The 57671-nt window shown below is 65.0% G+C and carries 45 protein-coding genes, 1 other RNA gene, 4 pseudogenes and 1 other annotated feature (2 of these 51 cut by a window edge); of the genes and pseudogenes, 27 read left to right on the top strand and 23 right to left on the bottom strand.

Annotation, left to right across the window (positions count from 1 at the left end):
- Positions 1 to 1259, top strand: the 3' portion of a protein-coding gene (locus tag ACQY5K_RS03500) for a glycoside hydrolase family 3 protein (protein ID WP_428120094.1). Its footprint begins 208 nt before the window's first position; the window shows 1259 of its 1467 coding nt (coding positions 209-1467); its start codon lies beyond the left edge, outside the window; the stop codon is at positions 1257 to 1259.
- Between the two features lie 5 nt (positions 1260 to 1264).
- On the opposite strand, the gene ACQY5K_RS03495 is transcribed toward ACQY5K_RS03500, so the two are convergent.
- The 3 genes from ACQY5K_RS03495 to ACQY5K_RS03485 form a co-directional block, all read right to left on the bottom strand.
- Positions 1265 to 2143: an IS5 family transposase gene (locus ACQY5K_RS03495; protein ID WP_428120093.1), complete on the bottom strand. Its 879-nt coding sequence runs from the start codon at positions 2141 to 2143 to the stop codon at positions 1265 to 1267.
- Positions 2144 to 2249: 106 nt separating this feature from the next.
- Positions 2250 to 3527: an extracellular solute-binding protein gene (locus tag ACQY5K_RS03490; RefSeq protein WP_428120092.1), complete on the bottom strand. Its 1278-nt coding sequence runs from the start codon at positions 3525 to 3527 to the stop codon at positions 2250 to 2252.
- Positions 3508 to 4065 carry a thiamine diphosphokinase gene (locus ACQY5K_RS03485; protein WP_428120091.1) on the bottom strand — a complete coding sequence of 186 codons (558 nt, stop codon included), beginning with the start codon at positions 4063 to 4065 and terminating at the stop codon, positions 3508 to 3510. Before ACQY5K_RS03485 ends, ACQY5K_RS03490 begins: the two co-directional genes overlap by 20 nt.
- Here ACQY5K_RS03485 and ACQY5K_RS03480 point away from each other — a divergent pair.
- The 4 genes from ACQY5K_RS03480 to ACQY5K_RS03465 are packed head-to-tail and all read left to right on the top strand — an operon-like array spanning position 4033 to position 8484.
- On the top strand, positions 4033 to 6534 hold the full coding sequence (locus ACQY5K_RS03480) for a transglycosylase domain-containing protein (RefSeq protein WP_428120090.1): 2502 nt from the start codon (positions 4033 to 4035) through the stop codon (positions 6532 to 6534). The genes ACQY5K_RS03485 and ACQY5K_RS03480 overlap by 33 nt on opposite strands.
- Positions 6535 to 6592: 58 nt before the next feature.
- On the top strand, positions 6593 to 7342 hold the full coding sequence (locus tag ACQY5K_RS03475; RefSeq protein WP_428120089.1) for a zinc ribbon domain-containing protein: 750 nt from the start codon (positions 6593 to 6595) through the stop codon (positions 7340 to 7342).
- 24 nt (positions 7343 to 7366) lie between these two features.
- Positions 7367 to 7891: a hypothetical protein gene (locus ACQY5K_RS03470; protein WP_428120088.1), complete on the top strand. Its 525-nt coding sequence runs from the start codon at positions 7367 to 7369 to the stop codon at positions 7889 to 7891.
- Positions 7885 to 8484 (top strand): histidine phosphatase family protein, encoded by a 600-nt coding sequence (locus ACQY5K_RS03465; protein WP_428120087.1) that lies wholly within the window; start codon positions 7885 to 7887, stop codon positions 8482 to 8484. The genes ACQY5K_RS03470 and ACQY5K_RS03465 overlap by 7 nt, the downstream gene beginning before the upstream one ends.
- A gap of 64 nt (positions 8485 to 8548) precedes the next feature.
- On the opposite strand, the gene rnpB is transcribed toward ACQY5K_RS03465, so the two are convergent.
- Positions 8549 to 8915, bottom strand: an RNA gene (gene rnpB / locus ACQY5K_RS03460) — RNase P RNA component class A.
- 51 nt (positions 8916 to 8966) lie between these two features.
- Positions 8967 to 9413, bottom strand: a complete 447-nt coding sequence (locus tag ACQY5K_RS03455) for a hypothetical protein (protein WP_428120085.1) — start codon at positions 9411 to 9413, stop codon at positions 8967 to 8969.
- Positions 9414 to 9623: 210 nt separating this feature from the next.
- Between ACQY5K_RS03455 and ACQY5K_RS03450 the strand changes: the two genes are divergently transcribed.
- Positions 9624 to 9965 (top strand): WhiB family transcriptional regulator, encoded by a 342-nt coding sequence (locus ACQY5K_RS03450; protein WP_419920913.1) that lies wholly within the window; start codon positions 9624 to 9626, stop codon positions 9963 to 9965.
- An 83-nt stretch (positions 9966 to 10048) separates the two neighbouring features.
- Here ACQY5K_RS03450 and ACQY5K_RS03445 read toward each other — a convergent pair.
- From ACQY5K_RS03445 to ACQY5K_RS03425, 5 genes and pseudogenes are all read right to left on the bottom strand, one after another.
- A pseudogene (locus tag ACQY5K_RS03445) lies at positions 10049 to 10857 on the bottom strand (transposase).
- Positions 10858 to 10928: 71 nt separating this feature from the next.
- Positions 10929 to 13838, bottom strand: a complete 2910-nt coding sequence (gene gcvP / locus ACQY5K_RS03440) for an aminomethyl-transferring glycine dehydrogenase (RefSeq protein ID WP_428120082.1) — start codon at positions 13836 to 13838, stop codon at positions 10929 to 10931.
- A gap of 62 nt (positions 13839 to 13900) precedes the next feature.
- A complete protein-coding gene (gcvT, locus tag ACQY5K_RS03435) occupies positions 13901 to 15079 on the bottom strand; it encodes a glycine cleavage system aminomethyltransferase GcvT (protein WP_428120080.1) in 1179 nt (392 codons plus the stop codon).
- 12 nt (positions 15080 to 15091) lie between these two features.
- A pseudogene (locus ACQY5K_RS03430) lies at positions 15092 to 15400 on the bottom strand (ArsC/Spx/MgsR family protein); the annotation flags it as partial.
- A gap of 172 nt (positions 15401 to 15572) precedes the next feature.
- Complete coding sequence (locus ACQY5K_RS03425) at positions 15573 to 15848, bottom strand: haloacid dehalogenase-like hydrolase (protein WP_428122846.1); 276 nt, start codon at positions 15846 to 15848, stop codon at positions 15573 to 15575.
- Between the two features lie 163 nt (positions 15849 to 16011).
- On the opposite strand from ACQY5K_RS03425, the gene ilvD reads away from it, so the two are divergent.
- The 7 genes from ilvD (at position 16012) to ACQY5K_RS03390 (ending at position 24270) form a co-directional block, all read left to right on the top strand.
- Positions 16012 to 17847 (top strand): dihydroxy-acid dehydratase, encoded by a 1836-nt coding sequence (gene ilvD, locus ACQY5K_RS03420; protein ID WP_428120078.1) that lies wholly within the window; start codon positions 16012 to 16014, stop codon positions 17845 to 17847.
- Between the two features lie 88 nt (positions 17848 to 17935).
- Positions 17936 to 19435 (top strand): MFS transporter, encoded by a 1500-nt coding sequence (locus tag ACQY5K_RS03415; protein WP_428120076.1) that lies wholly within the window; start codon positions 17936 to 17938, stop codon positions 19433 to 19435.
- Between the two features lie 88 nt (positions 19436 to 19523).
- Complete coding sequence (locus tag ACQY5K_RS03410) at positions 19524 to 20072, top strand: thioesterase family protein (protein ID WP_428120074.1); 549 nt, start codon at positions 19524 to 19526, stop codon at positions 20070 to 20072.
- Between the two features lie 79 nt (positions 20073 to 20151).
- Positions 20152 to 20937: a dihydropteroate synthase gene (locus tag ACQY5K_RS03405; RefSeq protein ID WP_428120072.1), complete on the top strand. Its 786-nt coding sequence runs from the start codon at positions 20152 to 20154 to the stop codon at positions 20935 to 20937.
- A gap of 269 nt (positions 20938 to 21206) precedes the next feature.
- The gene (locus ACQY5K_RS03400; RefSeq protein WP_428120070.1) at positions 21207 to 21461 is read left to right on the top strand and encodes a hypothetical protein; all 255 of its coding nucleotides are present in this window, start codon (positions 21207 to 21209) and stop codon (positions 21459 to 21461) included.
- Entirely contained in the window at positions 21430 to 22698 is a 1269-nt protein-coding gene (locus tag ACQY5K_RS03395; protein ID WP_428120068.1) for a DUF222 domain-containing protein, read from the top strand. The genes ACQY5K_RS03400 and ACQY5K_RS03395 overlap by 32 nt, the downstream gene beginning before the upstream one ends.
- A gap of 396 nt (positions 22699 to 23094) precedes the next feature.
- Positions 23095 to 24270, top strand: a complete 1176-nt coding sequence (locus tag ACQY5K_RS03390) for a hypothetical protein (RefSeq protein WP_428120066.1) — start codon at positions 23095 to 23097, stop codon at positions 24268 to 24270.
- A gap of 45 nt (positions 24271 to 24315) precedes the next feature.
- On the opposite strand, the pseudogene ACQY5K_RS03385 reads toward ACQY5K_RS03390, so the two are convergent.
- Positions 24316 to 26660 (bottom strand): annotated as a pseudogene (locus ACQY5K_RS03385) (molybdopterin-dependent oxidoreductase).
- Between the two features lie 240 nt (positions 26661 to 26900).
- On the opposite strand from ACQY5K_RS03385, the gene ACQY5K_RS03380 reads away from it, so the two are divergent.
- Positions 26901 to 27101, top strand: coding sequence for a ferredoxin (locus ACQY5K_RS03380; RefSeq protein WP_419920376.1), 201 nt, complete (start codon positions 26901 to 26903; stop codon positions 27099 to 27101).
- A gap of 40 nt (positions 27102 to 27141) precedes the next feature.
- Here the strand turns inward: ACQY5K_RS03380 and ACQY5K_RS03375 are convergent, their stop codons facing one another.
- Together ACQY5K_RS03375 and ACQY5K_RS03370 are read right to left on the bottom strand one after the other, a co-directional pair.
- Entirely contained in the window at positions 27142 to 28029 is an 888-nt protein-coding gene (locus tag ACQY5K_RS03375; protein ID WP_428120064.1) for a 3-keto-5-aminohexanoate cleavage protein, read from the bottom strand.
- An 81-nt stretch (positions 28030 to 28110) separates the two neighbouring features.
- Complete coding sequence (locus tag ACQY5K_RS03370; protein WP_428120062.1) at positions 28111 to 30549, bottom strand: xanthine dehydrogenase family protein molybdopterin-binding subunit; 2439 nt, start codon at positions 30547 to 30549, stop codon at positions 28111 to 28113.
- Between the two features lie 50 nt (positions 30550 to 30599).
- Between ACQY5K_RS03370 and ACQY5K_RS03365 the strand changes: the two genes are divergently transcribed.
- Together ACQY5K_RS03365 and ACQY5K_RS03360 are read left to right on the top strand one after the other, a co-directional pair.
- Complete coding sequence (locus ACQY5K_RS03365; protein ID WP_428120060.1) at positions 30600 to 31433, top strand: methyltransferase domain-containing protein; 834 nt, start codon at positions 30600 to 30602, stop codon at positions 31431 to 31433.
- Positions 31434 to 31487: 54 nt separating this feature from the next.
- Positions 31488 to 33086 (top strand): AMP-binding protein, encoded by a 1599-nt coding sequence (locus tag ACQY5K_RS03360; RefSeq protein WP_428120058.1) that lies wholly within the window; start codon positions 31488 to 31490, stop codon positions 33084 to 33086.
- Positions 33087 to 33117: 31 nt separating this feature from the next.
- Here the strand turns inward: ACQY5K_RS03360 and ACQY5K_RS03355 are convergent, their stop codons facing one another.
- The 6 genes from ACQY5K_RS03355 to ACQY5K_RS03330 all read right to left on the bottom strand — a co-directional run bounded on the left by ACQY5K_RS03355 (position 33118) and on the right by ACQY5K_RS03330 (position 38754).
- A complete protein-coding gene (locus ACQY5K_RS03355; RefSeq protein WP_428120056.1) occupies positions 33118 to 34248 on the bottom strand; it encodes an IS630 family transposase in 1131 nt (376 codons plus the stop codon).
- Between the two features lie 286 nt (positions 34249 to 34534).
- Positions 34535 to 35884 carry an IS1380 family transposase gene (locus ACQY5K_RS03350; protein WP_428120054.1) on the bottom strand — a complete coding sequence of 450 codons (1350 nt, stop codon included), beginning with the start codon at positions 35882 to 35884 and terminating at the stop codon, positions 34535 to 34537.
- Between the two features lie 247 nt (positions 35885 to 36131).
- The gene (locus tag ACQY5K_RS03345; RefSeq protein ID WP_428120052.1) at positions 36132 to 36743 is read right to left on the bottom strand and encodes a YfbK domain-containing protein; all 612 of its coding nucleotides are present in this window, start codon (positions 36741 to 36743) and stop codon (positions 36132 to 36134) included.
- Between the two features lie 126 nt (positions 36744 to 36869).
- Positions 36870 to 37232 carry a VWA domain-containing protein gene (locus ACQY5K_RS03340; RefSeq protein WP_428120050.1) on the bottom strand — a complete coding sequence of 121 codons (363 nt, stop codon included), beginning with the start codon at positions 37230 to 37232 and terminating at the stop codon, positions 36870 to 36872.
- Complete coding sequence (locus ACQY5K_RS03335; protein WP_428120048.1) at positions 37199 to 37756, bottom strand: VWA domain-containing protein; 558 nt, start codon at positions 37754 to 37756, stop codon at positions 37199 to 37201. The genes ACQY5K_RS03340 and ACQY5K_RS03335 overlap by 34 nt, the downstream gene beginning before the upstream one ends.
- A 398-nt stretch (positions 37757 to 38154) precedes the next feature.
- Positions 38155 to 38754, bottom strand: coding sequence for an HhH-GPD-type base excision DNA repair protein (locus ACQY5K_RS03330; RefSeq protein ID WP_428120046.1), 600 nt, complete (start codon positions 38752 to 38754; stop codon positions 38155 to 38157).
- A gap of 103 nt (positions 38755 to 38857) precedes the next feature.
- Between ACQY5K_RS03330 and ACQY5K_RS03325 the strand changes: the two genes are divergently transcribed.
- Positions 38858 to 42448 (top strand): helicase-related protein, encoded by a 3591-nt coding sequence (locus ACQY5K_RS03325; RefSeq protein ID WP_428120044.1) that lies wholly within the window; start codon positions 38858 to 38860, stop codon positions 42446 to 42448.
- A gap of 221 nt (positions 42449 to 42669) precedes the next feature.
- On the opposite strand, the gene ACQY5K_RS03320 is transcribed toward ACQY5K_RS03325, so the two are convergent.
- Positions 42670 to 43629, bottom strand: coding sequence for a macro domain-containing protein (locus ACQY5K_RS03320; protein WP_428120042.1), 960 nt, complete (start codon positions 43627 to 43629; stop codon positions 42670 to 42672).
- 72 nt (positions 43630 to 43701) lie between these two features.
- Between ACQY5K_RS03320 and ACQY5K_RS03315 the strand changes: the two genes are divergently transcribed.
- The gene (locus tag ACQY5K_RS03315) at positions 43702 to 44235 is read left to right on the top strand and encodes an ADP-ribosylglycohydrolase family protein (RefSeq protein WP_428120040.1); all 534 of its coding nucleotides are present in this window, start codon (positions 43702 to 43704) and stop codon (positions 44233 to 44235) included.
- A gap of 7 nt (positions 44236 to 44242) precedes the next feature.
- On the opposite strand, the gene ACQY5K_RS03310 is transcribed toward ACQY5K_RS03315, so the two are convergent.
- On the bottom strand, positions 44243 to 44557 hold the full coding sequence (locus ACQY5K_RS03310; RefSeq protein WP_428120038.1) for a hypothetical protein: 315 nt from the start codon (positions 44555 to 44557) through the stop codon (positions 44243 to 44245).
- Between the two features lie 345 nt (positions 44558 to 44902).
- Here ACQY5K_RS03310 and ACQY5K_RS03305 point away from each other — a divergent pair, with 345 nt between their 5' ends.
- From ACQY5K_RS03305 to ACQY5K_RS03290, 4 genes and pseudogenes are all read left to right on the top strand, one after another.
- Entirely contained in the window at positions 44903 to 45667 is a 765-nt protein-coding gene (locus ACQY5K_RS03305; RefSeq protein WP_428120036.1) for a hypothetical protein, read from the top strand.
- Positions 45561 to 45980 carry an ADP-ribosylglycohydrolase family protein gene (locus tag ACQY5K_RS03300; RefSeq protein WP_428120034.1) on the top strand — a complete coding sequence of 140 codons (420 nt, stop codon included), beginning with the start codon at positions 45561 to 45563 and terminating at the stop codon, positions 45978 to 45980. Before ACQY5K_RS03305 ends, ACQY5K_RS03300 begins: the two co-directional genes overlap by 107 nt.
- A 358-nt stretch (positions 45981 to 46338) precedes the next feature.
- A complete protein-coding gene (locus ACQY5K_RS03295) occupies positions 46339 to 46998 on the top strand; it encodes a hypothetical protein (protein WP_428120032.1) in 660 nt (219 codons plus the stop codon).
- Between the two features lie 145 nt (positions 46999 to 47143).
- Positions 47144 to 48276, top strand: a pseudogene (locus ACQY5K_RS03290) (IS3 family transposase).
- Positions 47437 to 47553 (top strand) — a sequence feature (AL1L pseudoknot). Its footprint overlaps the pseudogene before it by 117 nt.
- Here the strand turns inward: ACQY5K_RS03290 and ACQY5K_RS03285 are convergent.
- A complete protein-coding gene (locus tag ACQY5K_RS03285; protein ID WP_428120030.1) occupies positions 48180 to 49085 on the bottom strand; it encodes an IS982 family transposase in 906 nt (301 codons plus the stop codon). The pseudogene ACQY5K_RS03290 and the gene ACQY5K_RS03285 overlap by 97 nt on opposite strands.
- A 218-nt stretch (positions 49086 to 49303) precedes the next feature.
- Here ACQY5K_RS03285 and ACQY5K_RS03280 point away from each other — a divergent pair, with 218 nt between their 5' ends.
- The 4 genes from ACQY5K_RS03280 (at position 49304) to ACQY5K_RS03265 (ending at position 55078) form a co-directional block, all read left to right on the top strand.
- Positions 49304 to 51064 (top strand): AAA family ATPase, encoded by a 1761-nt coding sequence (locus ACQY5K_RS03280; RefSeq protein ID WP_428120028.1) that lies wholly within the window; start codon positions 49304 to 49306, stop codon positions 51062 to 51064.
- A 97-nt stretch (positions 51065 to 51161) separates the two neighbouring features.
- Positions 51162 to 52175: an AAA family ATPase gene (locus ACQY5K_RS03275; protein ID WP_428120026.1), complete on the top strand. Its 1014-nt coding sequence runs from the start codon at positions 51162 to 51164 to the stop codon at positions 52173 to 52175.
- A 105-nt stretch (positions 52176 to 52280) separates the two neighbouring features.
- Positions 52281 to 53966 carry a DUF1156 domain-containing protein gene (locus ACQY5K_RS03270; RefSeq protein WP_428120024.1) on the top strand — a complete coding sequence of 562 codons (1686 nt, stop codon included), beginning with the start codon at positions 52281 to 52283 and terminating at the stop codon, positions 53964 to 53966.
- 116 nt (positions 53967 to 54082) lie between these two features.
- Positions 54083 to 55078: a hypothetical protein gene (locus tag ACQY5K_RS03265; protein ID WP_428120022.1), complete on the top strand. Its 996-nt coding sequence runs from the start codon at positions 54083 to 54085 to the stop codon at positions 55076 to 55078.
- A gap of 103 nt (positions 55079 to 55181) precedes the next feature.
- Here the strand turns inward: ACQY5K_RS03265 and ACQY5K_RS03260 are convergent, their stop codons facing one another.
- Complete coding sequence (locus ACQY5K_RS03260; protein WP_428120020.1) at positions 55182 to 55508, bottom strand: hypothetical protein; 327 nt, start codon at positions 55506 to 55508, stop codon at positions 55182 to 55184.
- 514 nt (positions 55509 to 56022) lie between these two features.
- Between ACQY5K_RS03260 and ACQY5K_RS03255 the strand changes: the two genes are divergently transcribed.
- Positions 56023 to 57671, top strand: partial view of a DUF499 domain-containing protein gene (locus ACQY5K_RS03255; protein ID WP_428120018.1) — the 5' portion only. 1627 nt of this gene lie beyond the right edge of the window; 1649 of the gene's 3276 nt are visible here — the first part of the coding sequence; it begins with the start codon at positions 56023 to 56025; its stop codon lies beyond the right edge, outside the window.

Raw genomic sequence — 57671 nt, 5'->3', positions numbered from 1 at the left:
CGATTCAAGGGGATCCGCCTGAGATAGCCGGGCCCGTGGTGGGTGCCCGATTGGGCGCTCCGGGCGCTTTGGGCGTGTGGCTGCGTCTCGCCGACAACAGCGAGGTGGCAATCGGCGATCCCGGCCCCACCGTGCTCACTGGGGAAGAACGACCGCTGGGCTGGCTGTCTGGGGTTGGCGTCCGACAGCTGCTGTCGGGTGCGTGGTGGACTGACGTCGACCGCGGATGCACCGCAGAACTGTCGCTTCCCGTGCGCATTGGTCAGACGATCATGACTGCGCTCGGCGAGCGGTCGCTCGGGTTCGCTGTGGAGGAGGCCCGGGATCGCCGCATCGGCGGCATCCTGCTGCAGGGGCCTGTCACCGAGCACGTCTGGCGCCGTATCGACGAACTGCAGGACTTCGCGGGGCGGATCCCGCTGATCTTCGCCGTGGACGAGGAAGGTGGCCGGGTCCAGCGGCTTGCCGCGGTGATCGGCCGGCTGCCTTCGGCTGAGGCCCAAGCGGCGCGCCCACCAGGCGACGTGGCCGAGCAGGCCGAACGTCACGGCCGTGCAATGGCCGAACTGGGCTTCACCATGAACTTCGCCCCGGTGGTGGACGTCGGCGCAGGCGAAGGCATCGGGGACCGTTCGTTCAGCAACGATCCCGCCACCGTCACGGCATACGGGATGGCGACGGTGTCGGGCTTGAGTGCCGGGGGAGTGGTCCCGGTGGTGAAGCACTTCCCGGGCCACGGCGGTGCAACCGCCGACACGCATGAGGGGATGGCCACAACGGCACCGCTCGCTGCTTTGCGCGAGCGTGATCTGATTCCATTCGCCGCGGTTGTCGGGTCCAGCGATGCCGCCGTGATGGTCGGACATCTGAACGTCCCGGGGCTCACGGGAGGTCTGCCGGCTTCACTCTCATCTGAAGCGATCGACGGTCTGCTGCGTGACGAGTTGGGCCACAGCGGTCTCGTCGTCACTGACTCGCTGATCATGGGAGCCATACGTGAGAGGTGGTCAGTGAGCGAAGCAGCGTTGCTGGCCGTCACCGCAGGTGCGGATCTCGCACTTGTCGGCGGTCTCGAGGACGCTGCAGCCGCGTTCAGCGAGATCGAGTTCGCAGTGGCAGAGGGACGGCTGGGCCTGGGCCGCCTGGACGACGCCGCAACCAATGTTCTGCGAGCCAAGGGTGTGTTCGCATGCTCCTTGGTGGGCCGCGACGGCCTCGGGCGAGAAGCTCTCTACGACCCCACGCTGGTCGGGCGCTAAGAGCGTTAGCGGATTGGGCGGTTGTGGGGTTGCCAGCGGTTGCGGTGGTCGATGAGTTTGATGGTGATGATCAAGGCGACGGCGAGGGCGAGTTGGGCGAGGCGGTGCTCGGGTTTGCGGTCGGTGTTTCGTCGCAGCTGGCCGTAGTTGGACAGCCATGAGTTGGTTCGCTCGACGCGCCAGCGCAGCCCCAGCGGCGCTGTGACCGGTTCGGCGGGGCCGTCGTTGCCGGGTCTGCGTTTGGGGGGCCGCACCAGATCGCAGATGCCCGCCGCGGCGGCTGACCGGTCGACGCGGGCGCCCCAGTAGCCGCGGTCGAGGTGCAAGGTCTCGGTGTCGTGATGGAGCCCCCGCCGTTCGATCTCGGCCACGGTCGGGTCGAACAGCATGATGTCGTTGCGGTTCGCGCCCGCGGCGGCCCACCCGACCGGGATCCCCGCCCCGTCGATCGCGATCGACCACTTCCAGCCGAGTTTTCGCCTGTCCACGGGGCTTTTGCCGGTCCCTTCCCCACCGCAGGGAGCTTTGTGGGTGGACCCGTCGATGCACACGTCATCGAGGTCGAGACCCACGATCCGGTCATAGGCGGCGATCGCTTCGGCCGCGATCCGCTCGAACACGCCCGCAGCGACCCACTCGTCGCGGCGCGACCGCAGCGTCGTGTCCGACACCTGCCATCCCAGCAGCGCCTCCGCGCACTGCCACGAGCAGCCCGTGGCCAGCCGCACCAGGATCCCCCAAAAGCACAGCCGGTCCGATATCCGGGGCCGATGCCCCCTGCCAAGGTCACGAACCGGCCGCACCGGCAGCATCGGCTCCACCGCCGCCCAGATCACATCCACCACCTCAGGCTCCAAAGCGCGCATGATGAAACCGGCCTCCACGGGTTGTCTTGTTCGGACAACCCGACCAATACACCGGGGAACCAGCCAACCCGTGGATGGCCAATCCGCGCGGCCTCTAAGGCACCGAACTGGCCGCAGCCAGCAGTCAGCTCGACGGCAGCGTCACGGTGACCTCTGGTTCAGGCGGCGGCGGGCCGGTCGCGAAGTTGCGCACGACTTGGCTCCAGGTCAGCTGCCATTGCTTCCAGTTGGCGCCGACGTAGGCCGGATCCGGCCGGTATGGCACGACATCGGCCCCGAAGGAATTCCATTCGGGGCTGGCGACGATGTCGTTGCGCGCCGGTCGCGAACCGAAGCGGTCAGCGATGCCGAATTGGAACAGCGGCTGGCCGACAGCGTCGATGAAGCGGCCTCCGAGCGACTGGTTCTGTGCACCGGCCACGACGCCGGCGTAGAAGGCAATGCGAACGCAGTCATTTGGCGCGACGCCGACGTCGAGCGATTCGGGCAAGCCTGGTTGGTATTGGGCGTACACCGACGGCATGCCCGCAGTGCCCCAGGTCATCGGCATGCGGCCCGCCAGCGATTCGAGCGTCACCGGATCGGGATCGCCCTCGCTGATCGGCCGCTGCGGAGGGGGTCCTCCGCCGGCAAACCGCTCGAACACCGCGTGTTCCCAGGTCGGCGCAAGCTCAACGCCCCATCGAAGCATCTCATCGAGCACCTGCGGCCAGGGTGTGCCCTCGGCAATCCGGGAAGGGTGGAGCCGCTCAAGGGTCACGAGGAAATACATGCCCATCCGGCTCGACGCAGGGTCCGCGACGACCACGGTTCCTGAATGGGCCGGATCTACCAAATCATCGATGCCTTGCGGCAATGGCGGAGGCATGGTCGCGGCTTCGGGAAGCTCATCGATGCGTCGTTGTGGAACCACGTAGAACGATGGCAGATAGATGAGGCACGCATCGATGTAACTGACGGGCGTCATTGAGTGATCGTCCGTGGCCAGACCTTCGACGAGCGGCCCAGGCGCGAGCGGGACGTACGGTTCGACCAGCCCACTGTCGATGACGTGCTGCAGATCGAGCGTGTCGACACCGATGACCACATCGGCGACGGGATGAGCCCGGCTGCGCTCCATTAAGTCGATCACGTCGCCGGGTGTGTCCTCGCGGAACACCACAACTTCGATGCCGGTGCTCTCGGTGAAGGCTTCCATCGCGACGGCGGGCAGGTGGAAGTCGCGATGAGTCAGGATCCGTACGGCTGCGGTGCCACGGTCCGCAGTACCGCAGGCTGCCAGCACGACGGCGCCGACCGCAGCGATGCCCGCAGCAATGACTGCCAGCCGCGCTGCTGGCTTGGAACGCCGAACAACACCGTCGCCGCCCCGAGCGGCAGACTCAGCCAAGCGAGTCGCCATGAGTCTGAATGGCCAGGATGCTGCCCGCACAGATCACGAGACCCGCCGTTGGGCCAGTGAGCTCGTTGCTGAGCCCGAGCGTCGCGGCGCTCCGAAGCGAAACCGTCGGCGTCAAGTTCCAGCGGAGCCCGGTCGTCAGCAACCTCGCGCTCCCCCCAATCGCCAGCAGGGTCAACAGGTTGCCGTCGGTCACGTCGAGCGGCAATTCCATCCCCACGGTCGCTGTGCGCACGACGCTGTCGCCGACGTAGGCGGTGATCGGCAGGGCGGCATAGCGCGGGCGACCCAGCATCGAGATCCCACTCAAGAGATGGTCGAGACGCCCTCCGCCTCCGCTGACGATCGCTATCGACATCGGGTCGAGCCCCCACGCAAAGCTCAGCGCCAGATCGAGGTCGCTCTGGGCTTTGTCGGCGGGATGCCGGCGGATGATGACATCGGGCCACTGCCGGCGACAACGTGCGAGCACAACCGAGCTCACAGAGTCGAAGTCGCCTACTGCGGCATGAGGACGCAAGCCGAGCCGAAGCGCGTGCACCAAGCCTCGATCAACCGCTATCACGCACGTCGGCTCATCTGGCGGAATCCGGCGTGGGGCGTGCGGCGCGCCGTCCACGATCCACACGCGCGTCGCGTCGAGCGTCGCTTCTTCATTGGTTCGGCTGCCCGCACCTCGGTGGGTCATGGCACCAGTGTGATGGCCCGAGGCCAGCAGGCGTCGCGCAAGCAGCCCCCGAGCGGACCGGTACCTTGCAGTTTATCTGTGGATTTCGCCCGCCGAATCGCCCGACTGCCTCTGCTCGTGTTGATGATCGGCGTCTGTGCAGCGCTGGTAACGGTCGCCGCTCATGCGTCGGCTCCGCACGTTGCCGGCACGCTTGAGGCCGTCGAACGCGATCGGGACCACATCCTCATCGACCTGCGCCCCGGGGCGCAGCGCACTCAGGTATTCGACTCGGCGGGCAATCCCATCGGGATCCTGGTGAACGAGGTCGACCGCGAGATCATCACGATCGACGAGGTCCCTGACGATGTCCTTGAGACAATCATCGCAGTCGAGGACAGCAAGTTCTGGCTGCACAACGGTGTGGACTTTCGTGCCACCGCGCGGGCGCTGGTCTCGAACGTCTCTGTCGGCGGGATCGCGTCGGGAGGCTCCACGATCACGCAACAGATCGTCAAACTGCGCGTGGTCGGCAGCGAGCGGAGCTTTAATCGAAAGATTCGTGAAGCGGTCATCGCTGCCCGTTTAGAGGAAGATTTCACGAAGGAGGAAATCCTCGAGTTCTATGTGAACGAGGTGTATCTGGGGAACGGTGCCTACGGTCTGCAGGCCGCTGCGGAGACGTATTTCGGCAAGGACGTGGGTGCCCTCGACGTCGGTGATACCGCCTTCCTTGCGAGCCTCATTCGCAGTCCGGGCTTGTTTGACGGCTTCGATCAGAACATCGAGACCATGAACCGGCGACGCAGCCAGTCGTTACAGCAGGCTGTCGACGCAGGGATCATCACCGAGGCTCAGCAGTCTGCGTTTGAACAACGTCCGTTGCCGAGCCGGAATCTCTCGCCGCGTCGTACCGATCTCGCGCTTCGCCGTGACTACTTCTTGGTCGAAGTCCGGCGGGCGCTGTTGGCAAACCCGGCACTCGGTGACACGTATCAGGCTCGTTTCAGTCAGGTCTTCGGCGGCGGCCTGCGTGTCTGGACGACGTTGCGCCCCGATCTGCAGTCGTCCATGAGAGCCGCTGTCGACGAGGTGCTGCCCGAGGGCACCGGCGAATTCGAAGTGTCGATCGTCAGCGTCGATCCCACCACGGGGGCAGTGCTGTCGTTCATCGGCGGACCGGCATTCAGCGACTCCGAGTTCAATCTCGCGACGCAGGGTCGCCGCCAGCCGGGTTCGTCGTTCAAGACGTACGTTCTCGCAACGGCCATCGAGCGGGCGTCGTTCTTCCCGTTCGACACTCTCAGCGGGCAGGGGCCGTGCACCTTCCCGAACCCCCCGCTTCCCGACTACAAGGTCGCCAACTTCGCCAACAGTGCTGGCCGAGTCGCCACAATCGAAGATCAGACGCTGGCGAGCTCCAACTGTGCATTCGTGCGGCTCGGCCTGATCACCGGCCTTGACGAGGTCGTCGGGATGACAGATCGATTGATCGGTCGCACCGATCAAGACGGATTCAAACCGTTTCCGTCCATATCACTGGGAGCCCAAGAGGTCACGCCGCTCGAGCATGCCGTTGGCTACGGCACTTTCGCCAATCGTGGTGTGCGCATGGAGCCGTACTACGTCACTCGGATCGAGAACAACTTCGGCGAGGTGCTCTACGAACACGTCCCGCACGGGCGCCGCGTGGTATCGCCGCAGACCGCGGACTGGGTGACGTCGGTGCTCCAAGCGAACGTGGAGTCAGGCACGGGAACCCGGGCTCAACTGGCCGGCGGGCAGGTTGCAGCCGGCAAGACCGGCACGACGCAATCGTTTCACGACGCATGGTTCGTGGGCTTCACACCGCACATGGCAACCGCTGTGTGGATGGGGCATCCCGATGAGCAGGTGCCGATGACTGACATCCAGGGACGGAGCGGCACCGGCGGCTGGGTGCCCGCCCGCATCTGGTCAGCGTTCATGCACCGTGCGCTCCGAGGCGCCGAACTGCGCGACTTCCCCTCTCAGCCACCCCCACCGCGTGCACCGCAGTACCTGTTCTTGTCGGGGGACACCTGCTCGATCGGGGTCGCCGTGTCGCCGAACGAGCCGCCGCTGGAATTTGACCTGCCGTGCAGCATGGTGCGACCGACCGCCGACAACGAATTCGAACCGCTGCCGGATGCACTGTGCAAAGTTGCGATATCGGCAGTCAGCGGGGAGTCCCGCTTCGAGTGGATCCGTTGCACCGAGGTCCGCGCCGAGCTTGAGGCGCGCGCGCCTGAACCCGTGGGGGATACTTCGGGACAAGCTGACTCCGATCCGGACGAGGCCTTATCCGAAGAGGACGACGCCTGATGGCACCCGACGCTTTCTCGTCCCCCGCACGACGATGACGCCAGAACTTCATGAGCCGGTGACCGATGCAACAACGCCGCTGGGCGCCTCAGCCAGCCGGCTCGAGGTCCTCGCCTCGATCCAGGACCTCGACATACGTCTCAGCCAGATTGTGCACCGCATCGAGCACCTGCCGGAACGCCAGATACTCGATGATGTCGTGCGGGAGATGGCTGCGGTGGTCCGCAGAGGGCGCGAGCTCGATGCCGAGATAACCGCCTTGGAGCGCAAGCAGCGTGCACACGAAGACGAAGTTGCGCTCGTCGAAGCCCGACGCTCCCACAATTCACAACGCCTGTATGACAGCCATCTGACGTCACCGAAGGAAGCGGAAGCCCTCACGGCAGAGGCAGCGGCGCTCGAACGCCGGCAGATCCAGATCGAGGACGTGATCCTGGAGCTGATGGAACAGATCGAGCCGCTCTCGGAATCCCGCACAGAGCTCGCCGAGCGCGCCGAGGATGCAGCCCGTCGGCACGACGACACCGAGACCCGCATCGCGCAGGCCATATCGCACGCCGCCGAAGAACGCGACGAAGTGCTGGGCGCGCGAGCTGAGCTGGTCGCTTCGGTCCCCGCAGAACTGATCGCGCTGTACGACGAGCGCCGCATCGCAGCCCGGGGAGAGCTGGCGGTCGGTCGGCTGGTCGGGCTGACCTGCAGCGCATGCCATCTGGAGATCCCGGCCGTGGACCGCGACCGTATCTCCCGTCTCGACAGAGACGAAGTTGTCGACTGCCCGCAGTGCGGTGCCCTGCTCGTTCGCTGACGCGATGTTTCTGCGAGCAATCTGATGGTGCTGTGGTTTGTCGGAACATCGCTGCTTGCGATGCGCTGGTTTTTCGGTGACTCTGCAATCGATCATCGGCTGGTTGTTGCAGGCGCACTCGCGCCGGACGTGGTCTATCTCCTCAGCGGGGGCGCACCCGTGGTGCATTCGCTGTTGGGGCCTGTGTGCATCCTCATCGCCGTGATGGCGATCACGATCGGTCGGCGACATGCGCGGCGCCGATGGCTGGCAGTGCCGATCGGGGTGTTCTGGCATCAAGTATTCGATGGTGCCTGGACACAACCGGCACTGTTGTGGTGGCCCTTCGCCGGCAGCGCGTCCGATACGGGGCTGCCGCTGTTGGTACGACCGCTGTGGGCAATTGCGGTGCTCGAGCTCGTGGGACTTGCTGGCTGCTGGTGGATATGGCGAACGTCCGGCCTCGCGCGCGATGCTGCGGCACGAGCCGAGTTCTGGCGAACGGGAAGGATCGACCGGGTCGTCAATCGCGGTCCGCGTCGTGCAGATCCGGGGAATTCGAGATGCTGATACTGGCTCGGCACGGCCGCACGCAGGCCAACGCGTCGCATCTGTTGCAGGGACGCAGTGACAACCGGCTCGACGAGGTCGGGGAGCGGCAGGCAGCGGACATCGCCGCAGCACTTGCGCAGTTGGACGGCGGCCTCGACCGCATCATCTCCTCGCCGCTGCCGCGCGCGATGCAAACGGCCGCCGCGTCAGCCGAGCTTGTGGGTATCGAGGTGATGATCGACGAGCGATGGTCAGAGCTCGACTACGGCGAGTGGGAGGCGAGGCCGATCTCGGAGGTCGGCGCCGAGGCGTGGCGTCATTGGCGAAGTGATGCAAGCTTCGCGCCGCCGGGCGGAGAGTCGTTGGCCGAGCTGAACATCCGGGTCGCGCAGGCCTGTGAAGCGGCCGCAGCCGAGGCTTCGGAGATGAACATCGCCGTGTTCACGCATGTGTCGCCCATCAAGGCTGCGGTGCGATGGGTGCTCGATGTCGACGATGAGATCTCCTGGCACCTGCACGTCGCCCAGGCTCAGATCACCAAGATCGAGGTCCGAGGCGAGCGAGTGATGTTGAGCGCGTTCAACGATGTCTCGCATCTCGGCAGCGTTTGACATAGGTGCCTGAGCCTGGGCATCTGAGCTTGGGCGCCCCGAATCGGAACCCTATGTCTGCGGTGCGGTGAGTCGGCCTGTAGGCGGGATTCTGTCCGTCGACTGACGTCGGCGGGGTGGCCATCCATCTCAGCGGCCGACCCGGGATCATCGAACGGGCCGTCCGATCCCTGCTTGGCCTTGCTCCGGGAGGGGTTTGCCGATCCGTCGAGGTCGCCCCCGACGATGGTGCGCTCTTACCGCACCGTTTCACCCTTGCCTGTGGCCGGGCACAAGGCCCAGCCCATCGGCGGTCTGCTCTCTGTTGCACTTTCCGTCGCCTCGCGGCGCCTGGTTGCGAGCCAGCTTCCTGCCCTGTGGAGTCCCGACCTTCCTCGACCCGACACCCCGCTTGTGGCGGAGTCGCGGGCCGCGGCCACCCGGCCGACTCACCGCGTCCCTGAGGGTACTGCCGAGTCCACGCTGGCAGTACTCAGTTGTCCTCAAAGGCCGAGCGAGGTGTCGGGGCGCTCGGTTGGATCCAGCAATGACTGCCGACGCCGCCCCAGCCGAATGCCGACGAGACCCCCGAGCGTCGCGAGCGATACAGACAGCGCCATGACGAGCGGAAGGCCCAACGGAGCGACGGCCTCTCCAGCACCGAAGCGGCGGATGAGCTGCACGATGACCGCCAGAACCATGACTGGACCCGACGTCAATGTGGCCGCCAGCAGCGGGTTCTGTCGCGATTTGGCTGCGGCGATGGCGCCACCCGCCATCAGACCCGCGAACAGCAGACCATTGACGATGTAGGCCCCTTTGGTCTGCTCGTCGATCAGGCTGCCCGCGACGACGCCGATTCCGACTGCTGCAGCAAGTGACACGAGTGCACCGGAAACAATGGCTCTCCGCTCGACAGAACGACCGAACACATACAGGAGACTCTTCATCTGTCAACCGTCCCGAGCGCATGACAGAGCGATTTTCTCGGCCATTGTGCGAGTTTGGCCGATGATGTGACACTGCGACAGCCCCAGATCCGCCACTGCCGCCGATCAATCGTCATGAGTTGTTCGGGTGACAAACGAATGTTCGGCATATTTGCTGAACGCTCAATAAGGTCTTGACAACGCGGGCGACATGCGCAAGATTGCGCGGAGATGCCAATCATCACTGCACCAACACCGTTGCGCGGCGTGGCGGCTCCTCACGTCGATCTTGTCGGCAGCCTCCTCGACTGGCAGCGGCATGCCGCCTGCAAGGGTCTCGAGGCGGCCATCTTCTATCCGTCTGAGGATGACGAAGCGGCTTTCGAGGCAAAGTCGGTCTGCGCGGCGTGCGCTGTGTCGGGCGATTGCCTGGAGTACGCGATCACGGTGCGGGAGAAGGAGGGCGTCTGGGGTGGACAGACGGCCGCAGAACGCGTACGAATCATTCGCCGCCGACGCCGCGCCGCTGCACGCGCCCGCAGCGCTCAGGCCGCCGCCGCCGCTACGAATTGAGCCGCAAGCGCCACGACTATTGCGGACAAAGACACATGAGGCGCGTCGCTAGTGCTGTGTCCGTAAACGTTTGCGCGCTTTGGTCATGCGGCTGCTTTGGTGGGTCTGCCCCAGCGGTGTTGTTTTTCGGCGCGGGTTCTGGCTCGTTCGCGTCGTTGGGCTGCGAGCAGTTCGGGTGAGCGTTTGTTGGCGTTGCGCCAGCGCAGGCAGGCGTGCAGCGCGCGGGTGAGCACGGTGTGGTCGGGGTGGTCGGAGTTGTTGAGCACGAACTCGCGCAGCGGCCCGAAGTGCGCTTCGATGGGGTTCGCCCATGAGCTGTAGGTCGGTGTGAAGCACAGCTCGACGTTGTTGCGCTTGGCCCATCTGGCGATGTCGGTGCGGTTGTGGGCGGACAGGTCGTCCAGGATCACATAGACCCAGCCGCCGTCAGGGCGCCGGGCGCGGATGGTTCGGAGAGGATCCCGTGCAACCGCTGCCGACCGACGCGCACCACCCGGGTCGGGTTGTCCGCCAGACACGCCGCCAGCTTGCGGACGCTGCACCGCGTGAACGGCTGGCCCAGCTTCTTTGGGCGGGTGCGGGCCGTCTCCACGATGAACGCATCATCGCCAGTCGTGATACGGCGGGGACAGCCACCCGCCCACAAAGGGTCCAACAACGCCATCCCCGACTCGTCGAACCTGTGGACCATCTCGCGCACCCGATCAGGCGACGCCGCCGCCAACTGCGCGACCACCGCCACCGAGTTCCCGCCCGCCGACGCAAGGACCACCACCCCACACCGCCACCGCACATAAGACCCCGACGACTTGCCGGCACCGCGACGCACGAACCGCCGCAACGCCCGGCCTTGTTCACGGGCCAACCGACAGACCCGAACACACTCACTCATACCCCCGACCAAACCACAAACCACACCCCACCACGCCGACACCAACCCGACGAACGTTTACGGACACAGCACTAGTCGGTCTCGAAGGCGCGAGGGTCGGGGCAGGCGCACATGAGGTTGCGGTCCCCGTAGGCGCCGTCGACACGGCTGACCGGTGGCCAGTACTTGTCTGCGACCAGCGATGCCACGTTGGTGCCCGCCGGATAGACCGCCTCGGTGCGGGAATACGGATGGTCCCATTCGTCGGCCAGCACATCGATTGCCGTGTGCGGCGCATTCGCGAGCGGGTTGTCGTCGGCTGGCCATTCGCCCGAGGCGATCTTGTCAATCTCGGCCCGGATCGTCGCCATGGCGTCGCAGAACCGGTCGATCTCCGCCAGCGACTCGCTCTCGGTCGGTTCGATCATGAGCGTCCCGGCGACCGGGAACGACATGGTCGGGGCGTGGAAGCCGAAATCGATGAGCCGCTTGGCTACGTCATCGACGCTCGCCCACTCCGAGAACGGCCGCAGGTCCACGATGCACTCATGGGCGACCAGGCCGTAGCGGCCTTGGTACAGGATCGGGAAGTGCTCGCCAAGGCGGGACGCCAAGTAGTTGGCAGACAGGATCGCCGTCTGAGTGGCTCGGGTCAGTCCCTCGACTCCCATCATCGCGATGTACATCCAAGGGATCGGCAGGATGCCCGCCGATCCCCACGGGGCAGACGAGATCGCACCAAGACCGGTGTCAGGGCCGGCAGCTGGCTCCAAGGGATGATTCGGCAGGTACTTCGCCAAGTGCAGCCGGGCCGCGACCGGACCGATGCCTGGACCCCCGCCGCCGTGAGGAATGCAGAACGTCTTGTGCAGGTTCAGGTGGCTGACGTCGGCACCGAACGCGCCGGGTGCCGCCAAGCCGACGAGCGCGTTGAGGTTGGCGCCGTCGACATACACCTGCCCACCCGCTTCGTGCACCTTGAGGCAAACCTGCCGGATGCCGTCCTCGTACACGCCGTGCGTGGACGGGTAGGTGACCATGAAGGCTGCCAGCTGCTCGCCGTGCTCGACAATCTTGGCGTCGAGGTCTTCGAGATCCACGTCGCCGTCGTCGGTGCAGCCCACTACGACCACCCGCATGCCTGCCATCACCGCCGAGGCAGCGTTCGTGCCGTGCGCGGATGAGGGAATGAGGCACACGGTCCGGTGCGCATCGCCCCGGTCGTCGTGGTAGCGGCGGATTGCCAGCAGACCAGCCAGCTCGCCCTGCGAGCCTGCGTTGGGTTGCAGCGACACGGCGTCATAGCCGGTGATCTCAGCAAGCCACGCTTCGAGGTCGGCGATGAGCCGTCGGTAACCCGCCGACTGGTCTGCCGGCGCAAACGGGTGGATCTCCGCGAACTCCGGCCAGGTAACCGGGGTCATTTCGGCCGCGGCGTTCAGCTTCATGGTGCAGCTGCCCAGTGGGATCATCGAACGATCGAGGGCTACGTCGTAGGAGGCCAGACGCCGCAGGTAGCGCATCATCTCGGTTTCGGAGCGGTACGCGCCGAATGTGGGGTGTGTGAGGAACTCGGTCGTGCGCTTGAGCTCCGATGCAATGCCCGAGGGAGCCGTCGCTGCTGGTGCAGCGACGAACGCACCGCAGCGGGCTTCGGTCGCCCCAGCAACGCCGAACGCTGTGAGCACGTCAACCACCGTCGCGTCGTCGCAGGTCTCGTCGAGCGACACGCCCACCGTGTCGTCGTCGACGCGCCGAAGGTTGATGCCCGTGTCCGCGGCGGCGGCCAGCACCCGGTCGGCTCCGCCGGGGACTTCCACGGTCAGCGTGTCGAAGAACGATGTGGTGCGCACGTGCAGGCCGCTGCTGCGAAGGCCCGCAGCGAGCCCGGCAGTCAACCCGTGTACCCGCTCTGCGATAGCGACAAGACCTTCGGGGCCATGCCAGACGGCGTACATCGACGCCATGACGGCAAGCAGCACCTGTGCGGTGCAGATGTTGCTGGTGGCCTTCTCACGCCGGATGTGCTGCTCACGGGTCTGCAGCGCCAGCCGGTACGCGGGCCGGCCGGCGGCATCGCGCGAGACGCCGACGAGCCTCCCGGGCATGGAGCGCCGATGCTTCTCGCTGGTCGCAAGGAATGCCGCGTGCGGTCCGCCGAATCCCAGCGGAACGCCGAATCGCTGCGAGCTGCCCACGACGATGTCGGCGCCCTGCTCGCCGGGCGGCCGCAGCGCGCAGCACGCCAGCAGGTCGGCGGTGACCGTCGCAATGCCCCCCGTGCCGTGCAGGGCTTCAATCACAGGTTCAAGGTTGCGGACGGCACCGCTGGTGCCGGGATAGGACAGCAGTGCTCCGTAGACCTCCGTTGGTTGAAGGTCGGTGCCGGGATCTCCGATGCAGATGTCGATCCCGAGGGGCACGGCGCGCTTCGCAACCACATCAATCACCTGCGGGTGGCAATCGGCGTCGACGAAGAAGCGATCGGGTCCGCTGCGCGTTATCCGACGCGCCATAGCCATCGCCTCAGCGGCGGCGGTGCCTTCACACAGCAGCGACGAGTTCGCGATCTCCATGCCCATCAGGTCGCAGATCATCGTCTGGTAGTTCAGCAATGCCTCGAGCCGGCCTTGGGAGATCTCGGGCTGGTACGGCGTGTACGCGGTGTACCACGACGGATCCTCGAGTACGCCCCGCCGGATGACCGCTGGGGTGAGCGTGCCGTAGTAGCCGAGCCCGATGAGCGAGCGCGCCGGCGTGTTGGCTTCGGCCAGCTGCTTGATTGCCGCAAGTGCCTCGGTCTCGCTCATCGGCCGTTGCAGGCCGGCGAGCTCGAGCGGCTCGTCCAGCCGGATCTCGGCAGGGACCGCGGCATCGACGAGTTCTTCGAGCGAGCTGAACCCGAGACGCTTGAGCATGGCGCTGGTGTCATCGGGCCGCAGACCGATGTGCCGCGTTTCGAACTCCCCAGGTCCTGCGAGGTGCTCTTGGAAATCACTCATACGTGTCGCTCATGTCTTGGGTCACTCATGTCCTGGGACCATGTGTTCGTTCGGCGGGTCGTTCATGACGGTCGCCAGAAGCGATGCTCCACAAAGGGCAGCGGGGCGATCCGGCATGGCTCGGGACCCTTGCGGCCCTCGGCGAACAACTCGGTGCCGTCACAAGCGTGTTCGGCGGTCACATAAGCCATGGCGATCGGCGCGTCGACGGTGGGTCCGAAGCCGCCGCTGGTGACGATGCCGACATGCGCGCCGTCGGCGTCCGCCAGCACAGCGCCGTCGCGGATGGGCCGGCGGCCCTGTGCCGCGACGCCGACCCTGTGCCTCGGCGGTCCCGCGCACAGCTGGGCTGTGATGGTCTCGAAACCGGGAAAGCCGCCTTCGGCGCGCCTCCGTTTCGGAATAGACCAACCGAGACCGGCCTCGGCAGGTGTCGTCGCCTCGGTGAGCTCGTGGCCTACCAAGGGAAGGCCCGCTTCGAGCCGCAGTGTGTCGCGGGCGCCGAGTCCTGCCGGGGAAACCTCGTCGCTGCTCAGCAGCAGCTGCGCCACATACACCGCTTCGGTGGTGGGCACGGCAATCTCAAAGCCGTCTTCGCCGGTATACCCGCAGCGCGACACCTCGCACTCGACTCCGTCGATCGACATGGCGGCCGTCGACATGAACGCGAGCTCGGCTGCCGGCGGTGCCCAGCGTGCGAGCACTCCAACCGCGGCGGGCCCCTGAAGTGCCAGCAGTGCCAGGTCATGGCGCACCGCGATGCGTACGTCGCCGTCGTCGCCTCCACCGTTCACGCCGTGCAGCATCGCGAGATCGGCGTCGGCGCGCACGGCGTTGACCACAGCGCGCAGCCGGTTTCGGTGGTTGGACACGATGAGATCATCGAGCACGCCGCCAGCGGACGTGGTGAACAGCGTGTAACGCATGCGCCCCGGGGCCAGGTTGACGACAGAGCCGGGAACACAACGTTCCAGCCACGCCGCGACGTCGCCAACCTCGTCGCTGCGGTTGGGGTGCAGTTCGATGATGCCCATGTGGCTCACGTCGAACAATCCCGCTGCAGTGCGGGTCGCACTGTGCTCGGCGATGGTGCCCTCGAATCGCATCGGCAGTGCATGACCCCCAAAGTTGGCCATCCGGCCGCCAAGCTCGGAGTGCAACTCGAACAGCGGCGTGCAGAGGCCACCGGTCGCGGGGTCGACACCGGTCTCACCGGCGCGGCTGCCCCTGGCGTCAGTCATCAGCGGAGGGTCTCAGCCAGCCAGCAGTGCGGCGATGCGATCTTTCGGACGTCCGACGATGGCCCGGTCGCCGCATACCACGACGGGGCGCTGCATGAGCGCTTTGCGCTGGCTCAGCAGCTCGACGACCGCCATGGGATTGCCGACGTAATCGTCGGCGTTCAGGCCCAGCTTCTTGAACTGCGAGTCCTTGCGCACCAGGTCTTCGACGGGATCCTCAAGGATCGACACGAGGTGCTCAAGCGTCTCGCGGTCGGGCGGTGTCTTCATGTACAGGACGATGTCGGTTTCGACTCCAGCTTCCTCGGCGACCGCCAAGGCATTTCGCGAAGAGTTTCAGTGGGGGTTGTGATAGATCGTCACTTCAGCCATGAGCGCGCTCCTGTCGTCGTGAATGGGGGGCAGGGTGCGACCGCTCGGGCCTGCTGCCGCGAATCGGTCCGATCGCGTCGGCTGACATGGGGCTCGGCTCGGCCCTGCACAGACCCCGAAGTTACCTGTGCGCGATGAAGTTGTCAGGGCACGCGGTCGATTGCCGATCTGGAGAGCGCTGCACCTCGCTGACGGCCACGATCTGCTCCAGAGGCAAGCCTTCGATGTAGGCGATCAAGCCTAGCAGCCGCGCCTTGGCTTCGGCGTCCACGATGTCGCCGACCAACTCGCCGGTGAGTCTGCCGTTGCGGACCTCGAGTTCGTTCGCATAGGCGTGATCGAACTTGAAGCGTTCGGCCAGATGGTCGGTGAAGTGCGTGAAGCCGCCCGAGATGATCCCAACCCGGTAGGCGAGCAGGTCGATCGTGATGTCCGGGCCGGTCGGGACCGGTCACGCGGATGAGAAGCGTGTCAGTCAGCGGGGCCGCGGCATCGGGGGCCATCAGGTCGGGCAGGCTACTGGGCCCTCAGATGAGGCAGCCCAGGCGTAGGCTGATCCCATGCCGCGCTACCGATCCGTCACCTCCACCGCTGGCCGGAATCAAGCCGGGGCTCGTGCGTTGTGGCGGGCGACCGGCATGACCGACGAGGACTTTGGCAAGCCGATCATCGCCATCTCGAACTCGTTCACCCAGTTCGTGCCCGGCCACGTACACCTGAAGGACATGGGCCAGCTTGTTGCCCGTGAAATCGAGGCCGCTGGCGGCGTTGCCAAGGAGTTCAACACCATCGCCGTCGACGACGGCATCGCCATGGGTCACGACGGGATGCTCTACAGCCTGCCGTCGCGAGATCTCATCGCTGACTCGGTGGAGTACATGGTGAATGCGCACTGCGCCGACGCTCTGGTGTGCATCAGCAACTGCGACAAGATCACCCCCGGCATGCTCATGGCGGCGATGCGCCTGAACGTCCCGACGGTGTTCGTGTCGGGCGGGCCCATGGAGGCCGGCAAGACGAAGCTTGCCGAACAGAAGGTGGATCTCATCAACGTGATGGTCGTGGCCGCCGACGACTCGTTCAGCGACGCAGACGTGGCCGAAATGGAGCGCGCTGGCTGTCCGACCTGCGGCTCGTGCTCGGGCATGTTCACCGCCAACTCGATGAACTGTCTGACCGAGGCGCTGGGACTGTCCCTGCCAGGCAACGGAACCGTCGTGGCCACTCATTCGGATCGGCGCGAGCTGTTCTTGGAGGCTGGCCGGCTGGTGGTGGACCTATGTCGGCGCTATTACCAGAACGACGACGCCTCGGTCTTGCCCCGCTCTATCGGCAGCATGGCGGCTTTCGAGAATGCGATGACGCTCGACATTGCTATGGGCGGCTCGACCAACACGATCCTTCATCTGCTTGCCGCAGCGCAGGAGGCTGAACTTGACTTCACGATGGCCGACATCGACCGGTTGTCTCGCAAGGTGCCCAACATCTGCAAGGTGGCTCCTGCGTCCGAGTATTTTCACGTCGAAGACGTCCATCGTGCGGGCGGCGTCATGGGCATCTTGGCCGAGCTGAATCGGGCAGGGCTCATCAGCAATCAGGTGCCCACGGTGCACTCACCGACGATGTTCGAGGCGATGTCGCGCTGGGACGTCGCCACCAACGACGACCCCAAGCTGTCCGAGTTCTTCCGTGCCGGTCCTGCGGGCATTCCTACTCAGGTGGCGTTCAGCCAATCCGAGCGTTACCGGACCCTGGACACCGACCGCGAGCGCGGCTGCATCCGCTCGGTGGATTGCGCGTATTCCGCCGACGGCGGGCTGGCCATCCTCTACGGGAACCTCGCCCCCGACGGCTGCGTCGTCAAGACGGCCGGCGTAGACGAAGCCAGCCTGGTCTTCTCTGGACCCGCGCATGTTGTCGAGAGCCAGGACGAGGCCGTCGAGCACATCCTGGAAGGCGGCGTGGTTGCCGGTGATGTCGTCCTGGTTCGCTACGAAGGCCCCCGGGGCGGCCCCGGTATGCAGGAGATGCTCTACCCGACGTCGTACCTGAAGTCGAAGGGCCTCGGCAAGGCGTGCGCGCTGGTGACCGACGGGCGTTTCTCCGGTGGAACCTCGGGCTTGTCGATCGGCCATGTCTCGCCCGAGGCGGCCTCCGGTGGGCTCATCGGTCTCGTGAACGACGGCGACACCATCGAGATCGACATCCCGAACCGCACGATCAACCTCGCCGTCGACGATGCCGAGCTGGAGCGGCGGCGTGGAGAGCAGGATGCAGCTGGCTGGCAGCCAGCGAAGCCTCGTCCACGCCAGGTGAGCACAGCACTGCGGGCCTATGCCGCCATGGCCGTGAGCGCCGACAAGGGTGCGGTCCGCGATGTCTCGGGTCTGGGCTGACGACCCCGCTGAGCCCCGCGGACACCCGCGGCAGGCTTGAGGAGTCCTTCCGCAGAGCCGACGCTGCCGCCGTAGCCTCGCAACGGTGATGGCCAGCGGCCCAACGCATCTCGACTCGGCACGTGGCTGGGTCACGGCCTGCGGCGCGGCACTCAGCGTCATGGCGGCGTTCGGGACGATCTACAGCTTCAACGCGTTCGCGAAGAGCATGGCGGACGAGTTCGGGACCGGGCACGGACCGATCAGCCTTGTGTTCGGGATCACAGTGTTTCTGTTCTTCGGCAGCGCTCTGGTCTCGGGTCGCCTGTACGACCGGTTTGGCATCGCGCCGCTGCTCATCGTCGGAGGAGCGATGTTCTGCGGCGGACTCTTCGCCATGTCGCAGGTATCGGTGTTGTGGCACGGATATGTGCTGTTCGGTGTCGGCCTGGGTTTCGGTGGCGGCCTGTTCAACGCACCGTTGTTCGCACTCACGGCCATGTGGTTCGTTCGTCATCGCGCCGTGGCTCAAGGCATCGTGGCGACCGGCTCAGGGCTGGGAACGATGCTGTTCGTGCCGCTGGCCCAATGGCTGCTCGAGGTCTATGGATGGCGTGGCGGCATGAAGGCGCTCGCAGTGGTGGCAGCTGGAATCTTTGCCGTAGCGCTCTTCATGATCAAGCGGCCGCCGAAGATGGACATGGGCGACGCGAAGCGTCACGTCTCTTTGGTGGTGCGTTCCGCTGCTTTCTGGCAGATGTCGGCCTCGGGCGTGTTCTTCACCGTGGCGGTCATCGGGTCATTGGGTTCGGTGGTTACCTTCGCCCAAGACGATGGCCTGCCGCCGCGAGCAGCGGTGGCGCTGTTCACGATCATCGGCTTCTCGGGCATCGTGGGGCGCATGGCGCTCACGAGCCTTGCCCGACCGCTGGGCTCGGTCCGGCTGCTCAAGATCGCGTTCTTCGGGCTGCCCGTCGCGTACGCGATCTGGTTCGCAACGACTCGAGTGAGCGGACTGGAGACGAAGTTCGTCCTGCTGATTGTCTTCGCTTCGGTCCTCGGAGTGTCCTATGGCGGCTTCGTGGCGCTGCTCGGCGACGTCACCGCTCACGTGTTCGGATTGGCGGGCCTCGGCACGGTCATGGGCATGTTGTTCTTCTGCTCCGGTACCGGAGCGCTCATCGGGCCGCCCTTGATGGGTTTCACCGCCGATGCAACTGGCGGTATCGGATTGCCGATCGCCATCTCGGGCGTGATCGCGGCGGTGGGAGTTGTGGTTCTTCTGCCGATGACACGCCATCCGCTTCCTCTCCCGACGTACATGGGGCCGGCCGGCTTGCCCTCTCCACCGCCGCGGCCTAGCCCGCTCGCGACTGCGCGGACAGCGGAGATGCCCGCACAGGTTGTTGGCGCAACGTCCAAGGGGGAGCGCCCCGAACGGCTCGTGGCTGCGATGAGGCGGCTGCAGTCAGAAGCGCTGCAAGGGGCACCGCCGGAAGTGTTTTGGCCGGTTCGAGTTGGCGCTGACGACGCTGGCGGTAACGGATTTGCAACCATTGCGGGTGTCCGGACCATTGCAGCAGCGTCGGCGGCGGCGGAGCGGGACTGAGCTCGCCAGTCGGCCGACTTCGGTGCACGATGAGAACACTGAGGCCGACCTGAACAGCGTGCCAGCCGATGGCGAGAAGGAGTGAAGCGTGAGCAACGGTGTGAAGAGCCCCCGGCCGACTGACCCGATTCCTGCAGCGCCGATTGACGTGATGAGCGGAACTGTGGTGCGCGACTGGATCGACTACAACGGCCATCTCAACGCCGGTTACTACCTGGTCGTCTTTGATGACGCCATTGCACCGTGGATGGACTTCATCGGTCTCGGCACTGCGCACCGGGCTGTGCGAGACATCACCACGTTTTCAGCGCAGAATCACATCGCTTACGTGCGTGAGATCGGCCCCGACGAGCCGTACGTGATTACCGTCCAACTGCTGGGCTATGACCACAAGCGCATTCATGCCTTCCAAGTCATGACCCAGACAACCGACGACTTCGTTGCAGCCACGTGCGAGGTTATGTCGCTGCACATCGACGGGCCGACGCACCGGGTGGGTCCAATGGCTGATGAACCGTATGAACGGCTCGGCGAGATCTGGGCTGTGCACCGGGAGATGCCGGTGCCGCCAGAGGTCGGTCGCCCCATTGCTATGCGCCCCTCCGACGAAGCCTTGCGGCACCCTGACCTCGCCTGAGGGACCGACCGGGTCGGGCCTGTGGTGGTTCCGACGCCCGTCTCGGACGCACCGCAGACGCCCTGACTAGGTTGCGGCCGTGGAGATCTTCGGCGTGGTCAACACCTCACCGGACTCGAAGGCCGAGTTCTCGGTGGTGCGGGACTTCTCCGAGGCGGTGGCGCGCGGAGCGGAGCTGTTGGCGCAGGGCGCCGACTACTTCGACCTCGGCGGTGAAGGCTCCACGCACGGCAGCAACGAAGTCAGCGCCGCTGTCGAGTGGCAGCGGGTGGAAAGGCCGCTGCGGGGGTTGCTGACGCTCGGTGCCGAGGTGGCGATCGACACCCGCAAACCCGAGGTGGCACGTCGCGCACTTGATGCCGGTGCCGCTGTGTTGAACGCTGGCGAAGCGCTGCAGTCACCCGAGATGATCGAGCTCGCGACCGAACGCGAGGTCACAGTGGTGTTGCCGTTCATGCTGGGACGGGACTTCCGCAGTGTTCGGGACGTGAGCGGGGATCCCGTTGCGGTCATGGTGGAGTGGTTCGGCGAGCACATCGAGCGCCTGCGACGAGCCGGGGTTGCGCAAGAATTGCTGCTCGACTGCGGCGTCGGCTTCGGTCCTCACGACATGGAATGGCCCGAGCGGGCGCAGTACCAGCGGGCCGTCTACAGCGGTCTGGGGAAATTGCGCCGATTCGGCCTGCCGCTGTACGTACCCGTGCCGTGGATGCAGACGCCCGACCGGCTCGAGCTGCTCGACTTGGCGCTTTCCCACAAGCCCGACTATGTGCGCGCTCACCGTCCCGCCCAAGTGCGGGAGCACTTCGACGCGATCGGTGCGGCGAATGCTGCGGCAGTGACGCCGGATCAGATCGACAGCTGACCCGCGCCCGGCCGGCGTTTAGCCGGCGGCGGGTTGTACAGCGGTGCATGCCCGGATCTCGGCTGGCGGCGGCTTCTACAGCGGTGTGTCCCGTGTCTCAGCCGGCGGAGGGCTTGAGGGCGGTGTACGCGCGAATCCTCGGATTCGTGAGGGGTTCGTGTTGCGAGGCAGATCCCGTCGCCCGGCGGTGCAGCGAGAAAATTCATTCAGATGCGTACGTTTGTTCTATCTTGCTGATATACTCTGAAAAATATCTAAAAGGGATGACAATGATGAGCAAGATTCGCGATAGCGAGCAAATCAGCGCCGGGAGGCCAGGTGTGTTCCCGTTCGAGTCGCCGGCCGATCTCGACGCTGCCGGTGTGCACTTGGGTCCTGCGGAGCTGTTGATCGAGGCTGCTGAGGTGATCTGTTGCGCTGAGGCGTTCGGGTTGTCGCGCGATGACTTGGAAGCGGGTCTGAGCGCGATGGTCGGGGTACGTGCTGCTTTGGATGCGTGCGAGGCACGGTTCGGCCGAGATTGACCGGCTGGGAGATTTCGGCGATGGTTCGGCTGCGGTGTTGCGCCGGCTGTCAGGTTGTTCTGGGGCTGCGGCCAAGCGCGCCGCCGTGCGCGCTGCAGTGTTGGCGCAGATGCCCGCGGTTGAAGCAGCGCTGAGTGAGGGGAACATCACTGCCGAACATGCCGACGTGCTCACGGGTGCAGCGGACCTCGCCGGTACCGAGGCAGTGAACAACGTGTCGCGACTGCTGGGGATTGCCTCCTCGTCGAATGTGGAATGCACCCGCCGCGCTGTCAACGACTGGGTCCGTGAGCTGCGCAAAGGTCTCACGCCCGATGAGGAATTCCACCGCCAGCGAGCCTTGCGGGGGCTGCGGATCAGCCAGACCGCTGAGGGTCTGACCACAGCCACTGCTTCGATGGACCCGGCGACCGCAGCGGCGTTCAAGGCGATCATCGACGACATCGCACAACGCTTCGCTGAGGCCGGTCGGGCTGACACGCGATCGGACGCACCCGAGCCGCGTACCTACACCCAGTGCCGCGTCGACGCGCTCGCGGCCCTGGTCGGCGCCGATAACCACGCTGCTGTCCGCCGCTGCTACGCCGAGGTCGACCAGCGCGACGCCGTCTTTGCCGCCGAGCGATGGGGCCACCCGAGTCCCGCGCCGTTGCCGCCGCTCGCACCCGACCACCTCACCGCACTGCCTGCCGACGCCGGGTCCTCGGGTTCGTCTGAGAGCGCATGCCTGCCGATCGGCGACCGAACGACGGCATCTCCCAACCCGCCGACGCTGCCGTGCGACGGATCGCTGCGGCGACGCAACCAGGTGGTGATCGTCGCGGACACCCGCGCGGTGCTCGGTGACGAGTGGGCTAGCTGCCAGATCCCCGGCACCGGGCCTATCCCTTCCCACGTGCTCGAGGGCCTCGCCTGCGGCGCGGACATTTTCGGCGTCGTCTTCGGCGGCGACGGCCAGCCGCTGTGGCACGGTCGCAAAGTCCGCACCGTCACCGACGCCCAATGGCGTGCCTTGGTTGCACGTGACCGCCACTGCGTGCTCTGCGAGGCCGCGCCCAGCTGGTGCGAAGCCCACCACATCATTCCCTGGCAAGCCCCAGCGCGCGGCCGCACCGACATCGAGAATCTCGCCCTGCTGTGCTGCCGCTGCCACGGCCAACTCCACGACAGCAAGAGCCGCCTGCACCGAACCGCCCCCACCAGCTTCGCCGTCGCATCCGGCCCTCCACGCGAATGAACGCGCTGCGTGTGACCTGATCGGAACCGCCGCTGTTGCCGTCAACGAAATGGGACTGCGAGCGCCCGGAGTTTCGAATTCGTCACGGCAAGTGCGTCACAAGCTTTCTTGCGTGCTTCTGCCGTATCGAATGCCAAAGTGACGATCGTGAACAACATGGCCGCGCTACATGAGTCGTGATCTACGATCTTTGCTGCCGCAGCGCTGTGGTGTGGATGCAGGGAGGAAGTCGGTGAGGCTGCAAGTCGCACTTGCGAACGTGAGAGGCCCGCTCACACCCTTTGTCGTGCGTGGCGAACTGGATCTCCGATGAGTGGGCACGACCTTGAAAAGGTTCTCCGAACGGCGCGAGACACGCTCCGGTCAGGTGACCTCCACAGCGAAGCTCACGTGAGGTTGGCGGTCATCGGGCCGATTCTGAAAGCCCTCGACTGGGATGCGACTGATCCGAAGCAGTGGATTCCGGAGATGCCGGTCCCCAATGGCAGGGTCGACGACGCCCTATTGGGCCACGCCGGAACCCCGCTGGTCTTTGTCGAGGCAAAGAAACAAGGCAACCTCAGCCCGAAGGCGGAAGAGCAGATCTTCGATTACGCGGCGAAGCAAGGTGTTCCGATGCTGGTTCTGACCGACGGTGACACGTGGGATCTGTACCTCAGCATGGCCGCGGGAGCGCCCCATGAGCGGCGGTTCGGCCACATCGAACTGACGCAGAGCAGCGACATTTCCCCGATTGCGGAGGACTTCACGAGATTCCTGCAGCGAGATGCGGTCTTGTCTCAGCAGGCCAATTTCGCAGCGCAGCAGCGACTTGCGGAAGTGAATAACCGTCTCAAGGGCAAGCGGGGACTCGCTTCGGGTTGGACGTCACTCTTGAAGGAACGCGACGACCTGCTCCGCGAACTGCTGATCGATCGAGTGGAGGAACAGAGTGGGTCACGCCCATGGGCCGAAGACGTCGATTCGTTCCTCGCGGAACAGGTCGATGGACGCAACCCACCGGTGAAACCGCCGAAACAGTACACCGATGCGATCACATGGCTGCAGGCCGCGCCAGCGAACTTGACATCGGGCATGAAGGCATCGATATCCAAGTGGCGCGGGCAGCTTGGAGACTCCTCGTTCGCATCAACACCCACAGCTGCCCAGATGCCGAAGGCAACTTCGAAGTCCGGCAGCGTCGCACTGAACAAGGGCACAGGGGAGCCGAAGGATGGTCAAAAGCTGAACGGCATCGTGATCGGCGGTGCGGTCCACCAAACGACCACCGCGAGGCGAGCGATTCATCTTCTCGCGGGCGAACTGCAGCGCCACGATCCCGGATTCTTGGACCGCCTAGCGAGGTTCACCAGACCGGGTATGAAGAAACCTCGCGTCGCGAGGTCGCCGCTCTCGTCCTTGCGAGACGAGCACAAGCGGTACTACCAGCAGATCCCGGGGCATCAAGACTGGTGGCTAATGGTACATGCCTCAAGCAGAGACCTGCAGCGCTACATGCGCGAGATGACCGAACTGGCAGGTTTGCAGTGGGGCCGCGATATTCGGCTTCTGTTCGGCGACGACACCGGCTAGCCGACGCACTTTGTGCCAGCGGTGCTCTTGGCGGCAGAATCGGGGTCAGCCGGGGATCGCCTCCAGGGTGACGCGGACGTGCTTGTGGTGCGGGGTCAGCGAGAGCCAGTCGCGGTCCTCGATGTCGGTGAGCTCGTTCACTGCGAACACCGCTGATCTTGTGTTCGCCGGTCTCGTCGGGGTATTCGGTGCCGAAGCCGTGCGGAAGGGTCACATGTCCAGCCATGACGGTGTCGGTGACCTCGGCGGGTGCTTCGGCTTCGCCGCGCTTGGAGGTGATCTTGACCCGGCTGCCGTCCACGAGGCCCAATGACGTGGCGTCGTCGGGATGGATGCGCAGTGAACCGTCGCGGTCCCGCTTGCGCCAATCGGGATCGCGGATCACGTCGTTGGCGTTGGACGAGCGGCGTTCGCCGGCTGAGAGCACGAATGGGAATCGATCATGCCCAGTGGCCGGCTCTTCGTCGGCGAGCGAGCGGTACTCATCGGCCAGCTCGTCGATGTACAGGTGGATCTTGCCGTCGGGATGCGCGATGCGGTCCCACGTCTCGGAGTACTCGCTGACGCTGTAGATCATCCCGGACGGCGAGTTGATCAGCTTGTCGAACAGGTTGTTCGCCAGTTCCAAGCCTTCGCCTTCGATGCCGGCCGCTCGCACTTGGTCCGGATATCGCATCGAGGCCTGCATGGAAGCGCCGAACATGATCGCGGCCGGTGCCATGTTGCCCAGCGTCGGACCGAGAGCTTCGTAGAGCACCACGGGCAGCTTGGCGGCCCACGTCGGGATCGGTGGCCGAAGCCTGCCCGAGCGCCTCGATGAACGCCTCGCGCCCCTGCTGGGCCGCTTGCGCGAGGCCGTCGGTGCCGTCGGGACGTCCGCCCATCGCGGTGACGAGGCGCCGGTGGATCTCCGGCTCGGGAAGCGAGTCGCCCAGTGGCTCGAGGATCGGGTGGCGCACCTGGAAATAGTTGGACGGCATCTCGCCGGCAAAGAAGGTCGCCTCGGGCTTCTCGTACTGGGAGCAAGCCGGCAGCACATAGTCCGCCGCACGGGCCGTCTCGGTCATGGCCACATCGATGACCACCAGGAATTCCAGCTTCTCGAAAGCCTCACGGAAGCGCTTCGAATCGGGCAGCGTGTGCAGCGGATTCGCCGATTCCACGAACAGGGCGCGAAAACGGTTCGGATGGTCGGTGTCGATGCAGTCCGGAATGGCTGCGCAGGCCAACAGGCCCGAGAGCATTGCGCTGCCGGTCACCGGGTCGACCTCGCCCTCGCCGGAGTGACCGCACATGGGCGCGAGACGCAATGGCAGGTTCATGCCTCCCTCCTTCGCGAAATTGCCGGTCACGAGGTAGAGCAAACGCTGCAGCCAGCTGTTGAGCGTCGAGTGGGGGGCCATCTCGATGCCGAGGTCCTCTTCGGTGGACAGCGACCGGGCGGTGCCCATCGTTCGGCCCGCGGCACGCAGCTCGGCCTCGTCGATGCCGCACTTGCGTGCGCACTCGACGATGTCAGTGCCCGAGATGAGCTGGCGCAGCTCGTTCCATCCGGTGCAGTGATCTGCTAGGAACCGTTCGTCGGTGAGGCCTTCTTCGATCATGATCGTCAGCAGTGCGGCGAGCGCCCATGCATCTGTGCCGGGGCGAACGCGCAGGTGGTGATCGGCCATAGCGGCCGTCTCGGAGATTCGAGGATCCATGACGATGAGCGTTCGCTCGTCGTCGTTGCGGATCTTGTTCAGCTCGTTTCGAGACTCAGGGAAGCCGTGGCTCTGCCAGGGGTTCTTTCCGATGAAGACCGCACAGTCGGTGTGCTCGAAATCGCCCATCGCACCGAGGTTCTGCTTGCCGAACATCTTGCCTTGCGCCCAGAACATGCCGGTCTTTTCCTGCGCTAGTGCGTTTGAGCGGTACTTGACGCCCAGCGTTTGCATCACGCCGCGGGCGTACGCACCCGGGAAGTGATTGCCCTGCCCGCCGCCGCCGTAGTACAGGATCTTGTCGCCGCCGACGGCGTCGCGGATCGATGTCAGTTTCTCCGCAACGTCCGCGATGGCAGTGTCCCAGGAGACCTCCTCGAACGTGCCGTCGGGGTGCCGGCGCATCGGCGCAGTGAGGCGGTCGCGACCGTTCTGGTAATAGTCGATCCGCAGGGCCTTCTCGCAGGTGTAGCCCTTCGAGGCGGGGTGGTCTTTGTCGCCACGGACGCGAGTGATCTTGCGTCCGTCAAGGCGCACCTCGATGCCGCAGTTGTTCGAACACAGCACGCAGGCGGTCTTGTGCCAGACCTTGGTGGGGTCCTCGGTGACGTCAGCGGCCGTTGAGCTGTCCTTCGCGCCGGCGCGGCTGGCGCGCAATGCTGCGAGGCGGGCTAGGGCGTCGGACATTGCGTCTCCTCGAAATGCTGTCGTGCGGATATCGGCGGTCGCGCAGGCATGCGCCGACGGCTCGGACACCGCAAGAGTAGGACGTGCGCATCGGCGCAGGGAGATGAACCGCGACGGCGGCGCAGTGTCAGGAGCCATCGGGCCCGGAAAGCTACGGGCACAGCCGCGCTAGCTTCTTGCACGTCGGGGTACGGTGCCTGCCGACGGGACAGCTTCAGGCCCCGACGGCCACAGGAGGGAATGCTCGTGCGCATCAAGGTGGATGCCGACAAGTGCCAAGGTCACAACCGGTGCTACTCGCTCGCGCCGGAATTGTTCGACGTCGACGACTACGGCTACGCCACCGAGATCGGTGACGGCGAGGTTCCCGAGGGACTCGAGGACAAGGCCCGTCTCGCGGCTGCCAACTGCCCAGAGTTTGCCGTTCTTATCGAGGAATAGTGTTTATCGAGGAATCGGGCTCGTCGAGGAAGAGGGCCGGTCAGCGCTGCTTCAGCTCGAGCATGTCGCGGACCTCTTGGGGGCCCATCACCCGGTAGTTCATCGACTCGAGGATCTGCTTGGCACGAGCCGTCAATTCGGCGTTGGAGGCCATCTGGCCGCGGTCGAGGAAGAGATTGTCCTCGAGCCCGACCCGGGCGTTGCCGCCGGCAATTGCCGCCAGGGCGACGTAGGGAAGCTGGTCTCGGCCGAGCGCGAACGCTGAGAACGTCCAGTCGTCGGGGACGTTGTTGACCATTGCCATGAACGTGTTCAGGTCCGGCGGCGCGCCCCAGCGCACGCCCATGCACAGCTGCACCATGACGGGGGCTTCGATGACTCCGATGTCGACGAGCGATTTGGCCTCCCACAGCTGGCCTGTGTCGAATGCTTCGATCTCGGGTCGAACGCCGAGCTGTTGGACTTGACGCGCCATTTCCATCAGCGTGTCGTGGGTGTTGGTGGCGACGTAGTTGCCCTCGCCGAAATTCATCGTCCCGCAGTCGAGGGTGCAGATCTCCGGCAGCAGCTCTCGCACGTGCGTCAGGCGTTCGGTCGCGCCCACCAAGTCGGTGCCTGCCGCGTCCGGCGGCAGCGGCTGCTCGACCGATCCGATGACGAAGTCGCCGCCCATCCCTGCGGTGAGGTTGACCACGACATCGGTGCTCGATGCGCGCACCCGCTCGACCACTTCCCGGTAGCACTCGGTATCGCGGCCTGGGTCACCGGTGATCGGGTCGCGCACGTGGATATGGCAGATGGCTGCGCCTGCCTGGGCGGCCTCGATCACGTTGCGGGCGATGTCGGCAGGCACATAGGGCACCTTGTCGGACTTGCCGACCGTGTTGCCCGCTCCGGTCACAGCGCATGTAATGAATACATCAGGCATTCGATGGTGTCCTCAGATCGCGACGAACCCTCTGCGTCGTAGGCGGAATTGTCTCACACCCCTGCGGCATCGCCCGCCCATTCAGATGCTCTCGGCGGCAGCAAGTCCTTCGGCGTCGACTTCGGTTCCGGCGGCCAATGCGGCGAAGATCGCGAGAGGCTCCTGCCACGGGTCGGGCAGCGTCCCCGCTCGCGCTGCCGCGATTGTCTCCCAGACGCGTTGTGGGCTCATCGGCATGTCGATGTGCCGCACTCCGAGGTGCGCGATCGCGTCGATGACTGCGTTCTGCAGGGCGGGTGTCGAGCCGATCGTGCTTGCCTCGCCGATGCCCTTCGCGCCGAGCGGGTTGAGCGGCGACGGGGTCTGGGTGCTGTGCACCTCGAAGCTCGGAAACTCGGCTGCGGATGGGAACAGGTAAGTCAACAGCGTGCCGGTCTGGGGATTGCCGTCTTCGTCGAAGACCACTTCCTCGTACAGGGTCTGTGCCGCCCCTTGGGCGATGCCGCCGTGCTGTTGGCCCGCCAGCAGCAGCGGATTGATGACCGTGCCGGCGTCATCGACTGCGATGTGGCGCAGGTAGTGGACTTCACCAGTGTCGGTATCCACCTCGACGACGGCGACGTGCGCGCCGAACGGGAAGCTGGCCTCGCCTTGGTCGAAGTCGAGTTGGGCTGCGAGGCCCGGATCGATCGGCTCACCGCGCTTGACGGCTGTGGTCTCAGCATCGGTCGGGTCGCCCAGGAGACCACCCGGGGCTTGCGTCACTGCTGCGGCCAGATCCGTCCAGTTGACCGAACGAGCCGGCACACCGGCCACGCTGAATGTTCCCTCGGCCGTGTCAAGAACGATGTCCGCGACGCTGGCTTCGAGAAGGTGAGCTGCAAGTCGCTGTGCCCGCTCGACGAGCACGTCGGTGGCGTTGGAGACGGCGGAGCCGCCCACCTGCACCGAGCGGGATCCGCCGGTACCGCCACCTCGGGGAACGAGATCGGTGTCGGACTGGACGAAACCGATCCGCTCAACGTCGATGCCGGTGCGGGCGGACACGATCTGGGCGAATGTCGTGTGGTGCCCTTGGCCGTGGGCGCTGGTGCCGACGCGAATCGTGGCACCGCCATCGGATTCGATGCGCACAGCGGCGAATTCCGAGGTAAGTCCTCCGGCCGTGATCTCGACGAAGCTGGCGATGCCGATACCGAGCTGGCGGACATCGCCCCGCTCGCGCCGTGCCGCCTGCTCGGAACGCAGCTCGTCGTATCCCGCCAGCTCAAGGGCCCGCCGCAGCGCAAGCGCATAGTCGCCGCTGTCGTACTGGACGCCGGTGAGCGTGTCGAAGGGAAACGCATCAGGTGAGATGAAGTTCCGCATGCGGAGCTCGATCGGGTCGATCCCCGTCTCGAGCGCAGCCTGGTCCACTAGCCGTTCCAGCAGCGCTGCTGCCTCAGGACGTCCGGCGCCGCGGTACGCGCCGGTCGGCGTCGTGTTGGTGACCGCTGTGACGACGTCGAAACGGATGGCCGGAAACTCATATGTCCCGTTCGACATGCGCTTGGTGCCTGCGGGCAGCATCGTGCCGATGTTGGGGTAGGCACCGGTGTCGCCCACCAGCCGAACCCGCAGCCCGGTGAATGTTCCGTCATCTCGCACGCCCAGCTCGGCGTACTGAACCTGCGCACGGCTGTGCGCGAGCGTGGTCATGTCCTCACTGCGGCCCGGTGTCCACGTCACGGGGCGATCCAGGCGGTCTGCCAGCGCAGCCACCACCGTGTGCTCGTGGTAGAGGCCGGCCTTGGCACCGAAACCGCCTCCGACGTGCGGGGCGATGACGCGCAGTCGCTGTGGCTCCCAGCCCAGTGCCCCGGCGAGCTGCATCTTGGTGAGGTGGGGCATCTGCGTGGCGCAGTAGATGGTCATGCGACCGTCGTCGGTGGGCACGGCCGCGCACGAGTTCGGCTCCAATGGCACCGCCGCGATTTTCTGATTCACGTAGCGTCCGCGCACGATGCGGTCAGCGCCCGCCAACGGATCGATGCCGGGCGGGTCGGTGATCTCGGTTGCGACGTTGTTCGGTCGCTCGTCGAAGATCGCGGCGGCACCTGAGGACAGCGCCGTCTCGGCGTCAGGTGACGCAGGGAGCGGTGTGTAGTCAACCTCGACCAACTCGGCGGCGTCCGTGGCTTGGGGGAGCGTCTCGGCCACGACGACAGCGACGGCTTCGCCCACGAAGCGCACTTTGCCGGTCGCCAGCGGTGCCCGGGCGAACTCATCGGCCACTTTGACGAATCCATGGTGCGGTGCCACACCGAGCGAGTCGGCGGTGAACACTGCAATCACACCGGGAGCACTCGCGGCCGCACCGGTGTCGATGCCCTCGATGCGTCCGTGCGCAACGGGGGAGCGGACGAACACCGCGTGGCACATGCCGGCGGCGTCGTGGTCGTAGACATACCTGCCTCCGACCGTCAGCAGTTCCGGGTCCTCGGTGCGTCGAACTTCATTGCCCAGGATCGATCCAGCCATGGCGGGCGAGGCTACCGACGCGCTGTGACTTGGTCATTACCCTGCGCCCGATGAGCAGCGGTACCCCTGACGTCTATACGCCCGACATCTATACGCATGGCCACCAGCCGTCAGTGGTGGCACAGCATGCGCGGCGCACAGCGGAGGACTGCGCGGCCTTCGCGCGCCCCGTGATCAAGCCCGATGCGCAGATTCTCGACGTCGGCTGCGGTCCGGCGTCGATCACGGTGGGCCTGGCGGGCTGGGCCCACAAGGGCCACGTGACGGGCATCGAACCCGGCGGCGACATCCTCGCAACCGCCGCGGCCACTGTTGCCGAAGCCGGAGTCGACAACGTGACGCTCGCCGAGGCCTCCGTCTATGAGCTGCCTTACGACGACGACACTTTCGATGTCGCGTACGCGCACCAAATCACCCAGCACCTGTCCGATCCGGTCGCGGCGATCGCCGAGATGGCGCGCGTGGTACGGCCCGGCGGGCACTTGGCAGTGCGCGACTCCGACTACTCCACGATGCGCGGCTACCCGTCGAGCACCGAGATCACCCGGTGGCGTGAACTGTATCGGCAGGTGTGCCGCCACAACGGCGCCGAGCCCGACGCCGGTCGGCACCTGTTCTCCTGGTTCCGAGAGGCTGGCTTGGGCGACGTAGTGATGTCCGCATCCGTGTGGCAGTTCTGGACGCCCGAGGCGCGCAGCAACTGGGGCCACTCGTGGGCTGATCGTTGTCTCACCACCAGCTTCGCTCGGCAGGCAGTGGAGTACGGCTACGCGACCGAAGCCGAGATGGGCCGGATTTCCGCAGGCTGGCGGGCGTGGGCCGACAATCCCGACGGCTACTTCCACTTCATCCACGCCGAAGCGCTGGCCCGAATCACCGCGTGAGGGCGCACGGCGCCGTCCTGCGAGACGCTGCGGTAAGCCGCGAGAATGTCCGCCATGTCTGACACGATTCCCGACAACTTTCCCGATCTCGTCGACCGGGCGGCGGAACTGTTCGGCGAATCCGAGGCGATCCGGGACGGCGACGTCTCATTGAGCTTCGCGGACATCGCCCGGCTGTCAGACGTATGCGCAGCGGCGCTGGTGGCGTCGGGACTCGAACCTGGCGACACCGTGGGGCTGTGGGCGCCGAACGCCTGGGAATGGGTGATCGCGTCGATGGGAACGCTGCGTGCTGGCGGGGTGCTTGTGCCGGTGAACACCCGCTTCAAGGGGCGCGAGGCCGCCTACGTGCTGGACAAGGCCAAGATCAAGGTGCTGTTCACCGTGGCCGGTTTCCTTGGCTACGACTACGTGAAGGACCTCAACGAAGCCGCCGACGGAGGTCACGTTGTCGAATCGCTGGCCGACACCGTCGTGTTGCGAGGCGATGCGCCGGCGGGCACGATCTCCTACGCCGAATTCGCGGCGCGGGCGACACCGGAGGCCGCCGACGAGGCAGCGCGGCGAAGCGCCGCGGCCTCCGGGGTGGACCTCGGCTTGGTCATGTTCACCTCCGGCACGACAGGCCTGCCGAGGGGCGTGCTGGTGCACCAAGGGCCGGTCCTGCGGAACTTCGCTCAGTACGCCGCCGAACTGGGAATGCGCCAGGGCGATCGGATGCTGGTGGTGAACCCGTTCTTCCACGCGTTCGGATTCTCCGCAGGGATCACGCCGTGCATCATGCACGGCGCCACCATTCACCCCCATCCGGTGTTCGACGTCGAATCGGTGCTGCAGCGCGTCCAGGACGACAAGATCACGATCCTGCCGGGGCCGCCGGCCATCTTCCAGTCGCTCATCAACTATGCGGGCCTCGACGACTACGACACCTCCAGCCTGCGCTCGTCGCTCACGGGGGCTGCGGCCATCCCAGTCGAGACGGTGGTGGCGATGCGCGAGCGGCTCGGTTTTGAGACCGTGCTCACGGGATACGGCATGACCGAGACGCACGGCTTGGCGGCGATCTGCGCCTCGGACGATCCACCCGAGCTGGTAGCCACCACGAGCGGCCGGGCACTTGGCGGCGTCGAGCTGCGCATCGTCGACGACGAGGGCCGGGACCTGCCCATCGGGCAGCCGGGCGAGATCTTGGTGCGCGGGTACAACGTCATGCAGGGATATCTCGATGATCCCGTCGCCACCGCCGAAGCAATTGACGAAAACGGCTGGCTGCACACGGGCGACATCTGCGTGATGGACGAGCAGGGCTACATCGACGTCACCGACCGCAAGAAGGACATGTTCATCAACGGGGGCTTCAACGTGTATCCCGCCGAGATCGAAAAGGTGATGGCCGAGCATCCCCAGATCGGTCAGGTGGCGGTCATCGGCGTGGCGGACGAGCGCCTCGGCGAGGTGGGAGCAGCGTTCGTGGTGCCGTCACCAGCCGGCGTGCCAGAGCCAGATGCAGTGCGTGCGTGGTGCCGCGAACAGATGGCCAACTACAAGGTGCCCCGGCATTTCTGGATCGTGGACTCGCTGCCGCTGAATCCGTCCAACAAGGTGCTCAAGACCGATTTGCGCGAGCAAGCCGCCGAACGCTTGGGGAGCTAGTGCTGTGTCCGCAAACGTTTGCGCGCTTTGGTCATGCGGCTGCTTTGGTGGGTCTGCCCCAGCGGTGTTGTTTTTCGGCTCGGGTTCTGGCTCGTTCGCGTCGTTGGGCTGCGAGCAGTTCGGGTGAGCGTTTGTTGGCGTTGCGCCAGCGCAGGTGGGCGTGCAGCGCGCGGGTGAGCACGGTGTGGTTGGGGTGGTCGGAGTTGTTGAGCACGAACTCGCGCAGCGGCCCGAAGTGCGCTTCGATGGGGTTCGCCCATGAGCTGTAGGTCGGGGTGAAGCACAGCTCGACTTTGTTGCGCTTGGCCCATTTGGCGATGTCGGTGCGGTTGTGGGCGGACAGGTTGTCCAAGATCACATAGACCCGCTCGCCGTCGGGGCGCCGGGCGCGGATGGTCTTGAGCGCTGCGAGGGTGTTGGCTGCGGACTTGCGGTGCCGCACGACGCCCCACAGCTCGTCGTCGCCGACGCTGTAGCAGCCGTGGAACTGGCGCACGCCGTGGAGCTTGTTGTAGTTCGCGCGCAGCCGCTGGGGACGCGACCGCGGCGCCCAGCACGCCCCGCCGGTCGGGCGAATGGCCAGCGGCCCGAACTCGTCGAACGCGAACACCCGGTCCGGGGCCTTGTCGGTCACATGCTCGATGCGGTCCAGCTTCGCGTCCCGCTGCGGGTCGTTGGACTCCTTCCAGGTCTTGGTGCGCCCGAACGTGATGCCTGACTCGGTGAGGATCTCGTGCAGCCGCTGCCGGCCGACGCGCACCACCCGGGTCGGGTTGTCGGCCAGATACGCCGCGAGCTTGCGGACGCTCCACCGCGTGAACGGCTGCGCCAGCTTCTTTGGGCGGGTGCGGGCCGTCTCGACGATGAACGCATCATCGTCAGTCGTGATCCGGCGGGGACGGCCACCCGCCCACTGAGGGTCCAACGACGCCATCCCCGACTCGTTGAACCTGTGGATCATCTCGCGCACCCGATCAGGCGACGTCGCCGCCAACTGCGCGATCACCGCCACCGAGTTCCCGCCCGCCGACGCATGGACCACCACCCCACGCCGCCATCGCACATGAGACCCCGGCGACTTGCCGGCGCCGCGACGCACGATCCGCTGCAACGCCTGGCCTTCTTCATGGGTCAACCGACGGACCCGAACACGTTCACTCATACCCCCGACCAAACCACAAACCACACCCCGCCACGCGGACACCAACCCGACGAACGTTTGCGGACACAGCACTAGCCCTGATTATTCACGAGAATGCTGCTGATCGTATTTTCGGTGTGCTTTTCGTCTGGTTTGGTGGTGTGGGGCTGTTGGGGCGCCGACGGGAGCGTCGCGGCGGAGCCGGTGGCCTCGGTGTTGGTGCTCAGGCGGTGTCGGGTGGGTGTGGGTGCGTGGCGGGGCTGTCCCGCCGGGGGCAGGCGTCGCGCGGGACCGGTTGGCTGGGGGGTCAGCGGGGGTGGGCGATGGCGAGGAGCGCTTTGGCGCCGGGGTGCTGTTCGGGCAGGCGCAAAAGGACGCGCCGTGCGCTGTGGCACATCAGGGCGGGCAGGTGCCATAGCTGCCAGCGGAGCCGTTTGGGGGCTGCGCGGCGCAGCGCTCCGGTGAGGCAGGCGTTCTGGAACCAGCCGACGAGCGCGAGGCCGATGATGCACATGGCGGCCCAGGCGCTGTTCGCGTGCCAGTCGGTGAACGGCATGCGCGTCAGGCCGCTGTCTTTGAGCCGGCACACGGCGTTCTCGATGTCGGCGTGTGAGCGCATCAGCTTGTCCAGTTGCACGGCGCTGCGGGGCTGGTCGGTGAGGAATCCCCAGTAGCGGAAGTTCTCGCTGGGGAACAGGCTGCGCTGCGCGCCGGGGTGGCGCGGCTCGCGGCGCACCACCAGCCGGGTGCGCTCGGGCCAGCCCGACAGGTCCGCGAGGTCGGTGAGGTCCGCGACCTGAGCACCGCGCCGCTTGCGCTGGCCGGGCCGCTTCGGAACGTTGTGCCAGCGGTCCGGGTCGCCCAGGCCGCAGCGGATCGCTGCTTCGACGCCCGGAGCCGACCGCGCTGACACCGCATAGCCGATGTTGCGGTCCCGCAGCTTTGCGGCGAGTCTGGGCGAGCAGCCCGCGGCGTCGATGCGCACCACAAGCGGACGCCCCACGAGACTTTCGCCGTCGCCTTCGCGGTGACCCACGGCGTCGGGCTCGGGCAGCGTCGCCACAGCGGCGTCGATCACCTCGAGGTGATCGGCGATGTCGTTCGCGGCGGCGTTGCCGGGCCGCTGCTTGATCCACAGAGGCTCCCCGTCCGCAGTGGAGCACACCATCGGATGGAACCCGAACCCGCCCTTGTAATGCGGCGCAGCTCCCGCCTTGTTCTCCGAATGGACCTCCACCAGCGTCGAGTCGATGTCGACCACCAGCGGCCCGCTGCGGTCATGATCGGCCCACAACGGCTCGCGCACCGCTGCGGCCGCGCCCAAAAGCGCCGCGGCGCCGCCTTCGCCCAGGCCCGTGACGGTGCGGTACAGCGTCGAGTCCGACGCGACGTCGCCGAACAGCTCCCGCTGAGCACGCAGATGCTCGATGTCGGTGCACGCCTCACCGCCGCCGGCCAGCATCAACAGCCCATGGACCAGCACCCGGCCCCGGTCATGAACCGGGGCCCGCTCGCCGCGTGGGGGCACCGCGGCCGACAGCGCCTCGGTCAGCCCGACACGGTCCGCGAACCCGCCCAAAGCGAACAGCCCGACGCCCCACACCACACGGTCCCCGCCGCCTGCCAGACGCGCGTTTGTGACACTGCTAAGTTTCACCTCGGAGATGCCCCCCTGAACTGCCAGATGCGTTCTTCGCGGACATGCATCGTTGCAGGTCAGAGGGGCTTTTCCGCGGACCCCGACAGCCCAGTCCGCCCGGCTCGTGAATAATCAGGGCTAGCGCACCCGTACCGCATTCGCCCGTGGCGCGTCAATACCCCGGTGATCGCTCCTGAACGGCGGAGCGTCACCGGGGCATAGCCGGAACCGGGGCGGACGAACGAGGCGCCCGGCCCGGCTTGGCCTATTGCAAGCGCTGGGCGGCTGTGATGAGCCGAGCCAGTTCGGTCACGTCGGCGTCGCCGCGGAAGTCCCGCGTCAGCGCTTCTGCCTGCGTGCGCAGGGTGCGCATGGACGTGTCCTCGACGAACCAGCTCTGGCGGAGAACCTCTGCAAACTCGGCGGCCACTGCGGCCAGCCGGAAGTGGCGCTCGGCGTCGCCGAAGCTGCGGTGCGGATCCCGTTCCCTGATCGTCGTGGACACCTCGGTGACGGCCTCGCTGGCGGGCCGCTGGTAGCGCAGTGTCACCTTTGCGAGCACGTCGTTGGTGCGCCGGCCCGCGCTGTCGGGATTGACCAGCGTCAACTCATACAGCGCCGTGGCGCTCCCCGAGATGGCGACCTCGCCGGCATCGTCAGCATCGTTGCGGAAATCGCGGTCGGCCACGTCCCGGTTCTCAAAGCCCAGCAGCCGGTATGCGGCCACGGCGTCGGGGTTGAAGATCACCTGGACCTTGGCGTCACGTGCGGCAACAGAGATGAACGAGTTCACGTCGCCGCCGAGCAGGCGCCACGCCTCGTCGTGATCGTCGAGGTAGTGGTATGAGCCGTCGGCGCGGTTGACCAACTGCTCCATCAACTCGTCGTTGAACGGGCCGAGTCCGACGCCGATGGTGGTCAGGCTGATGTCGGAGCGCTCGCCGAGTTGGCGAAGAATCCGGTCGGTCTCGGTAGCGCCGACGTTTGCGACGCCGTCGGAGAACTACAGCACCAGCACATTGCGTCGCGCGGCGGCTTCGCTCTCGGCCATGCGGTAGCCGTTGACGAGGCCGGCTGCGATGTTGGTGCTGCCGTTGGGCCGCACGTCTCGCTGGATGCGGCGGATCAGGTCGTCGTAGTACCTGCCGACGGCGGCCGGCCGGTCGACGGTGCGGGCATTGTTCGCGTAGGCCACGACACCCACCCGGGTATCGGATTCCAGCCCTCCCACAAGCAGATCGACGGCGTCGTAGACCAATTCGATGGGGCGGGTCCTGTCGTCGCTGGTGCCGATTTCCTCATTCATGGAGCCCGAGCTGTCGAGCACCAGGATCACGCTGTCGGGCCGCAGGGCGTCCGACACCACGTGAGGTGCCTGCACGCCGACTCGCGGCAGCAGATCGCCGGGTCAGCGAACGGCGAGGGCGCGGCCTCCACGCTGATGGTGAACTCGTCGATCTCATCGTCGTATCCGCCGTCGAAGTAGTTGACGAACTCTTCGACCCGGACTGCTTCGAAGGGCGGCATCTGGCCGCCGTCGAGGAAGTTGCGGGCGATGGTGTACGAGGCCGTGTCCACGTCAAGCGCCAACGTCGAGAACGGGTCGTCAGCAGTGTCGACGAACGGGTTGATGCCGTAGTCGACGAAGTTGTCGGGTTCGGCGTGGCGCCGCCGCTGGTTCGGTTCGTAGGGCTCCGGCTCCGGCTCTGCTGACTCCGACGGATCGCTCTGAGTGCGGCTTCCGCTCGAGGACTGACTCGACGAGGCGTCGTCTGACATTTCTTCCTCGGCCATGTCGTCGGACCCGCCAGCCACGGCCACCTCGACGTCTTCTGCCGAAGCAGCACCGCCGAGCGAAGACTGCTCTTGGTCGTCGTCCGCCTCGTCCATCTGTTCATCCGCCCTGCTGGATGAACTTGCCGTCACGGGCGTGGCGCGGTCGGTGGACTCAGTCTCCGTCTCGTTCGCAGTTGTGTCGTCTGCGTCGTCGGTTGCCGTGCAGGCCGCCGCCAGCAGGCACAGCGTCGCCTCTTGACTTGGTCCCTCGACGCCGGAACGCAGGACCGCGTTCCGCCTATTTCGGCAGTGACATCGACATGTCACCTGGACGCAATGTGGCGACCCGACCGCCCGCGGTCAGCTCGGTGGGCGCCGCAGATCAGAGAGGGGTCGGACGCTGCGTGTCACAGAAGTGGAATAGTCCCGGACCGTGCCGGCGGATGCTCGAGCGCGATATTCATGCACGATGCGTCCGATTGCTGAGCGGGATCCGCGTTTGTGCGGGTCGCTCAGTCCTGTTTGGACTTGCCCGCGGCCTTCTGGTTCTTCTTCCAGGCACGGACCTCGGTGAGAGCGTCGGGGCCGTCGATGTCAGCCACCGAGCGAGGCTGGCGGTCGGCGAACGGACCGGCGACGGCCTTCCAGCCCCGGGGAGCGACCCCGAAACGCTTCGCCAGGATGGCCACGAAGATCTTGGCTTTCTCGTCGCCGTAGCCGGGCAGGGCGCGCAGCCGGTCGTACAGCGCCTTGCCGCTGCGCACGTCGGCCCATATGGCACCGGCATCGCCGTCGTAGTGCTCGACGATGTGGCGGGACAGCTCACCGCAGCGGCGGGCCATCGATCCGGGGAAGCGGTGCAGCGCCGGCTTCTCCTTGAACGCAGCCTCCAGCTCGTCGGGGTCCATCGCTGCGATGGCGGCAACCGAGAACTGATCGCCCAGCCGCTCTGCCAGCCGGGCGGGGCCCTTGAACGCCCACTCCATGGGGATCTGCTGGTCCAGCATCATCGCCAGCAGCAGCGCAAACGGGTCGTCGAGCAGCAGCTGGTCGGCCTCGGTATCGCCCGTGACCGCCAGCGTTGCCCGGTCTTCGCCCTCACTGCTTCCCATGGGGTCAAAAGCTACCGCTGCCAGCGACCTTGAAGGCAGAGCCGGGCGCGTTGTGGGCGTACCCTGCGGCTGAGCCTGACGACCGGCCCGCTTGGGTTCAGACGTGGCGACACAGCGGTTTGGCGACGGCATGGTGATGGAACTCAGCGACTTGGCTGCCGGGATGCGACTCGCTGGCGTGGTGGCGGGAACAGATGTCACTGTTGTTGCCGTCGACATTCACGGCCCAGGTTCGGCGACGCTCACGTATCGCACGGCGGAGAACCGTCTCGGCGAACGGCTCATCACAGAGACCGATCTCGCCGAGATTCGCCCGGCTTCGCAGAGCACCTGGACCTTCGACGCTGACGGTGCCATGTTCAAGCTGGCGTCTGAAGCCCGGCGAATGCAGATGGCCCACCTCGCCGACCCATTCGCCGCGGTCGATACGTCGAACATTGAGCCCTACCCGCACCAGATCGAAGCCGTCTACAACCGCCTGCTCACTCAGAAGCCGCTTCGATTTCTCCTCGCTGACGACCCGGGCGCGGGCAAGACGATCATGTCCGGTCTGCTCATTCGTGAGCTGATGCTGCGTGGCGACGTCACTCGGTGCCTCATCGTGGCGCCGGGCAGCCTCGTCGAGCAGTGGCAGGACGAGTTGTGGGACAAGTTCGGCTTGAGCTTCGATCTGATGTCACGTGAGACCGTCGAGGCGTCACGCACCGGCAATCCCTTCGTCGAACGGAACCTGCTCATCGCCCGCATCGACCAAATCGCCCGCTCGGAAGATCTGGTTGCGCGTCTGGGCGCTTCGGAGTGGGATCTCGTAGTCGTCGATGAGGCGCACAAGATGTCCGCGCACCGCTATGGCGACGAGCTGCGCCGCACAAAGCGCTTCATCGTCGGCGAGGTGTTGCGTGACTGTGCCCGCCACTTCCTCCTGCTGACGGCAACTCCCCATAACGGCAAGAACGAGGACTTCTTGGCCTTCATGACGCTCATCGACCCCGAGCGATTCGAGGGACGGCTGCGCGCCACCAACGGCAGCGGGGGAGCCGCTGAGGTTCCCGATGTCAGCGACGTCATGCGCCGTCTGGTCAAGGAGAATTTGCGGACGTTCGAGGGCAAGCCGCTGTTCACCAAGCGTCACGCCCACAGCCTGCAATTCGACCTGTCAGAGCCGGAGGCAGAGCTCTACGAGGCGGTCACCACCTACGTCCGCGAAGAGATGAACCGCGCCGCCCGGATGCGAGAGGAAGGCGACCGCCAGCGTGGCGTGATCGTCGGGTTCGCACTTGCGGGGCTGCAACGACGGCTGGCGTCCTCACCGGCAGCGATCTACGAGTCGCTGCGCAGGCGCCGTGATCGTCTGGCCGGACAGGCCACCGAGATGCGTCGCTTGGCCGCCACTGGCGAGCCGATTCCGGTGCTCGAACTGCCGCGGGGAGTGCGGGTCATCGACTTGGAGGACTTTGACTTCGACGATTTCGACGAAGCAGAGCTCGAAGAGCTGGAGAACGTCACTGTGGACGCCGCCTCGGCTGCGGCCACCGCTGACGAGCTCGAGGCGGAGGTTGTCGTCCTGAAGGGCCTGGTGGAGCTGGCTGATCGGGTCCGAAACAGCGGCGTGGATGCGAAGTGGACTCGACTTCGGGATCTGTTGCGCTCTGAACACTTCGACGGCATCTCGGGAGCGGACGACGACCGTCGCAAGCTGATCGTGTTTTCAGAGCACCGTGACACGCTCGACTACGTGGCCGGACGGATCGCCGCCGAATTGGGCAGACCCGAAGCGGTCGTCACAATCCACGGCGGCATGAGACGCCAAGACCGCCGCACCACCCAGGATCGCTTCCGGGTCGATCCGACCGTGTCGGTGCTGGTGGCCACCGATGCCGCCGGCGAGGGCGTCAACCTGCAAGTCGCCAACATGATGGTCAACTACGACCTGCCGTGGAACCCGAACCGCATTGAGCAACGCTTCGGGCGAATTCACCGGATCGGCCAGCGTCGGCCCTGCCATCTTTGGAACTTGGTCGCGCACCGGACCCGGGAAGGCCAGGTGTTCGAGCGGCTGTTCGCCAAGATCGAGCAACAGCGTCAGGTGTATGGCGACCAGGTGTACGACGTGCTGGGCGATGCCCAGATCAACGTCTCGCTGCGGGAACTGCTGATCGATGCCATCCGAGCCGACACCGACCCCGCGCATGCCGCTTGGATGGACAAGGTCATCGACAGTGGCATCGGTGAGCAGCTCCGCGAAGTGCTCGAGGAACGGGCGCTCGTGGCGGGACTGGCCGACCCGTCCGCCAACGACGAAATCCGCCGCCGAATGGAAGAGTCCCGCGCTCGCCGACTGCAGCCGTGGTTCGTGCACGACTTCTTCACCGAGGCACTACGGCTGTACGGCGGTCGCATCGCCGGCCGCGAACACGGCCGGTACGAGGTCACCCGCGTACCTGCAGCGGTGCGGTTGGGTGCCGACCCGGCTCTCGGACCGGTGCACGATCGATATGCACGGGTGGCGTTCGACAAGAGCCATGTGCTGCCGGACGCCGAAGCCGTTGCCCATTTGTCTGGGGCCGCCGGTGATCGTGCGGAGCTGATCTCTCCCGGCAGCGCGCTGTTGAGTGTGGTGGCGTCCAAAGTGCTCGCCGACTGGGGCGAGTCGCTGCAGCGTGGAACGGTCCTGGTTGATCCAGCGGATCCGTCGACCGAACCTCGGCTGCTCGTGTACTTGGATCATGTTGTTACCGACGGTCGCATCGTGAACGGTGCCCGCCAGGTCGTGTCACGTCGGTTCCAATACGTGGAGGTGGACGAACTTGGAAACGCCCGTGACCCTGGAGCGGAGCCGTACTTGGTCTATGCACCGCCGGCCGGCGACCAGGAGAGCTTGCTGGCCGACCGGCTGGAAACGTCGTGGGCAGGGCCGGCCGCCGAATCGGTCGCCCGCGATTGGGCAATCGAACATCTCGCTGGCCCGCACCTCGAATCGGTAGCGGCCATAGTGCGCGGCCGGGCGGCGCGCGTAAGCGAAGCGGTGCGCCAGCGTCTCGAATCCGAGATCCGTTACTGGGATCGGAGAGCAAACGAGATCAAGGCGCAGGAAATCGCCGGCGGCAAGCCCAGGCTGAACTCAGGTCGTGCCCGGGCGCGTGCCGACGAGCTGGAGACTCGCATGGCCCGCCGCCGTGCCGAGCTCGACACCGAGGCCGACTTGCACAGCAGCCCGCCGACCGTGGTCGCGGCGGCAGTGATCGTGCCCCAAGGATTGGTCGACGCACTGTCCGGTTCGCCACCCGACGTCGAAGCGGTCGCCGACAAGATGGAAACCGACCGGCGAGCAGTCGCCGCGGTCCTGGCAGCCGAACGCGAGTTGGGACGTATCCCGCAGGAACAAGCGCACAACAACCCAGGGTTCGACGTGATGTCAGTTGACCCCGCGACGGGCGACCACTACTTCATAGAGGTCAAGGGCCATTTGCCTCGGACTGAAGAGATTCACGTCAGCGCTCGTCAGGTGCGCCGGGCCCAGAACGACCCCGAACGCTGGCGGCTCGCCGTGGTATCAGTGCCCGACGACCCCGCCGCTGAGCCACGTGTCGCGTACTTGGTCACGCCATTTGCCGGCGTGATCATGCACCCAGCCCAAACAAGCGTCCCGCTGAAGGTCGCCACCCTCCTCGCCGACGCCAGCCCACCCTGCTGAGACCCTCGGCGCTGCCGGGAGCTGGGCAGAGAAAAGAAAGACCCGGCACCCCCCGGCTACAGGTATGGCACCGAGGTCACTATTGCCTGGCTACGTTTCTGGACTACCGGAGGGCGCGGGAACAACCGCCTGCGCAGGGTGACCTGAGCACTCGGCCGCCGAGCCGACTTCAGGCGGGCCGGCCCTCTGGTCCCCACTGCGGTTCGCAGAGGTGGTTTTGCCTAGCGGACCGATTCCGTCTCGCCGAGCAACCTCTGGTACGCCTTCAGCGTGGGCATGTCGAAGCAGACGAAGCGGATCTGACGAACCTTCGTCGGCGTGGAGCGCACGGTGTTGACGGCAATTTCGGCAGCTGCTGTCCGCGGGCACCCGTGGGCGCCAGTCGCGATTGCAGGAAAGGCAACGCTCTCGGCGCCGACCTCGTCAGCTTGGGCGAGTGACTCCCGATAGCACGATTCGAGCAGTACCGGCTCGCCATCGGATCCGCCTCGCCATTGGGGCCCGACGGTGTGAATGACCCATCGAGCGCTCAGACGGAAGCCGGGCGAGATCTTGGCGCGGCCCAACTCGCAGGGTCCCAACGTCATGCAGTAGGAACGGAGTTCCGGGCCAGCAGCGCGATGGATCGCCAGGTCAACTCCGCCTCCTCCGAGCAGGTCCGCGCTGGCCGGATTGACGATGGCGTCGACGCGCTCAGCCGTGATGTCTCCGAGCACCGCTTCAAGCTGGGGCTTGCTCTGGATCAAGATCGGCAGCAACGGCGGCATCGGTTCGCCAGAGACGTGCACGATGAGATCTCGCAGCCGTTCGCGCTCTCCGATGGCCGAGTCCCGCTTGTAGGACTCTGGATCGCTCTCGACTCGCGCTGAGGTGATCATGAACCCGGTTTCCTTCGCGACGAACGTGACCTCGTAGATGCCGAGACCGGTCCAGCTGCGATGCAGGAACAAGCCGTCGCCCTCCATGAAGGCAAACCACTTGTCGTTCATGTCCATTGGGATGTACCCGCTGGCAATTGCCTGCATCTCGGCGTTGGAGAGCAGCATCTGGGGTGGCGGGATTGGCTCTGGTCGCCGGATGGGTGCCACATCGTTCCAATCGCGCTTGGTGGCCGCATCTTCCGGAGAACCGTCTGGCCCCCACAGGGCCCTGCTAAACAAACTCAACCCGTCTTGTGACATGCCTCCACCGTAGGAAGGGGGTGTCACAGCCATGATGTTGGGGTCAGCAGTCGGGCCCGGGTCTGACCCAGGGTGTCACGGGCTTTGTGCCTTTTTCGTGATTTGTCGGCTCGGTGTCCTGGCTGCTGGCGCGCACCGGCCGGTGATGCGCTGGGCGCCACGGTCGAGTTCATGTCGCCGGCTGACATCGAGCGCCGCCACGGCGTCCATCGCGACATCGTGGGCGGGGGAGCGTTCGGCTGGCGCCCCGGCCAAGGCACCGACGACACCGATCTGACCTGGGCGGTCGTCTCCGGTTACCTGAACACAGAGGGCATAGACAGCCTCCAAGCCATTGCCGAGGAGTTCTTGGCGTGGTTCGACACCGATCCGCCCGATGTCGGCCTCACCACACGGGAGGCGCTGCGCCACCTGCGCCGAGATGGCGATCCGGCAACCAGCGGCCTCACCTCGGAGCACTCGACCACATGCGCCATCGCCGGTGGCCTGCTCGGCGTCACACACGGCGCCGACGCCATCCCCAGCCGTTGGCGCGGGGCGCTCGAATACACCGACAAGATGACCGAGGCCGCCGCCGAACTCGCTCGCCTGAGGAGCGCAGCTTGACCTGCGCCTAAGCCCTCACCGCCTTGGCGGCCTCGCCGTAGCCTGCCCTCGCCGCCGGGGCGGTGACACCAAGGATCTCCGCGATGCGGTCCCATCGCATGCCTTCGCGTCGAGCCCAGCAGACCGCATCCTCGATTTGCTGCCTGCTCACCTCTGTCGGTTCTGCGATGGTGGTTTCGGCTTGAACGGCAAGCGAGAGATACAGCTCGTGAGCAGGCTCGTCGGCGAAGTTCAACCAGTCGAACTGCTCGAACCTGTCGGCGACTTCATCCCAATACTCGTCAGATTCGTCGATTGATGCCTGATCAGCGGGTTGATCCACGGTGTTGCCTCATGTACTTCGCACGGACACGCATCGCATGGATGATGAGGTCGGTGTCCGTGACTGAATCGTACGCCTCGCCCACGTCAAGCAGATCGCCGTCCCGACGGGGTCCGACGAGCGTCATGCGGCAGTCGTCCTGTGGAATTGTCCAAGTGATGTTTCGATAGGCATGCAGATGTCCTCTGCCGGGATGCCGTGTCGGTGCGCTGATCGCAAAATGCGCCAGCGTCGAGGCTCGGCATCCACGAGCAGGCACCGTAGGCAGGTACCTGGAACGGGCCAAGTGAGTTTCGCGGTCGCAGGAAGGCCTGCTGATGTGGCTGGGCTAGCTTGTGGCGTCGTATGTCTGTTGGAACGGGTGCCGGGGACCGGATCGAGCGCTTCCTGAGTGCACATTCAGAGGGGCGGCTGCTCGTCTGCGTGGGCTCGGCGAGTGTGCCGGGACTCGTGTGGCTGGCCGAGCGCACTCGGCAACGGCCAGTGACGCTGCTGATCGGTGACTTGCAGGGCCGCAACTTTCAGCACGCGACCGATGTCGATCGCCGCACCGCGGTGGACTTCGTGGAACGCAGCGATGTTGAAGTGCGGAACTGGTACCGGACGGCCCGCAACGCAGCCGGTCGGTCTGAAGCGCACCTCAAGATCTGGGCTGCCTTTGATGACCACGAGAATCCCCAGGCGTTTCTCCTAGGTTCGGCCAACCTCACTGCTGCAGGTCTCTCCGAGAATGCCGAGCTGATGGCCGTCGCCGACGCCTCGGAGCACGACTACCTGCGCAGCACAGTCGCGGAGCTCCTGGAAAAGGCGTGGTCAGCGGAGGAGCAGCTGGTCGAGCGGATTGCTGGGACCCAAGCAGTGGCAGAGCCCGAACGGCCGCACAAGCGCACGCCGAAGAGCGGCCAGCACCGCAGCTCGGAGCCAGCCGGGGCAAGCAAGTCCGGCTGCGCCAACAAGACGCTTGCCATGGCGGTCGTCGTGCTCGGACTCGCGGCGGCCACATTTGGGTTCCTGCCCCAGCTGCGCGGCCTACAACGAGATTGGTGCCGCGCTCCTGGAGGGCCACAGCCCGGTCCAAGCCATCGACGCGGACCGCCAGCTCGATCTTGACCCCGACACTCGCAGCGCCCTCGAGACGCCAGCAACAGTGCCCGTCGAGCAGCTGAGCACAGGTGGCTACGTGATCGACAGTCTCGCCTGTGCGGTGTGGACGATCCAGCAGCCCGAATCGCTGGAGTCAGTGCTCGTGGACCTGGTCAACCGGGGCGACGATGCCGACACGACGTGCGCCATCGCGGGCGGCCTGCTCGGGGTCACTCACGGCGCCGACGCCATTCCCAGCCACTGGCGCAACAAGCTTGAATATGTCGACAACATGACTGCGGCGGCCGCCGAGTGCGCACGCTTGCGGCTCGCGGCCTGACCTTCAGTCTCAGCCGTCCAGATTCGCGGCTGCCGTAGCAGCGGGTTGCGCGGATACTTCCGGGCACCTCGTGATGGTGCAGCTGCGCGGCACTGAATCGTCCCGGAGGTTGGCGTCTACGGGAACTAAGTTCGGCAACGTGGCTCGTCACATCAGTCGCTCCCAATTGCAGAGCAAGCTGCGCCAAGCGCAGGCGAAGCAACGAAGGGCAGTTAACGAGTCCAACGCCAAGGTGCGCAGATTGAAGCAGTCAGTTGACAGGTACAACCGTGACGTACGGGCACACAACGCGCGCGTTCGGACTAACCGTGACCGTCTTCGGAGAGAGCTCGAGAGACTGAGTCGAACGCCGACTTCGATGAGTACCCGCCTCACGGTGTACCGAAGTTCCGTCGTGACAGTGGAGGAATCGTTCCGGCAGCTTGAAGCCGCTGCGGAAGCCGATGGCTGGACCGGAGATGAATGGCTCCTCGACCGAGGCGAGGGCGAGGTGGCGAATAGCGTGGCGGTGCTGAACGCACTTGGCAACAGCTCGTCCGAGGGCGATTTCCGCGACCAAGATCTCGACAGGTTGCGTGCGACAACTATCGACGATCAACTTGCGCTCCTTGACTCGGACCTAGACCGTCGTTGGCGGGGAGCGCTCTTTGCCCTGGACCCGCGAAATCCGGATGCAGCTCGGCACTTCTGTACGAGCTCGCGGGAGTTGCTCGACCAGATGTTGGAGCGCGCGGCGCCTGACTCCGCAGTCTTCGCAGCGAATCCGAGCGCTGGAAAGACGGAACGCGGAACGGCGACGCGGCGGTCTCGCGTGGAACACTGCCTCGATAGAAGTGGCTCACTCGAAGCGACCGTTGCGGAGTTCGTCGACGTTGATGTCGAAGATGTCGTTACGTTGTTCCGCGAATTCAATGACGGGACGCACGGTAGCGCCGGGCGTTTCGACCTCACTCGGCTAGATGTCATGAAGAGGCGCGTCGAAGACGCAGTGCTATTTGTGGCTCATATAGTTGCTTGACACTGTGACGCTGCGTCCTCGCTGAGGTGCTACTGCCGCATTGAAATCGCGCACTTGGGTTTCATTACTGACGGGTTACCCCGCACGACCCTGATTCACCCTGGGTTTTGCGCAGGCTCCAGAGATTGGAGCAAGCATGGGAGCCATGAGCACAGAAGCGAGGGCGGCGACGTCGCGGCGGTATTCGCCTGAGCAGAAGCAGCACGCGATGAGGATGGTGCTGGCGTTGCGCGAGGAGCTGGGCACTTCGGCGGGCACGATCACCAGGGTGGCCCGGCAGCTGGGCTATGGCGTGGAGTCGGTGCGCAAGTGGGTGGCCCGGGCCGAGATCGACGCGGGTGCCCGTGTGGGGCTGACCTCGGCTGAGAGCGAGGAGCTGCGGCGGTTGCGTCAGGAGAACCGTGAGCTGCGCCGGGCGAATGAGATCTTGCAGCGGGCGGCGACTTTTTTCGGGGCGGAGCTCGACCGCCGACAGCGATGACCGTCGAGTTCGTCGACGAGAACCGTGCCGAGTTCGGAGTCGAGCCCGTCTGCGCTGCGTTGCAGGTGGCTCCGTCCACGTATTGGTCGACCAAGCGCCCGCCGCCGTCTGAGCGGTCGAAGCGCGACGCGTTGATGATGCCGCTGCTGCTGGCGCTGTGGCAGGCGAACTATTCGGTGTACGGGGCGCGCAAGCTGTGGATCGCCGCCCGCCGCTCCGGGCACGACATCGGCCGCGACCAAGTCGCCCGCCTCATGGGGCGGCTGGGCATCCGGGGCGTCCAGCGGACCAAGAAGGTGCGCACCACCCGGCCCGACCCCGAAGCGGCCCGCCCCCCCGACCTCGTCGAGCGGGACTTCACCGCCGATGCCCCGAACCGGCTGTGGGTCGCCGATCTGACCCACGTCGCCACCTGGTCCGGTGTCGCCTATGTGTGCTTCATCACCGACGCCCACAGCCGCCGCATCGTGGGCTGGCGGGCCGCGTCGAACATGCGCACCCAGATGGTGCTCGACGCATTGGAGATGGCCCGCTGGAGCCGCGGCGTCCGCCTCGAAGGGCTCGTCGCGCACGCCGACGCGGGCAGCCAGTTCACCAGCATCCGATACGGCGAGCGCCTCGACGAGATCGGCGCCGTCCCCTCGATCGGATCGGTCGGGGACTCATATGACAACGCCCTGGCCGAGGCCGTGAACGCGCTCTACAAGACCGAGCTGATCCGCGGCCCCGCACAAGGCCCGTGGCGCACGATCGACGACGTCGAGCTCGCCACCCTCGGCTGGGTGCACTGGTCATGATATGCGGGTGATCCACCACGGGGTCTGGGAGTGCTGCGACGATGGGTGAGGTGGCCTTTGAGGGTCTGGATGATCGATTCGATGATCTGGCGCAGGGGCCGCAGGAGTTTTGCGCCGGGTCGTGGGGCCTCGGTTCGGGTGGCGGGGCGCAGCAGGGTGATGCCGGCGTTGTTGAGGTCGGCTTCGAACGCTGCTGAGCGGTAACCCTTGCCGGCGATGAGGGTCTGGCCCGGCCGGGCGATGCGGGCCGCGTCGATCATGTCTGCGCAGACGTCGCGTTCGTCGGCTTTCGCGCCGGCGAGCGCGAACGCGATCGGCAGACCCGCCGGGGTGGCGACAAGATGCAGGCGCAGGCCCCAGAACCAGCGGGAATGCGACGCGCAGTAGCCGTATTGGGCCCATCCCGCGAGGTCAGAGCGCTTTTGGGTCTCGCGGCTTCGGCCGCACTCGACCGGCGTGGAATCGACCAGCCACACGTCGTCGTGCCACGACTCGCACTCGCGTGCGAGCCATCCCATGACACGAGCGATCATCTCACCGCTGCGCCGCAGCCGCTTGTTGTACCCGTCGCGGTTCGGAAGGTACGGGAACCACGGCCCCAGATGCGCTTTCGCGTAGCGCACGAACTGCGACTCGTTGTCATAGCCCAGCAGCGCCGAGATCACCGCCAGGGTGACCAGCTCCGCGTCCGACAGCTTCGGGGCGAACCCCACCACAGGCCGCTCGGGAGCCCAATGAGGGTTCTCTGCCAACAGGTCATCGATCCTCACATACAGTGCGGTCGCGAGGGTGTCCAAGTCCGGGCCCATGCTGAGAACCTCCAAGATCGAAGCGTGAATACACACCCCGAGCTTGGACACCCTCACCCCACAACCGGTGGACCCGACCCCTTGGAACTAATCATCTAGTGGCATCGATCGAGCGACGCCGGGCCTCGGCAAACTACATGCGCGTTGGTAACCTCGCGCGGCCTCAATGGTCCAGGCCGTCGATCTCTCGCTCGGCCACGACGGAAGGAGGTCTGCAGATGGGGCGTGCGTCAAGATGGTGGAAATGCGATTTGCAGATCGCGACACCCCCGTGGAATTTTCGCGTACCGCCAGGAACCACGGCGGACTGGTCCGCGGAAGCGGACTGTCGCGCGTTTGCCGAACAATACGTTCAGGCCATTTGCGCACATGGGATTGAGGTTGTCGCGCTCGCCAATCACAATCGCGCCGATTCCTGGATCGACTACATGAGGGATGCAGCGGCTGATCAGCTTGTGGTGCTGCCCGGCATGGAAATCACCAGCGGCTCCGGCCAAGACGGCGTGCACCTGATCATCATTGGTGCACAGGATTGCGCAACAGAAGATCTAGAGCGCGTGCTCTACGGTCCATGCGGCTACAGCGCGGATCATCCGCTGTTCTCCGAGACCGGAGAGCCACTGCCGAGTCCTCGGACGTTAGGGCAGATACTCGACGAACTCGGGGAGGACTTCCTCGTCATCGCTCCTCATGCGCTTAACGATAACGGCATCGCATCGGAAAGCACTGTCAAGGGCAGCCTCCGATGGAAAGCCCTTCATCACCAGCGGCTCAATGCGATTGACGTCGGCACCTCGGGTACTGGTGCTAGCAGTGGCTCTTTCAACAGCCGCTTCAGAGGCAGAGAACTGAGTGATTTCCCATGTCTCGAGTGGATGCCATTCGTCGCGACATCTGATGCATACAAATTGGATGATCTCGGTGGCAGATTCACGTGGATTCGAATGGCAAGCCCTACTATTGAAGCTCTTCGACAAGCGTTTCTTGACCATGAGGCGAGAGTTATTCCGTCTTGGGACCCTCGCGTCGCGAACGAGCAATCGCCCAACGATGTAGGCCACGCTTGGATAGAGAGTATCGAATTGAGTGGCATATCGAATTCGACCAAGCGCTTGAGCGTTGAATTTGACCCGCATCTCAATGTAATAGTCGGCGGACGTGGCTCCGGCAAGTCGACGATCGTCAATGGACTTCTACAATCCTACGGTTCTCCTGAGCAACTACCCCCTGCAATCCAAAATGAATGCAGCGAGTTTGCCCAAACAGTTCTCAAGAACGGGCAAGTCAATACGACGCACAGGCTTCCGACGCCAGAGCCCAACGACACTCAACCTCTACAGAAAGCCGTTTGGAAATACGACACAGGGAGCCTTACTGAACGCTCGACCGGGCCATCGACACTCACGGAGTTTTCGGCTACGATCATTTGCCAGAAGGAATTGTTCGAGCGTACCAGTTCGGCGGCAGGGGATCCTGAAAAGGCCTCGGCCAGCCTCTTGCAACTTGTCGACAGTTGGGCGGGCATAATTGGCACGAGTAGGACAACGCCCAGTGACCTCTTGCGTCGTATGGAGAGCGCACGTCGGGATTTGGAGGCGTCAATTCGGACGCGCGTGGAAGCAGAATCCGAAGGTAGCCAACAACAACGTGACGCTATCCAGGGTCGCATTGACGATGTTCGCACCCAATTGCAGTATTTTGATTCTGATGCCGCGACCGAACGACGCGCAGGGCATGAAGAGGCCAGAACGATTCAGCATGAATATGTAGCCATTATTGAAGATAGACAAGACGCTTTCCGAAGAATTAATACGCTCGTAGGGGAAAAGCTAGCTGCCGCTCTAGACACGCCTGCTATCACCGTCGCTCAGTTAGCGGATGTCAATACAAGCGCCCGGTCGGTAGTCAGTGACGTAACGAATACGATTCTGGGAGCGCTTAATGAGGCCATTGACCGCTTAGCAGTTAGCAGAAATTGACGCCAACTATCGGTCCACTGACTGGTGGCATGGAGTTGAAGCGAGACTCATCGACACTACAACCTATCTTGATGAACTAGCGCATGCGGGCCTTGATGTGGAAGGCTATAGTGCACTTTTGGCGAACCTTGAGGCGCAAGAAGTGCATCTGCGCACCATCGAAGCCAGATCTGCAGAATTGGTGGGTTTATTAGAAGTGGAGGCTACGGCAGAGGATGCTTTGGCGAGTCTCCGCATCGAGCGAAGGTCAAAGCGGCAACAGGTTTTTGACGCGGCCCAATCGGACGGAACGTTACGCTTTGATGTGCTGCAAGAATGCGATTGGATTAGTTGGTCCGATGAACTTCGACGCCTAATGGCGTTACGGACGGACGGTTTCTTGAATGAAGTACCTCAACTCGCAAAGTGGTTATGGGAATCTGATAATGGAGAGAATATTGAGCGAAAACGGCGCCTTGTCTTATGGAAGCAGAGTTTACTGAATGGAGAATTCCGTGATCTTGCTGGTGAGACCGGGATACGACAGCAGTTTTGGAGTCGTTTGGGTGATATGGAGCTCACGCAGCGAATCGCTATTGCAGCTGCAATACCGGACGACATAGTGAAGATGTCATTTCTACGAGAGGGCCAGAGTCCAACTGATGCGGATGCTTGGCAGTCGGTGAGTACGGGCTCGCCAGGCGAGAGAAGTGCGGCGATGTTGGGCCTAGTGCTGGCTTATGGCGAGGAGCCGTTGATCTTGGATCAACCTGAGGATGACCTCGATACGGCCCTCGTGACCGAGCTGGTGGTGCAGCGAATTCGGCGGTGCCGATCACGCCGACAGGTGATCGTAGTCACGCACAATGCGAATATTCCGGTCAATGGAGACGCGGAACGCGTGTGTGTGCTGCAGAACCGGGGAGGTGCGCTGGTCATTGCGTCAGCGAATGGTAGCGATATCGACGGTCCAATCGAACTTAGCGCTGTACGTGAATCGATTCAAGCGATTATGGAGGGTGGAGTCGCTGCATTCGTTGCCCGAGAACGGCGATACAACAACGAGTTCAATCGTTACAGAACTGCTCGGGGTGAACTTGCTGGCCGATACCACGGACCTATTGAGACATGAGTGGCCCGAGTCGTGGTTCTCCTACTTGTCGGCCACAATATCGAGGAAGCGGACCTGTAGAGATAGTGTCGCTGTGGAGCGATTGAGGACAGGCAGGGCTAGCGGATGAACCCGAAGTTGATTGAAGTGGCGTTGCCGTTGGCGACGATTAACGCTGAAGCTGCGCGAGAGAAGTCAATTCGACATGGACATCCGTCGACGCTCCATTTGTGGTGGGCGCGGCGGCCGTTGGCGGCGGCGCGGGCGGTGATCTGGTCGTCGCTGGTGGATGATCCGTCGGCCGAGGGGTACCGGGACCCATACGGCAATCTGCTGCCGACCGTGGAGGCACAAGAGGTGGAGCGGCAACGATTACACGGGATATTGGAGCGGTTGGTCAAGTGGGAGAACTCCAACGACCCTGAGGTGCTCGCTGAAGCGCGGGCTGAGATCGACCGGTGCTTCCCGGATGGGCCTCCGCCAATGCTCGATCCGTTCGCCGGAGGAGGGGCGATCCCGCTGGAGGCCCAGCGGCTCGGGCTGACCACGTTCGCCGGGGATCTGAATCCCGTAGCAGTGCTCATCAACAAGGCCATGATTGAGATTCCGTCGCGCTTCGCCGGGTTGCGGCCGGTGCATCCCGACGTTGACAGGAGCCTGACTACGTGGGAGCGGGCCCAGGGGCTGGCCGCCGATGTGGGCGCCTACGGTCGTTGGATGCGCGACGAGGCTGAGCGGCGCATCGGGCACCTCTACCCCAACGCCACTGGCTCCAGCGGCGAGAAGCTCACGCCGATCGCTTGGATTTGGGCGCGGACGGTGAAATCGCCCGATCCGAGTTGGTCGGGACATGTGCCCCTCGTCGCGTCGTGGACGCTTTCTAAGCGGAAGGGCAAACCGACGATCTGGATCGAGCCCGTCATCGACCGCGATTCGATGACGATCAGCTACGAGATCCGAATGGGGGGAAATCCAAGCGTCGGTCGGACCGTAAGCCGGGCCAATGGAACGTGCATCGCCACGGGCGCTGCCATTCCGGGAGCGAGGATCGACCGTGAGGCAGCGGATGGCCGTATGGGCGCAGTTCCCATGGCGGTCGTTGCGCAGGGTCCGGCTGGTCGCCTGTACCTCCCGATAGCCGCAGAGGACGCTGCGGCCTTCGCTCGCTCGTCCCTCGAGCGGGAGATGGTGGACGAGTCGAGTCTGCCTCACGGACGCACACGTGGCACGTTTGGTGGCAATGCGCAAGGGCGCTACTACGGCTTCTTCGAATTTGCGGACTATTTCTCTGATCGACAGCTCGTTGCCCTAACAACGTTCTCCGCATTGCTCCAGCAGATCTCATTGATGGTCGAGGGAGACGCAGTTGCCGCTGGCGTGGCAGACGATGGCGTGAGGCTACGAGATGGCGGTCGTGGTGCTCCGGCGTACGCGGACGCGATCGTGACATACCTAGCGTTTGTGATTGACAAGTGCGCAGATTACTGGTCAACCATTTCCACCTGGAGTAACTCGGGTGAGTTTGTCCGCGGCACCTTCGCACGTCAGGCGATCCCGATGACTTGGGACTTCGTGGAAGTCAACCCGTTCTCGGCATCGACGGGAAGCTGGAAGTCGATGACCGGCTGGGTCGTCAAGGCGATCGAACAACTCGCTGCCTCTGGCACCGACGGCAAAGCCGTCCAAATGGATGCACGAGCCCGGATGCGCGAGTCGCCGGAGGCTGCGTTGTCGACCGACCCGCCGTACTACGACAACATTTCATACGCGGACCTTTCCGACTTCTTCTACGTCTGGCTGCGGAAAACCTGACCAGAGTTTGGCCAGACGAGTGCTCGACGCTATTGACCCCCAAGTCCGAGGAACTGATTGCCAATCGGTACCGTGCCGGCTCGAAGAAGCAGTCAGAGGCGCACTTCGAGTCTGGAATGGCCGAATTCATGTCCGAAGTCTCAGCTGGTGCACGAGCAGATGTCCCGACCACCGTCTACTACGCCTACAAGGCCACAGAGACAAATGAAGGCGAGATTCGGACGACCGGTTGGGACACATTTCTGCAGGCCATCCTCGACGCAGGATTGCAAGTGACGGCCACATGGCCTATGCGCACGGAGCGGCCGGGGCGCATGCTGTCAGTCGGCACGAACGCTTTGGCGTCTTCGATTGCCTTGGCTTGTCGTCCGCGTCTTGAATCCGCAACGATGGCAACGCGTGGAGAGTTCATCGCAGCGCTTCGTCGTGAAATGCCGGAGGCTGTGCGCCTCTTGCAGTCGGGCAACATTGCTCCGGTCGACATGGCCCAATCGACGATCGGTCCCGGTGTCAAGGTGTTCTCTCGATACGCCCGAGTCGTGGAGGCCGATGGATCCTCGATGCGAGTATCAGCGGCACTGTCGATCATCAACGATGTGCTGGGTGAAGTGCTTGACGGCGAACAGGCAGAACTCGACCGGGACACGCGATTCGCACTCACATGGTTCGCCGAGCACGGGTACGGCCCGGGGTCAGCTGGAGACGCGGAAAGCGTGGCCAAGGCAAAGAACACCTCGCTCGACGGCATCTCGGAGTCGGGTATCGGCGAGGCTCGTGCAGGCAAGTTCCGCTTGTACGAGCGGTCGGAGCTGGATGCCGACTGGTCTCCGACTGAGGATGACCGATTTACCGTGTGGGAGGCGCTGCAGTATCTCGTTGCTGCCTTGGAACAGTCTGAGTCCGAAGCGGCCGATCTGCTGCACACCTTGGGCGGCAACGGCGATCGGGCTCGCCAGCTCGCCTACTTGCTCTATCAGAAGGCCAACGATCAGGGTTGGGCTGCCGAGGCCAACGCCTACAACAGCCTCATCACCGCATGGCCGAGCCTGCGCGAAGGCGCCCTCGCTGCCGCAGCCCGCTCCGCAGGGCCGTCTCAGCAGCAGTTGCTCTGATCGCTGCCAGAGCCGGCGCCGGGCCAAGGTGAGCGTGCCGGTTCGCGAGCCGACGCCCTTGACCGCAAGCAGCCGGGCCGAGCGGCACGGCCAAGAGGCAGACTTACCCGCCTGCGAATCGCGGCTCAGCCTGATCGGCGTCGTCCGCGTCGCTGTAGCGCTCTTGCGCCGTCTCGATCGTCATCCCCAAGAGTTCGGCGATGCGTTCCCACGAGGACCCGGCTGATCGGGCATCGGCGACGAGTTCACGGATCCGGTCGTGATCGGGGTTCGCGGTGGCAGCGGCGCGCTGCGCTGCGCACATCAGCCAATAGTCAGCGGCCGGGTACGCGGGGTGCTGCGACAGATCGACCGATTCGAAATAGTCGGCGAGAGCTTCGCTTTGCGCCAGTGTCTCTTCGACAGTCCACGTGCGGGTGGTCGATGTCATGGCAGTTGTTCCGGATACTTGCGACGGGTTGTCATCGCATGGAACACGACATCGCAGCTCACATCCGGATGGTACCGAACGCCGATCTCGAGTGGCGAACCGTCCCGTCGTGGCCCTGTCAGCATGAAGGAGTCTCCATCGATGTAGTGAAGCCCGGTTGCGTTGCGGTAGGCGTGAAGGATGTCGGCAACAGGCACACCGTGGCGACGCGCCGAGGCTGAGATTCGAACGCTGTGAGGAGGTGCGTCCACGAGTTTGGGACCGTACGCAGTCGGCACTGCGCAGCAAAGCGAATTTCGTGACCAATCCCACGGCGGCTTCCGCTTCGCACGCAGCCGTGACGCGCCGTCGTTGCTCTACGTGAGCGCTGGCACGCTCACACCTGGAGGGCATTGACAATTGGCGCGAACGAATCCGATTCTCCATGTCGTATTGAGACGGTGCGTGATGTGGCACCGCAGTGGAATGATTGGGCGGCGGCGTAGGTCGCCGGTCGTCAGGAGGCGCGCAACCGATGGTGATGGCGAACGCTGAACGGGTATCAAAGGCGCTCGACCTGTTGGGTGACGGACTTCGGCCGAAGTGTGAGCAGACCTGGCAGGGGTTTTACGGCGACGACTGGCTCGCAGCACTCCAGCGCCAGATGCACGACCGCGACCAGAACTCGTCCACGACCGATATTGCTTTCATGCTTCGCGGCATGAAGGCCACTTGGAACCAGATCTTCGGGCACGGCTTCTCGGCGACGATCCGATCGCTCGTGTTCGAGGTGGCTGATGCCCGCAACAACTGGGCGCACAAGCAGCAATTCACTACCGACGACACCGCGCGGGCCCTTGACTCCATGGAGCGATTGCTTGAGGCGTTCGGAAACAGTGACGAGCGGCAGAAGATTCGCGGGCTGCGCCGCGACCTCATGCGGCAGATGTTCGACGAGGAATCACGCGCCGAACGGCGGCGGACTGCAGCCAAGCCCACCGAGGGGCAGCCGCTGGCCGGCCTGACGCCGTGGCGAGAGATCATCACACCTCACGCCGATGTGGCGACGGGCCGTTTCAATCAGGCGGAGTTCGCTGCCGACCTGTACGAGGTCTCCCAGGGACGCGCCGACGACGAGTACCAAGACCCCGAGGACTTCTTCGCCCGGACGTACCTCACCGCTGGGCTGCGGGACTTGCTGGTCGGGGCGACCCGGAGACTCTCCGGCGGCGATGGCGACCCGGTCATCGAACTGCAAACCAACTTCGGCGGCGGCAAGACCCACAGCATGATCGCGCTGTACCACCTCGCTTCCGGTATTCCTGCGACGAGTCTGCCGGGCGTCTCGGAGATGCTGGCCGAAGCCGAGCTCGAGCTGCCCCTCCAGGTCAACCGGGCCGTGCTTGTGGGACAGGTCATGTCGGTGTCCCAGCCCAAGCAGGTCAGCCCCGGAACGGCGTTGAACACCATGTGGGGACACCTCGCCTACCAGCTGGGAGGGCAGGAGGGCTACGAACTGGTCCGCACTGATGACGAGGCCGGTACCAACCCGGGCGAGTCGCTGCGTGAGCTGTTTCGGCGCTATGGCCCTGCAGTTGTGCTCATCGATGAGTGGGTGGCGTATGCACGTCAGCTGCCCGACGCCGGGCCCGAAGGTCGCAGGGTTGCGGCGGGCGACTTCGACACGCAGTTCACCTTCGCCCAGGCGCTCACCGAGGCAGCGGCGGCAGCGGACAACGTCGTGGTGCTCATCACGATCCCGGCATCTGACATCGAGACCGGCGGGCCGCGAGGACTTACGGCGCTGGAACGCCTGAAGAACGTCGTTGCTCGCACTGCGACTCAGTGGCAGCCGGCTACCGCAGACGAGTCGTTCGAGATCGTGCGAAGGCGGCTGTTCGATCCCATCGCTCCCGACAAGGCACGGGTGCGCGACGGCGTCATACGCGCCTTTAGCGAGATGTACAGCGATGCGGCGGGCGATTTCCCCTCTGGCACTGGAGAGGCTGACTACCGGCGGCGGATGGAGCTGTCGTACCCGATTCACCCGGAGCTGTTCGACCGGCTCTTCGAGGACTGGTCGGCGTTGGACAAGTTCCAGCGCACCCGTGGCGTGCTGCGGCTCATGGCAACCGCCATCTCCCAACTGTGGCAGCGCGGCGACCAATCGCTGCTGATCATGCC

It is taken from the genome of Candidatus Poriferisodalis sp. (assembly GCF_965262965.1).
In the GTDB taxonomy this organism is placed as follows: Bacteria; Actinomycetota; Acidimicrobiia; order Acidimicrobiales; family Poriferisodalaceae; genus Poriferisodalis.
This window is presented reverse-complemented; position numbering and strand designations above follow the sequence as displayed.

Bases quoted from the DNA above. Each gene is read 5' to 3' on its own strand.
- ACQY5K_RS03490 (WP_428120092.1), bottom strand. From the start codon at position 3,527: ATGGCGACTCGCTTGGCTGAGTCTGCCGCTCGGGGCGGCGACGGTGTT.
- ACQY5K_RS03480 (WP_428120090.1), top strand. From the start codon at position 4,033: ATGAGGACGCAAGCCGAGCCGAAGCGCGTGCACCAAGCCTCGATCAAC.
- ACQY5K_RS03470 (WP_428120088.1), top strand. From the start codon at position 7,367: ATGGTGCTGTGGTTTGTCGGAACATCGCTGCTTGCGATGCGCTGGTTT.
- ACQY5K_RS03465 (WP_428120087.1), top strand. From the start codon at position 7,885: ATGCTGATACTGGCTCGGCACGGCCGCACGCAGGCCAACGCGTCGCAT.
- ACQY5K_RS03455 (WP_428120085.1), bottom strand. From the start codon at position 9,413: ATGAAGAGTCTCCTGTATGTGTTCGGTCGTTCTGTCGAGCGGAGAGCC.
- ACQY5K_RS03450 (WP_419920913.1), top strand. From the start codon at position 9,624: ATGCCAATCATCACTGCACCAACACCGTTGCGCGGCGTGGCGGCTCCT.
- gcvP (WP_428120082.1), bottom strand. From the start codon at position 13,838: ATGAGTGATTTCCAAGAGCACCTCGCAGGACCTGGGGAGTTCGAAACG.
- gcvT (WP_428120080.1), bottom strand. From the start codon at position 15,079: ATGACTGACGCCAGGGGCAGCCGCGCCGGTGAGACCGGTGTCGACCCC.
- ilvD (WP_428120078.1), top strand. From the start codon at position 16,012: ATGCCGCGCTACCGATCCGTCACCTCCACCGCTGGCCGGAATCAAGCC.
- ACQY5K_RS03415 (WP_428120076.1), top strand. From the start codon at position 17,936: ATGGCCAGCGGCCCAACGCATCTCGACTCGGCACGTGGCTGGGTCACG.
- ACQY5K_RS03400 (WP_428120070.1), top strand. From the start codon at position 21,207: ATGATGAGCAAGATTCGCGATAGCGAGCAAATCAGCGCCGGGAGGCCA.
- ACQY5K_RS03395 (WP_428120068.1), top strand. From the start codon at position 21,430: ATGCGTGCGAGGCACGGTTCGGCCGAGATTGACCGGCTGGGAGATTTC.
- ACQY5K_RS03380 (WP_419920376.1), top strand. From the start codon at position 26,901: ATGCTCGTGCGCATCAAGGTGGATGCCGACAAGTGCCAAGGTCACAAC.
- ACQY5K_RS03375 (WP_428120064.1), bottom strand. From the start codon at position 28,029: ATGCCTGATGTATTCATTACATGCGCTGTGACCGGAGCGGGCAACACG.
- ACQY5K_RS03370 (WP_428120062.1), bottom strand. From the start codon at position 30,549: ATGGCTGGATCGATCCTGGGCAATGAAGTTCGACGCACCGAGGACCCG.
- ACQY5K_RS03365 (WP_428120060.1), top strand. From the start codon at position 30,600: ATGAGCAGCGGTACCCCTGACGTCTATACGCCCGACATCTATACGCAT.
- ACQY5K_RS03360 (WP_428120058.1), top strand. From the start codon at position 31,488: ATGTCTGACACGATTCCCGACAACTTTCCCGATCTCGTCGACCGGGCG.
- ACQY5K_RS03355 (WP_428120056.1), bottom strand. From the start codon at position 34,248: ATGAGTGAACGTGTTCGGGTCCGTCGGTTGACCCATGAAGAAGGCCAG.
- ACQY5K_RS03345 (WP_428120052.1), bottom strand. From the start codon at position 36,743: ATGGAGCAGTTGGTCAACCGCGCCGACGGCTCATACCACTACCTCGAC.
- ACQY5K_RS03335 (WP_428120048.1), bottom strand. From the start codon at position 37,756: ATGGACGAGGCGGACGACGACCAAGAGCAGTCTTCGCTCGGCGGTGCT.
- ACQY5K_RS03330 (WP_428120046.1), bottom strand. From the start codon at position 38,754: ATGGGAAGCAGTGAGGGCGAAGACCGGGCAACGCTGGCGGTCACGGGC.
- ACQY5K_RS03320 (WP_428120042.1), bottom strand. From the start codon at position 43,629: ATGTCACAAGACGGGTTGAGTTTGTTTAGCAGGGCCCTGTGGGGGCCA.
- ACQY5K_RS03305 (WP_428120036.1), top strand. From the start codon at position 44,903: ATGTCTGTTGGAACGGGTGCCGGGGACCGGATCGAGCGCTTCCTGAGT.
- ACQY5K_RS03295 (WP_428120032.1), top strand. From the start codon at position 46,339: ATGAGTACCCGCCTCACGGTGTACCGAAGTTCCGTCGTGACAGTGGAG.
- ACQY5K_RS03285 (WP_428120030.1), bottom strand. From the start codon at position 49,085: ATGGGCCCGGACTTGGACACCCTCGCGACCGCACTGTATGTGAGGATC.
- ACQY5K_RS03280 (WP_428120028.1), top strand. From the start codon at position 49,304: ATGGGGCGTGCGTCAAGATGGTGGAAATGCGATTTGCAGATCGCGACA.
- ACQY5K_RS03270 (WP_428120024.1), top strand. From the start codon at position 52,281: ATGAACCCGAAGTTGATTGAAGTGGCGTTGCCGTTGGCGACGATTAAC.
- ACQY5K_RS03265 (WP_428120022.1), top strand. From the start codon at position 54,083: ATGGCCGAATTCATGTCCGAAGTCTCAGCTGGTGCACGAGCAGATGTC.
- ACQY5K_RS03260 (WP_428120020.1), bottom strand. From the start codon at position 55,508: ATGACATCGACCACCCGCACGTGGACTGTCGAAGAGACACTGGCGCAA.